Source organism: Acidisphaera sp. L21 (genome assembly GCF_009765685.1).
GTDB lineage: Bacteria > Pseudomonadota > Alphaproteobacteria > Acetobacterales > Acetobacteraceae > LMUY01.
In genome coordinates this window covers 122,190-163,795 of record NZ_LMUY01000145.1, presented here as the reverse complement: position 1 = coordinate 163,795, position 41,606 = coordinate 122,190, and the positions used below count along the sequence as shown (strand labels likewise).

Sequence of the window (41,606 nt, the reverse complement as noted above, 5' to 3'; positions counted from 1 at the left end):
TGGAGGGGCGCAATCCGTTCCAGCTGCCGCCGCGCGATCCGGTGTTGTACTACCTGCAACGCGTCCGCGACGAGGCGCATCGCTTTGCCATCACCACCCACCGCGCCGGCCGATCGAAGACGTTGATCACCAGTGAACTGGATGAGATCGAAGGTGTTGGCACTGCCCGTAAGCGCGCCCTGCTGAACCATTTCGGCTCTGCCCGCGGCGTGAAACAGGCGGGACTGAACGATCTGGAGGCCGCACCCGGCATCAACCGGGAGACTGCGCGCCGGGTCTACGCGCATTTCCATCCGGGCGCGGCGCTGGCGAATTAGATGCGGCTCGTCCACTTCGTCACCCATCCGGAGGTCGTCGTCGACCCTGCCGTCCCCGTGCCGGAGTGGCCGCTTTCCGCGGCGGGTATCAGGCGGATGGGCCTAGCCCTGGAGCAGCCCTGGGTGCGCGGCATTGCCTCGGTGTTCTGCAGCGGCGAACGTAAGGCGACGGACGCTGCTCACCTCGTGGGCGATCACCTTGGCCTCTCGCCGGTGATCGTGGCCGGCCTGGGCGAGAATGATCGGTCGGCAACCGGCTACCTTCCCAAGGCGGAGTTCGAGGCAACCGCCGATCGCTTCTTCGACCGGCCAGACGAAAGCGTTCGCGGGTGGGAGCGTGCGGTAGCCGCGCAGCGCCGGATCGTCGCCGCGATGCAATACGTGATCGCAGCGGCGCCGCCGGGCGGTGACATCGCCGTCATCTCCCACGGCGGCGTCGGGGCGCTGCTGCTGTGCCATCTGAAGCACGTGCCGATCAGCCGGGTCGAGGACCAGCCGGGCGCGGGCGGTGGGCACGTCTATTCGTTCGGTTCCGCCACTTGGACGTTGGTCTCCGGCTGGCGGCTGATCGAGGCTTAGATCGCGACGTACTCCGCGGCGTATTTGCGCTGGCGGCGCTGCAGGATGCTCCAGAACAGCTTGGCCGCCATGCTGGACAATCGCCCACGTGGCGGCAGCCCCACCGACTTCATGATCATGCCCATGCTGCGGTCGATATGGGGAAAGCGGTAGAAGCCCATCGCCCGGCCCATATACCCGGCAATACAGCGTTCGTGAACATACGCGATATCCGGCGGCTCGTTGCCGCAGTGGAAGGCGTAGGCGAGTTCGTCGTCTTCCGACTCGGTGATGCGCCCGGCAGCAATCTTCAAACGGCGCAACACACCGATCTTCTCGCGGGCCAGATAGCGACGCATGTGGTCGTAGAAGAGCTTGAAATGGCGGTATTCGTCGGCCGCAATCAGCCGGCAGACGTGTTCCAGCACGGGCTCGTCCGTCGCATCGGCCAGGGCGGTGTAGTACGAGGAGGTGCCGGTTTCCACCATGCAGCGGGCGATCAGTTCGCCTGTCTTGGAGCCTCGAACCGAGGCCATGGCGTCCAACGGTAGCTTATACCCGTCGCGATAGCGCTGGAATGCATCGGCGAAACTCCAGCCTGGATCGGCTAGTTCGGCCCATTTCCCTAGTGCATCGCCATGCTGCACTTCCTCGACCGCCCAGTTGTCGGATGCTTCGCAGAACGCCGGGTCGGCCCGGAACACGCGGTTTAGGTAAACGGCGTAATCGGTGCCGTTACGCTCGACCATCGCGGCGGCCTTGACGAGCTTTACGATGTCCTGGTCGACCTTGGAGGGATCGAACTGATCCCAAGCCACGTCCTCCAACCGCCAATGCTTCATCGCTGACTTCCGACTCCTTCACGCACGCAGGCCCAGAGAGTGGGCCTACGCCTTCTGGCACTCTCGTGCGCTATGAAAAAGCCAATGTGGCGTGAGTGTGACAGTCCCCGTTTGCGCGTGGCCGCCGGGCCACGATCAGGCGGCAGCGGCCTCGATCATGGCGCGGGCGGATTGCATGCGGTCCATCGCGGCATCCAGCGACGGGACATCGTTCTTGTCGGTCGCATTGTATTCGGCCTCGGCCGCGGACAGCCGACGCTCGCCCTCGGCGCGCGACAATTCCGACGTAGGCACCGCCTCATCCGCCAGCACAGTGCAGCGTTCGGGCGTGATCTCGGCAAACCCGCCGCTGACGTAGAGTCGGTCCGTCACCTTACCACCCTCGTGGATGGCGATCGTGCCGCCACGCAGCAGCACGATCATCGGCGCGTGGTTCGGCAGCACGCCCATCTCGCCCTCGGACGCGGGGATGACGACCATCTCCACATTCCGCGACAGCAGCAACTTCTCCGGGCTGACGATCTCGAGGGCGACAGGCATTAGGCCTTCTCCTTCATCCCCTCGGCCTTCTTCACGGCGTCCTCGATGGTGCCAACCATGTAGAACGCGGCTTCCGGCAGGTGATCATACTCGCCGGCGACGATGGCTTTGAAGCTGCGAACCGTGTCGGCGAGCGAGATGAACACGCCCGGCGTGCCGGTGAAGACCTCGGCCACGTGGAACGGCTGGCTGAGGAAGCGCTGGATCTTGCGGGCGCGGGAGACGACGAGCTTGTCCTCCTCCGACAGCTCGTCCATGCCGAGAATGGCGATGATGTCCTGCAGCGACTTGTATGTCTGCAGGATACGCTGCACTTCGCGGGCGGTGTCGTAATGCTCGTCACCGATGATGCGAGCGTCCAGCGCGCGGCTGGTGGAGTCGAGCGGGTCGACCGCCGGGTAGATGCCGAGTTCGGCGATCGAGCGGTTCAGCGTGGTGGTTGCGTCCAAATGGGCGAACGAGGTGGCGGGCGCCGGGTCGGTCAAGTCGTCGGCAGGCACGTAGATCGCCTGCACCGAGGTGATGGAGCCCTTCTTGGTGGAGGTAATCCGCTCCTGCAGGGCGCCCATGTCGGTGGCCAGGGTCGGCTGATAGCCCACCGCGGACGGGATGCGGCCCAGCAGTGCGGACACTTCGGCGCCGGCTTGAGTGAAGCGGAAGATGTTGTCCACGAAGAACAGCACGTCCTGGCCTTCCTCGTCGCGGAAATATTCCGCCAGCGACAGGCCGGACAGGGCGACGCGGGCACGCGCACCCGGCGGCTCGTTCATCTGCCCGTAGACGAGCGCCACCTTGGAGCCGTCGGTGTTGCCGTCACCCAGCTTGATCACGCCGGCATCCACCATTTCGTGGTAGAGGTCGTTGCCCTCGCGGGTGCGCTCGCCAACGCCGGCGAACACGGACACGCCGCCATGGCCCTTGGCGATGTTGTTGATCAGTTCCTGAATCAGCACCGTTTTGCCCACGCCGGCGCCGCCGAACAGGCCGATCTTGCCGCCCTTCAGGTAAGGGGCCAGCAGATCCACCACCTTGATGCCGGTGACGAGCACTTCGGCCGAAGTCGCCTGGTCCTCAAAGGACGGGGCCGGGCGGTGGATGGGGTAGGTCATCTTGGCGTTGACTGGGCCGCGCTCGTCGATCGGCTCGCCCAGCACGTTCAGGATCCGGCCTAGCGTCTCGGGGCCAACGGGCACGCTGATCGGCGCGCCGGTGTCAAGCACTTCACTGCCGCGGACCAAGCCGTCAGTGCTGTCCATGGCGATGCAGCGCACGGTGCGCTCGCCCAGTTCCTGCGCCACTTCCATCACCAGCACGCCGGTCGCGGTCTTCGTGGTCAGCGCGCTCTGGATGAACGGCAGTTCACCCTCGAACTGCACGTCCAGCACCGCGCCTAGAACTTGGGTGATCCGGCCTACGTTGTTGCTAGCCATAACCTATTCTCCGTTCAAGATCAGGGGTTTCACCCCTGGACCCCACCAGATGACAGTCGTCCTCTGGACACCTGGCACTCAGGTTTCCAAAGGACGACTGTCCTTTGGCGGGTCCAGGGCAGCGCCCTGGCCGTAGGCTTAAAGGGCTTCCGCCCCCGAAATAATCTCGATCAGTTCACGCGTGATGTTCGCCTGGCGCGTGCGGTTATAGTTCAGCGTCAACTTGTTGATCGCCTCACCCGCATTCCGCGTCGCGTTGTCCATCGCCGTCATCCGGGCGCCATGCTCACCGGCGCCGCTTTCCAGCTGCGCACGATACAGCTGGATCGCCAAGTTCTTCGGCAGCAGCTTGGCAAGGATGGTCTCCTCGTCCGGCTCGAACTCATAAATCGCCTGTGCCGTGGTCTGTTCAACCGGTCCCGTCTCCGTCATCAGCGGCGGGATGATCTGCAGCTCGGTCGGGATTTGCGATATGACCGAGGCGAAGCGATTGTAGACCACTGTGGCGATATCGAACTCGTCGCGGCCCAGCATCTCCACCGCCTGCATGCCGATAGCCTGCACATCGGCGAAGTCGATCTTCTTCTTCCCCGCGAAGGAAATGTCGCCGACAATGTTGGCGGCCAATTCGCGACGCAGATAGTCACGGCCCTTGCGGCCAACCGTGATGATCTTGACCGTCTTGCCTTCCGCCATCAGGCGCCGGGCGAGGTTACGGGCAGCACGACCGACGTTGGTGTTGAACGCGCCGGCCAAACCACGATCGGCAGTGATGACGATCAGCAGATGGACCTTGTCGTTGCCCGTGCCGGCCAGCATGCGCGGCGCGGTCGGGCTGCCCTGCACGCTTGCGGCAAGGGCGGACAGCATCCGCTCCATGCGCTCGGCATAGGGCCGCGCCGCCTCCGCCTGCTGCTGGGCGCGACGCAGCTTGCTCGCCGCCACCATCTTCATGGCGGAGGTGATCTTGCGCGTGGACTTCACGCTGTTGATGCGCGCCCGAAGCGCCTTGAGGCTTGCCATGTGGCGTGGTCCTCAGGCGGCGAAGGACTTGGAGAAGCCCTCCAGGAACGCCTTCAGCTTGGCCTCGGTGTCCGGCTTGATGTCCAGATCGGTGCGGATGCTGTCGATGATGCCGGGCTCGCGGGCGCGCATCTCGCTGATCATCTGCTTCTCGTAGGCGCCGATCTTGCCGACATCGACGTTGTCCAGATAGCCGCGCACGCCGGCATACAGCACTACCGCCTGGATCTCGACCGGGAGCGGGCTGAACTGCGGCTGCTTCAGCAGTTCCGTCAGCCGCGCACCGCGGGCCAGCAGCTTCTGGGTGGAGGCATCGAGGTCGGAAGCGAACTGCGCGAACGCTGCCATCTCACGATACTGCGCCAGCTCCAGCTTGATCGACCCGGCGACCTTCTTCATCGCCTTGGTCTGCGCCGCGGAACCCACACGGGATACCGACAGGCCGACGTTCACCGCCGGGCGAATGCCGCGGAAGAACAATTCGGACTCCAGGAAGATCTGGCCGTCGGTGATGGAGATGACGTTGGTCGGGATGTAGGCGGACACGTCGCCAGCCTGCGTCTCGATCACCGGAAGGGCGGTCAGCGACCCGGCGCCCATGCTGTCGTTCATCTTGGCCGCACGCTCGAGCAGGCGGGAGTGCAGGTAGAACACGTCGCCGGGGTAGGCCTCGCGGCCTGGCGGGCGGCGCAGCAGCAGGGACATCTGGCGGTAGGCGACGGCCTGCTTGGACAGATCGTCATAGGCGATCAGCGCGTGCATGGCGTTGTCGCGGAAGAACTCGCCCATGGTGGCGCCGGTGTAGGGGGCCAGGAACTGTAGGGGCGCCGGGTCGGAGGCGGTGGCGGCGACAACGATGGTATATTCGAGCGCGCCGTTTTCCTCCAGCGTGCGCACGATCTGCGCCACGGTGGAGCGCTTCTGGCCGATCGCCACGTACACGCAGTAGAGCTTCTTGCTCTCATCCGTGCCCTGGTTGGCCTGCTTCTGGTTGATGATGGTGTCGAGGATCACGGCGGTCTTGCCGATCTGGCGGTCACCGATGATCAGCTCGCGCTGGCCACGGCCGACCGGGATCAGCGCGTCGATCGCCTTCAGGCCGGTCTGCATCGGCTCGTGCACCGACTTGCGGGGGATGATGCCGGGCGCCTTTTGCTCGACCAGCATTTCCTTGACGTCGACCAGCGGGCCCTTGCCGTCGATCGGCTGGCCGAGGCCATCCACGACGCGGCCGAGCAGGCCCTTGCCGACGGGGACGGAGACGATGCGCTGGGTGCGGCTGACGGTGTCACCCTCGCGGATGGCGCGGTCGTCGCCGAAGATCACGACGCCGACATTGTCGGTCTCGAGGTTCAGCGCCATGCCGCGCAGACCGGCGGAGGGGAACTCCACCAGCTCACCGGCCATGACGTTCTGCAGCCCGAAGACGCGGGCGATGCCGTCGCCGACGCTCAGCACTTGGCCGGTCTCGGCCACGTCCTGCTCGCGATCGAACGAGGCGATCTGTTGCTTGAGGATTTCGCTAATTTCGGCGGGACGAATGTCCATGGTGCTTACGCAGCTCCCTTCATGGCGTACTGCAGGCGCTGCAGACGGGATTTCAGGCTGGTGTCATAAAGGCGGGCGCCGACGCGCACGACGAGGCCGCCGAGCAGGGTCGGGTCCACCGATTCCTGGATGTTCACGTTGCCGTAGCCGGCCTCTATCAGCCGGGCGCGCAATTGCTCGCGCTGCACGTCCGACAGGGCGTGGGCGGAGGCGACGGTGGCGGTCACCACCCCGCGCTTGGTCGCAACCAGCGTGGAAAACGCGGTGACGACGGTGCGCAGGATCGACAGGCGGCGGTTATTGGCAACCACGCCCACGAAGTCGATCACGGTCTTGCCGAAACCCTGCGCGGTCATCACGGCATTTGCCGCGTTCCGCGCCTGGTTGACGTCGACCAACGGGGAGGACAGCAACCGGCGCAGCGGCGGGCTCTGATCGATCAAGCGGCCGAGGCCGTCCATCTGATCGACGACCACATCCAACTCACGCCGTTCTGCCGCCAGATCGTAAAGTGCGGCTGCGTAACGGCCTGGAAGGCCGCCACTTTGGGAGATCGTGCCTTCAGCGGCCACTCAGGGATCCATCCATGGTCAAAGGGGACGTTACATCCGGTTCATCGACCGGTCGCGGGTCGCTTACCATGCAGGTTTTGACCACGCAACGCCGTGAATCGGGTTTAACGCTGTCCCAGGCGGGTTTCGCCGAACAGGTTGGCCTGCCCACGCGGTTGGGACCGCCAATATTGCTTCGGTGCCGCAACGCTGGCGCCCAGTTCCGCCGCAGCGTGCCAGGGCCAATGCGGGTCGTACAGGATGCCACGGGCCAGGGCGACCATGTCCGCCTTGCCCTCCACCACGATCGATTCGGCGTGTGATGCTTCCGTGATCAAACCGACCGCCATCGTCGGCATGCCGGTTTCCGCCTTCACCCGCTCGGCAAACCCGACCTGGTAACCCGGCGCCAGTGGAATTTGCTGCGCCGGAGAAATACCGCCGCTGGACACGTCCATGAAGTCGCAGCCGCGCTCCTTCAATGCGTGGGCGAAGGCGACGGTCTGCTCCAGATCCCAGCCATGGTCGACCCAATCGGTGGCGGACACGCGCACGCCGACGGGAATACCGGCCGGCACGACGGCGCGCACGGCGTCGAACACCTCCAGCGGGAAGCGCAACCGGTTGGCCAACGGACCGCCATACTCGTCGTTGCGCTGGTTCGACAGCGGGGACAGGAATTGATGCAGCAGGTAGCCGTGCGCGGCGTGGATCTCGAACGCCTGGATGCCCAGGCGGAGGGCACGCTGCGCCGTCGCCACGAACGCATCCAGCACCCGCGCCAGCCCGGCGGAGTCCAGCGCCACCGGCCGCTCATCCTCGGGCTTCACGCCGATTGCGGAGGGGGCGCTCGTCACCCAGCCGCCATCGGCGGAGGTCACCTGCTGGCCGCCATCCCACGGCGCGGCGCTGGACGCCTTGCGCCCGGCATGGCCCAACTGGATGCCGATCGGCATGGTGGAGTATTTGCGGATGCCGTCGATCACGCGCTTCAGCGCTGCCTCGTTGGCGTCGGAATAGAGGCCCAGATCCGCCGCGGTGATCCGGCCCTCGGGCTCGACCGCCGTCGCCTCCAGGATCAGCAGCCCGGCGCCGGACATCGCCAGGGAGCCAAGATGCAGCATGTGCCAATCGGTGGCGCTCCCCTCCTCGGCCGAATACTGGCACATGGGCGCGATCACGGTGCGGTTCGGCATCGTGAGCCCGGCGAGTTCGATCGGCTGGAAGAGCTGGCTGGTCATGGCATTCTCCTTAACCCCGGCGATAGCGCCATGCGGCAGCGCGCACAATGCATGGCCCGTTACAGAAACGAGACCGGGTCCACGTCGACATCCACCCGCACCCCGCGCCCAACGCGCACCTTGGCCAGCCATTCCCGCAGCAGCGGCTGCACGGCCACGTCGCGCCGGGCCTTCAGCAGCAGCCGGCGGCGGTGACGGCCGCGCAGGATAGCGAAGGGCGCGGGCGCTGGGCCCAGCACGGTCACGCCATCCACCCGCGGGGCGGCGCGGCCGAGGTCTCGGGCGGCTTCGTCGGCAGATTGCGGGTCGTCGGCCGACACGATCAGCGCGGCCAAGCGGCCATAGGGCGGCCAGCCGCCAGGGCGGCGGGCGGCGCTTTCCTGGGCCATGAAGGCGCGCAGATCGCCGCCCACCAGCGCCTGCATCACCGGGTGTTCCGGGCTGAAGGTCTGCAGCAGCACCCGGCCCGGCGCCTCCGCCCGGCCGGCGCGGCCCGCCACCTGGTGCAGCAATTGCACCGTCCGCTCGGCCGCGCGAAGGTCGCCGCCGGCCAGGCCCAGATCGGCGTCCACCACGCCCACCAGCGTCAAATGCGGAAAGTGCCAGCCTTTGGCGACGATCTGCGTGCCGATGATCAGGTCCACCTGCCGCTGCTCGATCGCATGGGCGGCGGTGGCCGCGGCATTCGGGCCGGGCATGGTGTCGCTGGCCATCACCAAGACGCGGGCCTCGGGGAAGACGGCCGCCGCCTCTTCGGTAATCCGCTCCACCCCGGGGCCGATCGGCACCAGGCTGTCCTCGGCCGCGCAGACCGGGCAGGCCGGGGGAATACCCTCGGTATGGCCGCAATGATGGCAGGCGAGTTGCTTTCGGGCGCGGTGTTCCACCAGCCAGGCGGTGCAGTTGGGGCACTGCATCCGGTGTCCGCAATGTCGGCACAGTGTGAGCGGCGCATAACCGCGGCGGTTGAGGAACAGCATCGCCTGCTCCCCCCGCGCGATGGTTTCCAGCACCGCCTGCACGAGCGGCTCCGCCAGGAAGCGCCCCCGTGGCGGCTGGTTGTCGCGCAGATCCAGCGTGGTCACGGTGGGCAGGCTGGCGCCGCCGTGGCGCGACTCCAGCGTCAGGTGGCGGTAGCGCCCGGTTTCCACGTTGGCCAGCGTCTCCAGGCTGGGCGTGGCCGATACCAGCACGGCCGCGGCGGCGGACAGGCGAGCCCGGACCACGGCCATGTCGCGGGCGTGGTAGACGACACCCTCCTCCTGCTTGAACGCAGTCTCGTGCTCCTCATCCACCACGATCAGGCCCAATTCCGGAAACGGCAGGAACAGGGCGGAGCGGGCGCCCACCACCACCGCGGCGCCCCCATCCGCCACCGCGCGCCAGGTGGTGCGGCGCACGCGCGATGGCAGGTCCGAGTGCCACACCGCGGGCGCGGTGCCGAACCGGGCGGTGAAGCGTTCCAGCCACTGCGACGACAGCGCGATCTCCGGCAGCAGCACCAGCGCCTGGCGCCCGGCGGCGATGCATTCGGCCACCGCCTCCAGATACACCTCCGTCTTGCCCGACCCGGTGACGCCATCCAGCACCGTTACCGAAAACGCGGCATCCCGCACCGCCTGGCGCAATGCGGCCGAGGCCTCCGCCTGGGCGGGGGACAAGGACGGGCCCGGATGGGCCGGGTCCGGCGTGGTGAAGGGTGGTGCAGCCGGCAGCACGGTCGGCAGCAACAGCCCGGCATCCGCCATGCCGCGCACGATGGCCGGGGACACACCGGCATCCCGCGCCACGGCCGCCCCGGTGCGGGACACACCGTCCGACAACAAGGCGGCGATGCGGCGGCGACCCTCGGTCAGCTTGGCGTTCTCAGGGATGTCGGCCAGGCTCCAGCCGGGTTGCGGCGTCGGTGGGGCCAGGGCGTTCACCCGCAGCGCCATGGCCAGCACGTCGCCGGGCGCCGCCAGCGTGTAGCCGGCAATCCAGTCAATGAAATGGCGCAGCGCGGGCTGCATCGGCGGCGCGTCCAGCACGGTGTCGATCGGCTTCAGCTTGGCCGCGGGCACCTGGTCGTTCTGCCCGGAATCCCACACCACCCCCACTTCCACCCGGCGGTTCAGCGGCACCAACACCAGGTCACCGGGCGCCACCACCATCCCCTCCGGCACCGCGTAATCGAACGGGCCGGCAAACGGATACGGCAGCAGCACCGGCACACGCTTCCGGTTTGCAGGTTCCGCCGGTAGACTCAGATCGAGCAAGGGGGACGACATGGCGCTCTTGGTGGACACCGCGACCCTCGGGATCAAGCCCTACCGCGCGAAAGCATGGCGGGGGTGATGATGGGCGAGGCTGCGCGGGTCGCTTTCCTGGACTGGCTGACCCAGGAACGGCGCGCCTCCCCCCTCACGGTGCGGGAGTATGGGCGGGATCTGGCGCAGTTCCTCGGCTTCATGACGCAGCATCTGGGACAGGAGCCGGATCTTGTCGCGCTCGGCGCATTATCGCAGGCCGACATCCGAGCCTGGCTGGCGCAACAAGCCGGGCGCAACCAGATCAACGCGACGCGGGCGCGGCATTTGTCGGCGGTTCGCTCGTTCTTTCGCTACCTCGCCCGGCGCCACGGCACCGCCAACCCGGCCCCCGGCCTGCTGGCCACGCCCAAGGCGCGGCCGCCCATTCCCAAGGCGCTTGCCCCCGCCGACGCCCGCAGCGTGGCGGAGGATGTGGGCGACGTGTCCGACAACCCCGGCGTTCAGGCCCGCGACACCGCGCTGTTCACCCTGCTCTACGGCTGCGGTCTGCGCATTGCCGAGGCTTTGTCGCTGGACGTGCGCGACCGCCCGCGGGCCAACGGCGCGCTACGGGTGGTCGGCAAAGGATCGAAGGAGCGGATCGTCCCCGTGCTGCCCGCGGTGCAGATCGCGCTGGACGCCTGGATGGCGCTGCACCCCGCGGGCGGTGACCCGGCGGCGCCGCTATTCCCCGGCCTGCGCGGCAAGCGGCTGAATGCGGCGGTGGCGCAGCGGACCATGCGTGAGTATAGGCGCCTGGCCGGACTGCCGGAACACGCCACGCCACACGCGCTCCGCCACTCCTTCGCCACGCATCTGCTGGCCGGCGGGGCGGATCTGCGGTCGATCCAGGAATTGCTCGGGCACGCCAGCCTGTCCACCACGCAGCGCTACACCGCGGTGGACGAGGCCGGGCTGCTGGCCGTGTTTCGCGCCACCCACCCGAGGGCCTGAGTGAGCACGCTCGTCCTACCCAGCCGCGACCGCTTGCCCGTCTACGTCGACGCGTTGCAACGTGCCTGGTCCCCCAGCACCACGCGCGATGTCTGCGCGGAACGGCTGGCCGCCATCGCCGAGGATGCCGACGTGTTCATCCAGCAACAGATCACTCCCTCCGGCACCATGGCGCTGGACACGGGTGAGGTCGCGGCGCTGCTGCCGGGCACTTCGCGCTGGATCTGGGATGAGTCGGACGGGTTCTGTGGGTCGATCAACCTGCGCTACCAGCGCGGCACGACAGACCTGCCGCCCTATGTCTCCGGGCATATCGGCTACAGCGTGGTGCCCTGGCGACAACGCCACGGCCACGGCACGGCGGCGTTGCGGCTGATGCTGCCGATCGCGGCGGAACACGGCCTGCCGCACGTCATCATCACCTGCGACACCGACAACGAAGGCTCCCGCAAGGTGATCGAAGCCAATGGTGGGGTGTACCTCCAGGAGGACGACGACGCCTCCCACCCCGGCACGCGGAAGAGAGTTTACGAGGTACGAATCGCCTGATTCCGCAATCGCATCGTGTTAACACAGTCCTACTGCGTTTCGTGTATAACCATCCTGCGCAAAAAACGGCGCGATGTCCCTCTCGATAGAAGAGGCCGTGTTAAATGATTGCGAACAGCACCTCTCCCGTGTCTCAATTCACCACCAAGGCCCTGCAAAACTCGTTAACGGCAGACACTCAGGCGGCGGAAACTCCGCAAGTGGCGGCTGCTATTCTTCCGCAGAAGGCGATCGACGAGTTCGCACTGCGGTTCAACGCGGCCATGATTGAAATGCTGACTGCGGAAGATGTGTCGCCCGTATCACCCCTCAGCAAAAAGCTGAGGGCCTACACGACAGCCGGCGTCGCGCCAGTGCAAGGCACGTCCCGCTTCGTTTAGCGCGGAGGGGATTGCACGGTGGCGGGCACGATGCCCGGCCGCCGTGTCACTCTCCGCAAGCGGTCCATCGCTATGATCCCCAGAATCGGCCCGATCGCCAGAAAGGCGAATGCGTAGCGCCAGCCGACTGCACCGACCACGATCGGGGTGAGTTGGATGCTGACCACCGTCAGCAAGAACCCAGCGCAGGTTTGCACCGTCAGCATCGTGCCAACCAGCGAGGGCGCACTCAATCCAACGACGGCGGCGGAGAATTGCGCGGAATCGGCGACAACCGAGATCCCCCAGACCAGACTGACCATCAGCACCGCCCAGGCGGGGCCGCCGAACAGCAAACCGATACTGGCAGCGCACAGGCCACTGACGCCCATCGCCACCATGGTCACGATCGCGCGGCCAAACCGGTCCGCCATCCAACCGCCACCCAATGCACCGATTGCGCCTGCCCCGACCACGAGGAAGGCAGCGAGTTCGGCTGGGATCGGCGGCTGGTCGGCGTAGCGGGCCTGCAAACTGGCGGCCAAGAAGGCACCAATCCACGCCCACATCGCGTATAGCTCCCACATATGGCCGAAATACCCCAGATTGGCCAAACGAACGCCACGGTTGCGCCAGGCTTCCGACGCGTTGGCCAGCCGCAACGAAGCTGGGGCTGGCAGGTTAGGCCCCAGCCGCGCAAACCGGATCAGTATCGCCGCCAATGCCGCACCGCTGGCCGCCACGCCCACCGGCCAGCGCCAGTCCAACCCGGTCGCCGCTACCGCGATCAGGTGCGGAAAGGCCGAACCCAGCGTCAACGCCGCCACCAACAGCCCGATCAGCAGGCCCAGATCGCCTGCCGCCCAGGTCGCGGCCAGCTTCATGCCCACGGGATACACCGCGGCCATGCAGGCGCCGGTCACCAAGCGCAGCAACGGCACGGTGGGGGAGGCCGGTTCGCAGAACAGGATGCCGAGATTGGCCACCGCCGCGATCGCCGCCCCGGCCGAGAATAGCCGCCGCAGATCGAACCGGTCCGGCAGCGTCAACAACGCACTGGCGAGGGTGCCGAGCACGAAGCCGGCCTGCACGCTGTTGGTCAGCAACGCCTCGTGAAACGCCGTCAACGGCACATGCGCGCGGATCGCGGCCAGCGATGCATTGGTGGCGAACCAGGTGGACATCGCCGCAACCTCGCTCACCAGCAGCAGGATCAGCGAGGTGCGGCGCATCTGCGTCTAGCCGCCGGGCCGGATCATCTCGAACAATGCGGTCACCTCCGCGTAATCGCCGCGATAGCCACAGCGGGCGATCGGCTGGGCGGCGACGGTGTCGAAGATGCCATCCTTCAGATAGGCCGGGTCGATATGCACGCCGACAACCTGGCCCAGCACCAACTCCGCCCCCGTGGCGACACCGTCCAGATCCTTCAGCACGATGACCTGCAGCACCTTGCACTCGAACGCCGCTGGCGACAGGGCGACGCGCGGTGGGCGGACCAGGCGACTGGGCGCCGCCGCCAGCCCGGCGAACGCCATCTCGTCCTGCCCGTGGGCGAGCGGAGCGGCGGTCTGGTTCATCGCCTCGGCCAGTGACCGGGTGACCAGGTTGCAGACGAATTCGCCGGTGGTCTGGGCGTTTCCCGAACTGTCCTTCCGCCCCTCGCTGGAGAACCCGACGATGGGCGGATTGCCACCGAACCCGTTGAAGAAACTGTAGGGCGCCAAATTCACCCGGCCCTGCGCGTCGACAGTCGAAATCCAGCCAACCGGACGTGGCGCAAGGATCGCCTTGAACGGGTCGTGCGGCAGGCCGTGACCCAATCGCGGCTCGTAGAAATAGGTCTCCATCAGCGCACCTCCATGGTGTTCGCGGCAACATGCATTTTGCCATGCCGGGCGGGAAGCCCGGCCTTGGCGGCAACGGCAACGGCGGCTAAGCACGTCAGCCTCGCTCCAGGAGGCAAAAATGTCCGTCCGCGCCCTACTGCTCGCGCCCGCTTTGCTCGTATCGACCCTGCTCACCCCAACCCTGGCGCGCGCCGCCGACGTGACGGTGATGATCTCCGGCGGATTCCTGTCCACCTACCAGGCGCTGGTGCCAGGGTTCGAGGCCGCAACCGGCAACCACGTCGCCACCGTGCCCGGGCCCTCCATGGGCACGACCAACAACGCCATCCCCGTGCGGCTGGCCCGGGGTGAGGCCGACGACGTGCTGATCATGGTTGGCTATGCACTGGACGGGCTGATCAAGGATGGCCGCGCGGTACCGGGCAGCAAGGTGGATGTGGCGCTGTCCCCGATCGGGATGTCGGTGCGCGCCGGGTCCCCGGTGCCGGACATCAGCACGGTGGACAAGCTGCGCCAGGTGCTGCTGGCGGCGAAATCCGTTGCCTATTCCGACAGCGCAAGCGGCGTCTACATAGAGACGGAGCTGTTCAAGAAGCTGGGCATCGAGGACCAGATGAAGGGCAAGGCCCATATGATCCCCGCCACCCCGGTGGGGGAGATCGTGGCCAAGGGCGACGCCGAACTCGGCTTCCAGCAGGTGGCGGAATTGCTGCCGGTACCGGGCCTGACCTTCGTGGGCAAGATCCCGGATGCGGTGCAGTCGGTGACGGTGTATTCCGCCGGCATCGCCACCGGGTCGAAGCAGCCGGAAGCCGGCAAGGCGCTGATCCAATACCTCGCCTCCGCCCAGGCAGCCCCGGTGCTGGAGAAGATGGGGCTGACGCCGACGGCGCATTAGCCGCTACGACGGCATCTGCCGCGACTGACTCCGGTCCAGGTACAGCGTCATCACCTGGCCCGGCATCAGCAGCAGGACGCTCCGCCGGGCGCGCCTCGGCCCGCGGCTCCAACACCATCACGGCAAGCTGGGCATAGCGCGTAGTTCTGGAACGTCATCGCCAGCCTACGGTGAAGAAATCGCTTCGATCGCAATCCCTGCCGAGGCCACATTCGCCGGCGGCAAATCGATCCAGGACAGATGCCCACCCTTGCCCGCACCGGTGTCTAGGAAGATCGCCCGGCCGCCATTATGGCTGTGCCTTACGTAGGGACGGCCATCCGTGCTGCGCCGGTCGTGGCCGCAATAGACGGTCGTGCCCGGCGGAATACGATCGACCCAGCGCAACACCCGCTCCGGATAGCCATCCGCCTGCACCCGGCCGGTGGTCTGGCCGAACAGCGCCCGCGACAGGGCGGCGTCCACCCGGCCGAGGCCCGGCGGCGGCGCAGACTCCAACATCGCGGTGTGGAAGCCGCCATGCACGAACACCCGGCCGCGCTGCACCACCCAGGCTGGCGCTTGCTCGATCGCCTCCAGCGCACGTTCGCGCAGTCTGGGGGGCAGTTGGCGCAGCGTTTCGGCCAACGCTGCATCCACCCGCACGGGCTGGCCGCCCAGCGCGCGGCCCAGTTTGCGATCGTGGTTGCCCAGGATGAACATGCCGCGCCGCTCCTCCAGCAGGCGCAACGCGGTTTCCAACGCGGCTGCGCTGTCGGGCCCACTATCCGTCAGGTCGCCAAGCTGCACGACGAAATGGTCCGTCTCCGCCGCGAAGGCGAAGGCGCGCGCGTCTCCGTGCACGTCCCCCACCACCCGCAATGGCAGCCCATCCGGAATCATCATGCCCCGCGCATCGCCCGGAATGCCTCAAGCGCCCGGTCCCGCCCTTCCTCCAGCGCGACGATGGGCTCGGGATAGGTCTTGCCCAGGCGCACGCCCGCCTTCGCCAGCACCTCCGCCGGGGCGGTCCAGGGCGCGTGAATCCAGCGGGCGGGCAGCTTGGCGACTTCCGGCACCCACCGGCGGATATAGGCGCCCTCCGCGTCGAACTTGGCGCTTTGCGTCACCGGGTTGAACACGCGGAAGAAGGGCTGGCTGTCGACGCCCGTGCCCGCGACCCACTGCCAGGATTGCGCATTCACCGCGTGGTCGCCGTCGACCAGCGTGTCCCAGAACCACCGCTCGCCCTCGACCCAGCTTACCAGCAGGTGTTTGACCAGGAACGACCCGGTGATCATCCGCACCCGGTTATGCATCCAGCCGATATGCCAAAGCTGCCGCATCCCCGCATCGACGATCGGCACGCCGGTGCGCCCCTGCTGCCAGGCCCGCAAGTCTTTCGGGTCGCTGCGCCAGCGCAGCTTGCGGAAATCGGCACGCTGGGATTCCTCGCCGATCGCGGGATTGTTCCACAGCACGTTGGCGCTGAACTCGTGCCACAGCAATTCGGACAGGAAGACGCGCAGTGCCTCGCCATGCCCCGCCGCCTCCGCCGCGTGCCACACCTGCGCGGGCGATAGCTCGCCCCAATGCAGATGCGGGGACAGCATGGAGGTCAGGTCCTCCCCGGGGATGTTGCGGCCCTCGGGATAGCGGTCCAGCGCCTCGGCCATGAAGTGCTTCAGCCGGGCATGCGCCGCCGCCTCCCCGACGTGCCAGGTCTCGCGGAACCCGGCGGCCCAGTCCGGCTTCGCAGGGCGCAAATTCCAACTGGCCAGACTGTCGGATTTCGCAGCTACGCCGTGCAGGCGCTTGGGTGCCGGCACGGGCGCCTCGGGCGGTTGCATCGCCCGCGCGGCACGGGCGAAGGGCGTGTAGATCCCGTAAGTGCCGCCCGTCTTCGTCCGGATGACGCCGGGTTCGTAGAGCGTGGCAGTGCGATGCAGCTGCAACGCCACGCCCTGTGGCAGCGCCTTCGCCACCGCGGCCTCCTGCGCACGGCCCCACGGCTCCAGCATCTGCCCGGCATGTACCGCGGTGACGTGATGGCTCTTCACCAGGTCGGCGATGATCTTTGCCGCCGAGCCCTGGCGCAGTACCAACTCCGCCCCTGCGCGCTTCAGGTCGGCTGCCAGAGACTCCAGACTGCCGCGCAGCCACCAGCGATGCGCGCCGCCCATCGTGCGGGGGCCAGCTGCCGCGTCGTCCAGTACGTAGACTGCCAGCACCCGCCCGGCGGCAGCCGCGCGTATGGCCAGGTTATCCGCCAGCCGTAGATCCTGGCGGAACCACATCAGCGCGACCGATCCGTCCGCCGCAGCCCCTGCTTGGGAAGTATCATGCATTTGCCACAATGTGTGGTCTCGGGGCCGATCGGGCAATGTTCCTGGCCGGTCAGCCGGACTGCATCGCAGCCGATTGACCAAGCGTGAACGCAAACAACCGTTCCTTTCCCAACAGAAACGCCCGTCCACCGCGTGGAAACAATTTGGCGATAGCGGGATGGCGCACATCCAACCCGCCAGTATACGCGCCGAAGGCCGGCAGCATCAGCCGCTGCGGGCCGGACACGAAGCACGGCCGGGTGATCGTCTGCGCCCGAGTCGTGATGCTGGCCTTCGGATGGTGATGGCCGCAGATCTCTGGCCCGGCGCCCCCAGCCTGATGGCGAAACACGACGCCGCTCGCCTCCCACCATTCCGCGGTGGTGCCGGGCAATCCGTCCGGCGGCAGCGGATCGTGGTTGCCTAGCAGCCAGATGAACTCGTGCGACGCGGCAATCGCCCGCAGTCGCGTGGCATCGGCCGGCATCAAGCGGTTGGCACCATCCGCATCGTGGAAGCTGTCGCCCAGGGCTAGAATGGTGCGCGGGGTGTAGCGGCGGATCAGCAGTGCCAGCCGGTCCAGCGTGGCTCGCGTGTCCCAGGGCGGCACCAGGTTGCCCTTCAGCGCGCTGGCCGAGCCCTTTTCCAGGTGCAAATCGGCCACCGCCAGCAGCTTACGCTCCGGCCACCACAGCGCGCCGGCCGGGTCCAGCATCAGCCGGTTGCCAGCAAGATGAATCGGGGCGGCGGTCATGGGCGGCGGGACGACTGGTTCAGGGCCGACCAGGCGACGGGCGGCGCCTCCCGCCGGCGGTCACGCCGGGTCATGATGGCGAGGTTGGCGCGATGCACCGGGTGAACCCGCATCGGCTCCTGCGACGGCTCGGCCTCGCCCTTCGCTTCGGCGACCAATGCCTCGGTTTCGGCTAGCAAGGCATCCTCGTCCTCCTCGTTGCGGACGAATTCGCGGCCGATATCCAGCAGCACCGGCACCGCCAGCGGCGACACGCGGGATAGGCGGACCGTGCGCACCTTGCCCTGCACCCGGGCCAGCATTGCCGCCAGCCGGCCGACATCCGTCAGCCCCGTGGCGGCGTCGGCGCGGGTGGCGCGCAGCAGGATATGGTCTGGCTGATGCCGGCGCAGTACGTCGTAGATTAGGTCGGTGTTGACCGTCACCTGGCGCCGGGTTCGATCGGCGCCCGGTTGCTGCCGGTCCACCAGCCCGGCGATGACGGCCACGTTGCGGAACGTCCGCCGCAACATCGAGCTTTCGGCCATCCACGCCTCCAAATCATCGCCCAGCATATCCTCCTGAAACAGCGTCGCCGTATCCCCCGGCTCGTTGGCGGACCACACGGCGATCACGTAATCGGTGGCAACGAACCCCAGCGGCGCCAGCCCGGCCCGCTCCATCCGCCGGGTCAGCAACATGCCGAGCGTCTGGTGCGCGTTCCGGCCCTCGAAACAATAGGCGACGGTGTACCAGCGGCCATTGCGCGGGAACACTTCCACCAGCAGATCGTCCGGCCCCGGCAGGGTGGAGCGTTCTTGTTGCAACGCCAGCCAGTCGCGCACCTGCCCGGGAAACACCGACCAACTCGCCGGATCGTGCAGCATCGCCCGCACCCGGGCAGCCAGGTTGGACGTGAGCGGATATTTGCCGCCGGCATAGGCGGGCACCATCGGCTCACCCTTGCCGCCCTCCAGGCATTCCACCGTAGTTTCCCGGATCCGCTGGAAGCGCAGCAGGCGGCCGGCGAACATGAAGGTGTCGCCGGGGGTCAGCATGGTGGCGAACGACTCCTCCAGCTCCCCCAACGAGCCGCCGCGCTGCCCGGCCAGCCGCACCTTCAGCAGCGGCATTTCCACGATGGTGCCGATGTTCATCCGGGCGAGCCGGGCAATCCGGTCGGAACGGATTTCCACCCGCCCCTCCGCATCGCGAAACAGCTTGCGGTAGCGGTCATAGGCGGCCAGCGCGTAGCCGCCATCCTCCACGAAGCTCAGCACGTCCTCGAACGTCGCCCGCGTGAGATCGGAATAGGGACCGGCACGGGTGATCTCGGCGAACAAATCGTCGGGCAGGAAGGGGTCGGCGGCGGCCATCAGCAGGATGTGCTGGGCCAGCACGTCCAGCCCGCCAGGGCGCGGTGGGTCGCCATCCAGTTCGCGCGCGGCCACGCCTTGCACCGCAGCCTCGCACTCCAGCACCTCGAAGCGGTTGGCGGGCACCAGGATGGCGCGGCTGGCGACGTCCATGCGGTGGTTGGACCGGCCAACCCGCTGCAACAGTCGGGACACGCCTTTCGGTGCGCCGACCTGGATCACCTGGTCCACCCCGCCCCAGTCGATCCCGAGGTCCAGCGACGACGTCGCCACCACCGCACGCAGGTCGCCGCGGGACATCGCGGCCTCCACCCGGCGGCGCTGCGCGATGTCCAGGCTGCCATGATGCAGCGCGATCGGCAGCGTTTCCTCGTTCAGCTTCCACAGCGCCTGGAACAGCAATTCGCCCTGCGCGCGAGTGTTGACGAAGACGATGGTCATGCCAGCGGCACGGATCCTGTCCAGAATCACCGCGGCGGAGGCGAGGCCCATGCGGCCGGACCACGGCACACGATCCTCGCTGAGGCGGATTTCCAATTGCGGCGGTTCACCCTCCGGCACCTCCACCAGGCGCACCGGGCCACCGCAGCCGATATAGGCCATGATCGCATCTTTATAGGCGACCGTGGCCGACAGCCCGACCCGGCGCGCCGCGGGTGCCAGCGTCGCCAGCCGGGCAAGGCACAGCGCCAATTGATCGCCGCGCTTGGTGCCCGCCAGCGCATGCACCTCGTCCACCACGATGCAGCGGAGGTCGCGGAACGTATCGGGCGCGGCCGTCTGGCTCAGCAGCAGGGCCAGGCTTTCGGGCGTGGTCAATAGAATGTTGGGCGGATGCTCCTTCTGCCGCGCCCGCCGTGTTTGCGACGTGTCGCCGGAGCGGGTTTCGACCGTGACCGCCAGCGCCATCTCGCTGACCGGGGCCGTCAGGTTACGAGCGACGTCGGTGCCCAGCGCCTTCAACGGCGACACGTATAGGGTGTGGATGCCAGTCTGCGGCCGATCGAACAATTCCACCAGCGACGGCAGAAACCCGGCCAGGGTCTTGCCACCGCCAGTCGGCGCGATCAGCAGCGCCGTCTCACCCGCTTGCGCCGCGTCCAGCATGGCAAGCTGGTGCGGCCGGGGCGACCATCCCCGGCCAGCGAACCAATCAGCAAAGCGTTCTGGGAGTGTTCCTGTCACACCAGACAAATAGGGGCGATTATGGTTCCGCGCTAGACTTGTCCGTTCGTCCAGCCATTGCGCGCAAATGCGCCTCCACCATTGCCAGGCGGAGCGGTGGGACCATCATGCGCCAGCTCGACAGATCCGGTATGCGGATCGGGTTGCGCAGCAGCAATTCCGTCTTCAGGAACGGAAAGCCGCAGGACTCGATCAACTCGAACCACAGCGAATGCGCCGGGTTCAGCGGATAATGGTGCAGCGCCTTGCGCATCGTGGCCGCATCGGTCACGCCGTCTGGGAACAGACGGGGAAACATGCGCGCCAGCCGCTGCAGCGCCCGTGCGGTTTGCAGCGCCTCCTGCTCCACCGCCTCGTAGCCGAAGCAGGCGGCGACCATGTGGCCGCGGCGGCGCATCCAGCCGGTCAAGGCGATTTCCCCATGTCGCACGACGGCACGCTTATGCGCGGTCTGGCGGTAGCGGCGCAGGAACAGACCGATATCGGCAATGGCGGCTGCCCCGCGGGCCAGCAGCAGGTAGGATTGCAGATGCGGGCGAGGCGCCAAATTCTCCGTCAACCCGAACAACCCGTCGCCGGCATGCCGCATTAGGCCGAACACTGGCTCCAACGGCAGGAACGGGCCGCACACGCTGTCATTCACCAGCAGCAATTCGGTCAGCGCGCCCAGGTTCAGCAGCGGCAACATGTCCTGCCAGGCGCCGAAATCCAGCCCAGTATTCCGCCGCATCACGACACGGGCAACCAGTGGCAGCAACTCCGCCAATGCCGACTGCGGCAGACGCGGCGCCATCGACACGAAGACGATGCGGAATCCTAGTGCGCGATACGCCCGCAACTGCCCCAGCACCATGGCGCTGACATCCGGGACCGGCGCGTAATGCACATACATCGCCACCAGCGGCGCACCCTCCAACACATCTTCGCCGGTCAGGATCTGAGTGATCCGCGGTTCGCCACGCCAGCGTTCCGCCAGATCGGCCGCTTTCGCCGTCACCCACTCACGCGTCAATGTGGCGGCCGCCGTCAGCAACGAGCCGCGATAGCGGACCCGGGTCAGGTAATTGCGCAGTCGAATGTTGAAATGCATGCGCCGATCCGGCCGGTCGACCACCGGTGAAAGCGGCCCGAACTCCATGGCGTGCGATGCCAACGGCGCGCGAACGGTGGCGATGTGCATGTCAAACTCCCAGTGATCTTCCCGGGCGTGTTATGTGTGGGAAGTTTTCCCACGTCCATCGCTCGCGTTGTGACGGAAGGTAACCCCGCCCGATCAAGGGCGGGGTTCTGCCATATCAGCTAAGCGCCTTGGCCGCCTCCATGACCTCTGCCGCGTGGCCGGGGACCTTCACCTTGCGCCAAATGCGGGCGATCTTGCCGGTCTTGTCGACCAGGAAGGTGGAGCGGTCGATGCCCATATACGTCTTGCCATACATCGACTTCTCGCCCCACGAGCCGTATGCCTCAGCGACCTCGGAGGTGTCGGACGCCAGCGGAAAGCTCAGATTGTATTTCTCGGCGAACTTCTCGATCGGCTTCATCGGGTCCTTCGACACGCCGATGACCTCGATGCCGATCTTGCCGAGTTGCGGCAGCGCCTCCTGAAAGGCGCAGGCCTCGGTGGTGCAGCCAGGGGTGTCGGCCTTCGGGTAGAAATACAGCACGAAGGGTTTTCCCTTCATCAGGGCCAGGCTCACCGTCCGGCCGCCGCTGGCCTCCATAGTGAAGTCGGGGGCCGTGTCGCCTTCCGCTACGCTCATCCGATCGCTCCTACGCGTGCATTGAACACCGCCCGAACCCGGGCACCGGTGGCTTCCAACCTGGCACGGAACGCGTCGGCGTCAACGTCGCCAGTCGCAGCTTGCAGCACCTCAGCCGCAGATTCCGGCAGTGCCTCCGGTGGGCGAGGGCCGACGGTGATACGCAACAGGCCTTGCACCGTCCGCCACAAATGGTCCGCCTCCCGCAGGGTCGCTGTCTCCATCCGGTCAAACGCACCCGCGGCACCCAGGCGATCGATCGCCACGCGGATCGTGGGCGCGGGGCGCGCTTCGGCGGTCAACAGCAGGGCGGTTTGGACGATGAACTCCACCTCGATCTGGCCACCCGGCATCAGCTTCACATCCCACGGGCCATGCGCCGGCAAGTCGCGCAGCATGCGGATGCGCATGGCGGCAGCGTCCGACCGCACGGTGGCCGGGTCGGCACTGGCCACCGCCTCGGCAATCGCCGTTGCCAAAGCCCGACACAGATCGGGCGCGCCCGCGACCACGCGCGCCCGGGTCAACGCCATGCGTTCCCACGTCCAGGCATCGGTGACGTGATAATGCCGGAACGCCGCCAGGCTGACGGCGACGGGTCCCTTGTTACCCGACGGCCGCAGCCGCATGTCGACGGCATACAGCGCCCCATCCACGCCGGGCGCCGTCAACGCCGCGACCACCGCATGGGCTGCCCTTATATAGTACTGGCTGGGTGGCAGCCGGCGCGGCCCGTCGCTCTCGGCAGCGTCGGGCGCATGGTCGTACATCAGCATCAGGTCCAGGTCGGACCCGGCCATCATCTCCTGCCCGCCTGCCTTGCCCAACACCACGACCGCTAGCGCGCCACCGGGCACCCGGCCAAATCGTTCCTCATGCGCCGCCAGCACGCGGGGCAGCAGCACCGTCAGCGCCGCGTCGGCCAAGGCGGTGCGGCGTAGCCCGGCGGCATCCGCATCCAGCCGCCCCTCCATTTGGGCCACCGCCAGGCGGAACTCCTCGCCCCGCACCGTGCGCCGCACGATGGCCACCGCGTCATCGAGCGCACGGGCATCAGCCAACTGAGCGTGCAGCATCGCCACCGGATCGGCCGGCCCCTCCTCTGGCGCCAGCAATCCCTCCAGCGCTGCGGGCACCTGTGCAAGGTGATCGGCCAAGGACGGCGCGGCGCCCAGCACAGCGGCAATCCGCTCCATCAGCACGGGCCGCCGCTGCAACAGCGACAGCAAATGGACCCCGCCGGGCAATTGCCCCAGCAAAGTATCCAGCCTGGCCAGCGCCGCATCCGGCTGGCGCTGCGCCGCCAGGGCACGCAACAGGCCCGGCAGCACGGCCTCCAGCAGAGTCCGCGCCCGCTCCGAGCGGAACGCGCGCTTGCTGCCGGACTGCCAGGATCGCACGGCGGTCAAAACCCGCTCCGGCTCGGTGAACCCCATGGCGGTCAATGCGTCTGTTGTCAGCGTGGCCGGCGCTCCCCGGTCTGGGCTATCGAACAGGGCCGCATCTTGCAGACGCACCTGCTCCATCTGGCCCAGCAAGGCCTCGGCAAAGGCCAGCCCGGTCTCGTACCCCATGAAATGGGCGAATCGTTCCATGCCCGGCACGTCAGCGGGCAGGCTATGCGTCTGGCGATCCGCCACCATTTGCAACCGATGTTCCACGGTGCGCAGAAACCGATAGGCCGACAGCAATACAGTGGCGGCCGAGCGCTCCAGGTGCCCGGCCTGCACCATCGCCTCCAACGCGCCGGTTGTGGTGGGCACGCGCAACGCCGGGTTTCGCCCGCCCCAAACCAGTTGCATGGTCTGTACCGCGAACTCCACGCCGCGAATGCCACCCTGGCCCAATTTCACGTCGTGGCCAGCCAGTCGCTCCACGGGGTCGGCGGCGTCGCCCAGGCCGGTCAGATGGTGGTCGTCCATCCGGCGCTTCATCGCGCGGATATCGTTCACCGCCGCAAAATCGAGGTGGCGGCGCCAGACGAAGGGGCGGATTTCGCGCAGGAAATGCTCGCCCAGCGCTCGGTCACCGGCCACGGGGCGCGCCTTGATCATCGCCGCCCGCTCCCAGTTCTCACCCATACTCTCGTAATAGGCGAGCGCGTTGGGCAAGGCGATCGCGGGCGGGGTGGCGCCGGGGTCGGGCCGCAACCGCAGATCGGTGCGGAAGACGTAGCCGTCGGCGTCCCGCGCCTCCATAAGGGTGCACATATCTCGCGCCAGTCGGGTAAATACCGCGCCCAAGCCGTCCGTGTGGTGTGGATGGCGCTCCGGGTCGTAGATCAAGACGAGGTCGATATCGCTGGAATAGTTCAACTCGCGGGCGCCCAGCTTGCCCATCCCCAGCACTGTGAAGCCGCATTCGGCCAGCGTGCGGCGGCCCGGCGGCAAGGTGAGCCCGCCACGTGCCTGGGCCGCCCGAAGGCAAAATGCGACGGAAGCATCCAGCGCCACCTCCGCCAAGGTGGACAGCGCGCCGGTCACTCGCTCCAGCGGCCACACGCCGCCGATATCCGCAATGGCGCTGGCCAATCCCAGGCGACGTTTGGCCTGGCGCAACGTCGCGGCCAGCGTTGCCTTGTCAAGGTTGGCGGGGCTGTGGGTGATGGAGCGCAGGGCGCTGGCGACCACGGCATCCGGCCCCTCCCGAAACAACCGCCGCACGGTGGCAGACTCACGCACGGCCAGATCCGACAGGAACGGGCTGTTGCCGCCCAGGGCCCGCAGCATCGCCGCCACGTCTGGCCGCTGCACCAATTTGGCCTCCGCCGCGCCGATCTCGGCAAACCGCTCCAGCAGCCGCTCGGCCGCAGCCGGATCGGCCGGGCTCGGCCAGCGCGACGGCCACGGGGCAGAATGTGAAGCCAGTGGAACAACTGGCGAGGGAGCAGGCAGGTCCATATCCCAGCCTCGACCACCCGGTCGCACAAGGTCAACCATGGTTGCACCGACTGGGGCGCGCCGCATCGCACTTGCTCACCCTCGTGCTGGCTATCGCGATCGGCTGCGTGGCGCTGGTCGTCCTCGCCGCCGGCACCCTGGCATGGCGGCTGACCCAGGGACCGCTGGAAATAACGGCGCTCGCCATCCGCATCGTGCCGCTGGTGGCGCCGGGGCTCACCGCCGACCATGTCACCCTCGCGCTGGAACATCCGGACGGTGAGCGGGTACTGCGCCTGACCGTCATCGATGGCCAACGCCCAGCGGAGGCGGACCAGCCGGCCCAGACGATCCGCCGGGCCAGTGTCGCGATCGCCGTGTCGCCCCTGTTCACCGGCCATATCGCGCCAGAGGATATCTCCGCCGACGGCGTCCGCCTGCATCTCGCCCGCTCACTGACGGGCAAGTCCCGCCCGGCCGGCGCGCCCGGCGCTGATGTGCAGCAGATGCTGTCCCATCTGCACCACGTTGCGATTACGGACACGCAGATCTGGGTCGCGGATGGCGCGCTGGGGCAAAGCTGGCAGGTGCGCGACGTCGCCGCCGACCTGCGCCGCCGCGATGATGGTAGCATCGCCGGGCATGCCCAAGTGACTGCCGGGATCGGCGCCGTTTCCACGACGGTCACGGCAGATGGCAGCTACAGCGCCGGCGGCACGCAGCTTGAGGTGACGGCCACGCCGGTATCGCCGGCAGCGTTGGCGCGGGCAGTGCCACAATTGGCGGCGTTGCAGGCGCTGGATGCGGATGTAGCGCTGCGCGGTTCCGCCACCCTCGGGCCCGATTTGCAGGTGGTACGCGCCACGGTGCATGCCGAGGCCGGACCCGGCGTGGCGCAACTCCCGTCCAAGGGTGGCAACACCAGCCCGGCGCCATTCCAGGCTATGAGCCTCGATGCGGCCGGCACCCCCAGCCAGATCACGCTGCGGGCGCTGCAGCTAGTGCTGCGATCACCCTCCGGCGCGGCGCCGACCACGCTGGGCCTGTCCGGCAACGCGGACCGGGCAAATGGCCACTTCACCGCCCATCTCGCCGTGGATATGGACCACGCCGAATTCGCTGACCTCCCCAGCCTGTGGCCAGAAGGCGTCGGCGGCAACGCCCGGGCCTGGCTGACGGAGAACATCACCGCTGGCACCGCGCATGATGCCCACTTCACCTTCACACTCACCGGCGACGAAACCGGCGACAATGTTGCGCTGACGGAGGCCGGCGGCACGCTGACCGGCGACGACGTCACCACCTGGTGGCTGCGCCCGGTGCCCCCGCTGGAGCATGGCCACACCGTGGTCACCTGGCAAAATCCGGACACGCTGCTGATCGCGGGCATCACTGCCCGGCAAGGGACGCTGAACGCGACCAACGGCTCGGTCAAAATCGTCGGGCTGACGGTGAAGGATCAGGTAGCGACCATCAACACCGATATCGGTGGCCCGCTAGCCGATTTGCTAACTTTGCTGCGCAACCCGCGGCTCAAGTTGCTGAGTACGCATCCGGTTCCGTTCACCGCGCCCCTAGGTACGATCGCGGCGCATCTGGCGATCAATCTGCCGCTGGATTCGAAGGTGTCGGTGGACCAGGTACAGATCCATGCCAACGGCCAACTCGCCAACGTCCATTTGGGCAGCATCGTCGCCGGGCGGGACCTGGACCGCGGGCAGTTGGCGCTGGATGTCACGAATGACGGGCTTTCCATCTCTGGCCCGGCGCAATTGGACCACATGCCCGGCAAGATGGCCGTGGACATGGATTTTCGCACTGGCCCCCCCAGCCAGGTGCTACAGCACGCCGCCGTCACCCTGCGTATTGCCCCGCGCGACGCCAAGGCCGCGGGAATAGGTGTGATCGGGCTGGATGCCGGCACGATGAGCACGACGGTGGATTACAGCGAGCGCCGGGATGGCGGAGCCACCATCCGGCTGAGCGGCGATCTACGCGACGCCGGCTTCACCAGCCCGATCGGCTGGTCGAAGACAGCCGGCACGCCCGGTAACTTCAACGGACAGGCTTTGCTGCAGAACGGCAAGCTGGTCGGGCTTGAGGGTCTCCACGCGGAGGCGCCCAACCTCTCGATCCAGGCCCGCAGCGACATGGTGAACGGCAAGCCAGCCGTCGTGCATCTGGAGCGGGCCGATATCGGCCGTAGCAGCGCCACCGGCACTATCACTCTGCCCCAGCACAATGACGATCCGTATCGGGTTGTGCTCTCCGGCCCGCGGCTGGATTTGGAGGGTAGGTTGACGTCGCAGAACGCCCCCGCCGTGTCCGACCAGCCGCCGCCGGCTTCCAGCCAGCCGGGCACGCCCTATGCGGTGGATCTGCGATTCCAGCAGGTCATCCTCGGCCCGGGCCATGCGCTGAGCGCCGTCGCGCTGAACGCGAGTGGCGCCGGCAGCCGTATCGCCAACGCAAGGTTGACCACCGGCGGGGCGGAAAAGGTCCAGGCGGACCTGGTGACGCAGGGGTCGTCGCGCAAAGTCTGGGCGACCGCGGCCGATCTGGGCTTGCTCCTGCGCAACACCGACCTCGCCGGGGAGGTTACCGGCGGCGCTCTGGTGCTGGATGGCGCGTTCGACGACCGCCTGCCGAACAGTCCGTTCAGCGGCACGGTGGAACTAGGCGGCTTCAGCGTCCGTGGTGCCCCCGTTGTCGGCAAAGTGTTGCAGGGCATGACGCTCTACGGCCTCGTGGATGCGCTACGCGGACCCGGCCTCGTGTTCGACCGGCTGCACGCGCCGTTTCACCTCGATGGCTCGGTCTTGGATTTGGACGATGCACGGGCCTACAGTTCCTCGCTCGGGGTCACGGCGACGGGACGGATGGATTTTGGCCACAAGCAAATCGACCTGAAGGGCACGATCGTGCCAGCGTATTTCTTCAACTCGCTGCCCGGCCGTGTGCCGTTACTGGGCCGGTTGTTCAGCCCGGAGAAAGGCGGCGGCGTGTTCGCCGCCACGTTCGGGTTGAAGGGCAAGATCGATGATCCCTCGGTATCGCTCAACCCGCTTTCGGCGCTGACGCCGGGCTTCACCCGTCGGCTGTTCAACCTGTTCGATTAGGCGGCGGACCGGCCGAGACACCGGCCTGCCAGTCCGTCAGATATGCTCGGCAGCGTGGGCGGCCAGCATCGAGTCCGCGGTCGCCTCCGCACGGGTGGTGCGATCCGCCCATGATACCGCCTCAGCTCTGCTCGATCGCGACTGCGGCGATATCGAGCGCTGCGGCGATCGCGCGGATCTGCCCCTCGCTCAACGGCCCACGGCCCAGGCGCAGGCGCAATGCCAGCTTCAAATTCTCCGTCGCGCGGATGATGTCGGGCGCCGGGCCGCCGCTATGCGCCATGCTCACCGCCTGCATCCGCCCCAGCGCAGCGTCGACGGCGGGCTTGTTGGCGGCCAGATAAGCCGTCCCGTCCGGCGCGATGGTGTAGAGCTTCTTGCCACCGCTCTCCGCCAAGGTGGCGTGGCCGATCTCCTCCAGCATGGTCAGCGTCGGGTAGATGACGCCGGGGCTGGGCGTGTAGGTGCCGGCAGCACGGTCCTCGATCTCCTTGATCAACTCGTAGCCGTGCCGCGGTTGCTCGGCGATCAGCGCCAGCACCACCAGGCGCAATTCGCCATGATCGAACAACCGGCTCGGCCGCCGGCCGCCCCGCTCGTCCCGGTGGCGAGATCGACCGCCCTCGTGGTGATGATCCGGCCCATCGCCGCGGGAGGGTCCGCGGGCGAAGCGGCGGTCGTGAGTAGGCTGAGAATGTCTATGTCGCATGATGTTCCGATGCAGTTTCGATGTATCTAAGTCATAGATATATCTAAATCCTATCGAATGCAAGCGGATCCCCCGAAGCTGCCTTATTCCTCGTCTTCGTCCAGGTAGAATTGGTCGGCATCCTCGTCGTAGCTGTACAGCTCGGCGTAGCGGCCCCAGGCGATCACGGCACTCATCGTGTTGTCGGCATATTCCGGGCTCATCACGTCTTCCAACTCGTCGCGGAAGCGCACGGCGCTGGCACGGTGGTTCCAGCGCTCGTCCAGCACCTGGCGGATTTGCGCCACCAGCGGCACGTGCGCGCGCAAAGCCGCGGCGAACAGCGCCTTGCGCGGGTCGGTATCGGCGGCGACGAACTGGCGGCCGGTTTCCGTCACCAGCAGGTCGCCATCAGCTAGAGTACCGAAGCGAAGCAATTGCAGCGCTTCGCCCAGCGGCAGCAACTCGTCCAACTCCAACTGCAGCGCCGCGGCCAACGCGGGCAAGTCGGCCCGGCCACTATAGGGGGCAGCCGCCAGTGTCTCCAGCAGGCCGGCCATGATGTTGGTCGACACGGGATACAGCGCCGTCGCCGTGGTGACGGGCGTGGGCGTGGACTTGGCCGGCGCACGCCGGGTCATCAATGCGTAGATGTCGTCCACCATCTGGCGGAACGCCGGGTCCAAGCGGTTGCGCGGATGCGCGAACGGCACGATCAACTCGCTGGCCACCCGGCCGGGATTGGAGCTGAACACCAGCACGCGGTCGCACATCAGCACCGCTTCCTCGATGTTGTGGGTGACCATCAGCACCGACTTGATCGGCAGCTTGCCATCCATCCACAGGTCGATCAGGTCGGTACGCAGCGTCTCCGCCGTCAACACATCCAGGGCGGAGAACGGCTCGTCCATCAGCAGCAGGTCGGGATGCACCACGATCGCCCGCGCCAGGCCGACGCGCTGGCGCATGCCGCCGGACAGTTCCTTCGGGTAGGCGCTCTCGTAGCCGCCCAGGCCGATCAGATCGATCGCCTGCTCGGCCCGCTTCTCCCGCTCGGCCCGGGCAACGCCCTGCGCCTCCAGCCCCAGTTCCACATTTTCCTGCACCGTCAGCCACGGGAACAGGGCGAAGGATTGGAACACCATCGCCACACCCTCCGCCGGGCCCAGCAGCGACGCGCCGCGCCAGCTCACATCGCCGGAGGTGGGGCGCAGCAGCCCGGATACGATGCGCAACAACGTGGACTTGCCCGAGCCGGAACGGCCCAGCAGACCGACGATTTCCCCGGAGCGCAGCGTCAAATCGACGTTGTCCAGCACGAGCAGGTCGGCCGAACTATCCTTGTGATAGGATTGCCGGACGCCCCGCACTTCGACGAGGTTATCGGTCTTCACCCGTGTATCGATCGTGTCCATGGTCCGATTTCCTAGGCGAAGGTCAGGCGGCGGGCGGCGTAGCTATACATCGGGCGCCACACCAACCGGTTGAATAGAAGAACGAAGCCACTCATCACCACCACGCCCAATACCACCTTGGGGGTGTTGCCAGAGGCACCCTCGGTACTCGCCTGCGCGATATAGGCGCCCAGCCCGTGGGCCTGCAGCCGGTCGCTGCCCCAGGTCACCACCTCGGCCACGATGGCAGCGTTCCACGACCCGCCGGACGCGGTGATCGCCCCAGTGACGTAGTATGAAAAAATCCCCGGCAGCATCACCCGGCGCCACCAAAGCCAGCCGCCGATGCGAAAATTCTTCGACACCTCCAGCAGATCCCCGGGAAAGGCAGCAGCCCCTGCCACGACGTTGAACAGGATGTACCACTGGGTCCCAAGCACCATCAGCGGGGTCAGCCAGATGTCGCGGTTTAGGTCGAAATGCACGATCGCGACGACGAAGATCGGGAAGAACAGATTGGCCGGGAATGCCGCCAGGAACTGCGCCACAGGCTGCGCCCGCCGCGCCCAGGTGGGGCGCAACCCTAGCCACACCCCCACCGGCACCCAGAACGCCGTCGCCAGGATCATCAACACGATGACGCGGATCATGGTGTAGACGCCGTCCAGCAACGCCTCCCCCAGATCACCCCAGGTGAGCGCGGCGGAGACGTAGGTCGTGATCTTCCACAGCGCCACCAGCACCGCCACGACCAGCAGCCCAACCCAAACGATGTCCCACACGCGGGAAACCGCAGGGCTGGCCTTCGGGATCAGCCGGGTACGGCGAGCCAGGCGCATGCCGGTGGCCGCGTTGAACACGAAGACCAGCCGATCCACGATCGCCGACAGCAGTCGCGTCCGGCGCAGCAGCTTCAGCACCCAGGGGTCCTCCGCCTCGGCACTGGCCGTCATCTCGAACCGGAATTTGGCCGACCACGCGACCAGCGGGCGGAACAGCAACTGGTCGTACAGCAGGATGACCACCAGCATCGCGCCGATCGCGTAGAACACCGCAGCGATATCCCGTTCCTCCAGCGCCTGCGCCACGTAGGATCCGATGCCGGGTAGCTTCCAAGTCGAGTCGCCAACCGTCACCGCCTCACTGGCGACGACGAAGAACCAGCCGCCGGACATCGACATCATGGTGTTCCACACCAGGCCCGGCATGGCGAACGGCACTTCCATCCGCCAGAATTTCTGCCAGGGCGACAGTTGGAACGCGGTGGCGCATTCCACCAGATCCGCCGGCACCGTCTTCAGCGACTGGTACAGGCTGAACGCCATGTTCCAGGCCTGGCTGGTGAAGATGGCGAAGATGGCGGCCAATTCCACGCCCAGCACGCGGCCGGGGAATAGCCCCATGAAGAACACCACGGTGAACGTCAGGAAGCCGATGATCGGCACTGATTGCAGGATGTCCAACACCGGCACCAGCACCTTGCCCGCCCGTCGGCTTTTCGCCGCCCAGGTGGCGTAGGTGAAGGTGAACACCAGCGAGCACGCCAGGGCCGCGAACATCCGCAGCGTGGTGCGCAGCGCGTAGCCGGGCAGATAGGACGGATCGAGGTGGATCGCGTCCATCGCCGTCAGCGGCGCCACCGTATGCCGGGCGCCGCTGGCGAAGGCGAAGATCAAGCCGCCTATGCAGATGATCGCCGCTACGTCGAATAAATTGGGAAGACGGCGGACCGAGGCGAAAGCCGGGAATGTAGTTCCGGACATGGGGAGATCCTCGGCGGTGTGCTGGCCAGCCCCATACAAGCCGAAACCGTGCCTGTCACGCAGGCAAATGATTGCCGTTCTGTGACGTGCGGCCGGACGTTACCCGGTCGATCCGAACCCGCCTGCCCCGCGGGTGCTCAATCCCGTGAACGCATTCACCACATTCAGCACCGGGCGCATGATCGGCACGAACACCAATTGGGCAAATCGTTCACCCGGCATCAGCACGATCGGCTCCGTGCCCGGCGGATTACGGTTCCAGCTGCTGACCATGATCGGCCCGGTGTAATCCGGATCGATCAGCCCAACGAGGTTACCCAGCACCAGTCCTTTTTTATGCCCGAGCCCGGAGCGCGGTAGGATCAGCGCGGCAACATTGGCGTCCGCCATGTGGATCGCGAACCCGGCCGCCACCAGCACCGGGGCGGTGCCGGGCGCGATGGAGAGCGGGGCGTCCAGGCAGGCATGCAGGTCGATCGCCGCGGCCATGGCGCTTTGATAGGTCGGCAGACCCCATTCGTGCAGCCGCTGGTCCAGCACCACCAGTTCGATGTTCATGCCAGCGCCTCCGCGATGCGGGCGGCGAGGCGCGCGGCCACTTCGGTCTTGGGCAACATCGGCCAATCCTCCTCACCCTCGGCGGTCACCAGATGCACCTGGTTCGCCTCGCCCGCCATGATCCCGGTGGCCGGGCTCACGTCGTTGGCAACGATCCAATCGCAGCCTTTGCGCAGACGCTTGGCGCTGGCATTGGCCGCCACGTTCTCCGTTTCCGCCGCAAATCCCACCACCAGGCGCGGCCGGCGCGGCCCAGGCTCGGAGATCGTGGCGAGGATATCGGGGTTCTGGTGCAGCACCAGGCTGGGCGGCGCCGCGCCGGGCTGCTTCTTCAGTTTTTGGGCGGCTGCGTCGACATGCCAATCCGCCACAGCCGCCGCGAATACCGCGGCATCGGCAGGCAGCGCCGCCTGGCACGCCGCCAGCATCTCCGCTGCAGTCTCCACCCGGCGAATGGAGGCGCCAGCCGGGAGTTCCTGCGACGTCGGCCCGCTCACCAGCGTCACCCGCGCGCCCAGCCGCAGCAGCGCCGCCGCGATGGCCGTGCCCTGCCTTCCGGAGGAGCGGTTGGCGATGTAGCGCACCGGATCGATCGGCTCGTGCGTCGGCCCGCTGGTGACCAGCACGTGCTTGCCCGCCATCCGACCCGGCGCAAAGAACGCCTCGATCGCGGCGAAGATCGCGGGGGGCTCGGCCAGCCGGCCAGGGCCGAATTCGTGACACGCCATGACCCCCTCATCCGGCCCCACCAAGCTGACGCCGCGGCTGCGCAGTGTGGCGACGTTGGCGACGGTGGCTGGGTGCAGCCACATCCGCACATTCATCGCCGGGGCTGCCAAAACGGGCTTGTCGGTGGCCAGCAACAGGGTCGTCGCCAGGTCATGCGCCCGCCCCGTCGCCATCGACGACAGGATGTCCGCACTGGCCGGCGCCACCACCACCAGATCCGCAGCGCGGGACAATTGGATGTGCCCCATCTCGCTCTCGTCCGTCAGCGAGAACAGGTCGCTGTAGACCCGCGTCTCCGTCAGCGCCTGCAGGCTGAGCGGCGTGACGAAATGCGCCCCGCCCGCCGTCAGCACGCCGGTCACGCCATGCCCGGCCTTACGCAGCAGCCGCACCAACTCCAGCGCCTTGAACGCCGCGATGCCGCCGGACACGATGAGCAGTATGTTCAAAGGCGACGGCCGGTATGGATGGCGGCGATCCCGCCCGTCAGGTTCCGGTGCTTCACCTGCGACAGCCCGGCCTCGCACATCATGTCCTCGAGCGCGTCCTGGTCCGGGAACGTGCGGATGCTCTCGGCCAGATAGCGGTAGCTGTCCGCATCCCCCGCCACCGCGCTGCCCAGCCGCGGCAGGACGGAGAACGACCACGCGTCATACACAGGCGCCAGCGCCGCGACCTGGACACGGGAGAATTCGAGGCAGGCGAACCGCCCGCCGGGCCGCAGCACGCGCCGCGCCTCCCGCAAGGCGGCCGGCTTGTCGGTGACGTTGCGCAGACCGAACGCGATGGACACGACGTCCACGCTGCGATCCGACAGCGGCAGCGCCTCCGCATCGGCCACCAGGAAGGTGACGGCCGACGCATGACCGTTCGACGCCGCGCGATCCCGGCCGACGCTGAGCATCGCGGCATTGATGTCGGACAGCACCGCCGGCCCGCCACCCGCCCGGCGCCAGCCGAACGTGATGTCCCCCGTGCCGCCGGCCAAATCCAACAAGGTGCGGCGGGGCGTCGGCTGCAGCGCTGCAATGAAGGCGCGCTTCCATACGCGGTGCACGCCCAGCGACATCAGGTCGTTCATCAGGTCGTAGCGCGGGGCCACGCTGTCGAACACGGCGCGGACCATGGGCTTCTTCTGCCCGCGCGGCACGGTGCGGTAGCCGAAATCGGTAACGTCGTCGGCGGTGTTGTCGCTCATGGGCCAGGTGTATAGCCTGCCCGGCACCGATGCCGGAACTCCCAGAAGTCGAAACAGTGATGCGCGGCCTGCGCGCCCGGCTGGAAGGCCGCGTGATCGTGCATGCCGTCATGCACCGGCCCGACCTGCGCTGGGCCATGCCCCCCAACCTTGCCGACAGGTTGACGGGCGCCCGGGTCGAGGGATTTCGCCGCCGGGCCAAATACATCCTGATGCGGCTGGATGGCGGCGACAGCATGCTGCTGCACCTCGGCATGTCCGGCCGCATGCTGATCGGCCCGGCCAACCCCAATAGCATCACCCTGCACGAACACCTGGTGATGCAGACCGACGATGGCTGGCGCGTTGGCTTCGTCGACCCCCGCCGCTTTGGCTCGGTCGACCTGGTGCCGACGGGGGCGGAGGACGCGCACCGCCTGCTCGCCGCCCTAGGGCCGGAACCGCTGGGCGACGAGCTCAACACCACTATTCTGGCGCGAGCCCTCGCCGGCAAACGCACGCCGATCAAGGCCGCCCTGCTGGACCAGCGCCTGATCGCCGGCCTGGGGAATATATATGTATGCGAGGCGTTGTTCCGCGCCCGCATCGCCCCTGATCGGCAGGCCGCGACCCTGTCCCGCGCCGCCATCGCCCGGCTGGTGACCGAGATCAAGGCGACCTTGACGGAGGCGATTGCGGCCGGCGGATCCTCCCTGCGCGACTACGTGCAGCCAGACGGCGAGCTTGGCTATTTCCAGCACGCCTGGAAGGTCTATGGCCGCGAGGCCGAGCCCTGTGAGCGCTGCCCAGGCACACCTGACTGCGATGGTGTGTCACGCATGGTCCAGTCCGGGCGGTCGACATTTTTTTGTGCGCGTACCCAACGATAGCCGGCTTTCCCCGCGCCAGAGACCGCGCTAGGTAAAATGAAAAGGGAACCAACGATGCCCGAAATGATCCTGGTCGAAACCCATGGCGCGGTCGGGGTGATCCGGCTGAACCGCCCGGCGGCGCTAAACGCGCTGTGCGATCTGCTCGTCGGGGAAATCGGCTCCCAGTTGGTGGATTTTAACGCCAATCCGGATATCGGTTGCATCATCCTCACCGGATCGGAAAAGGCGTTCGCCGCCGGCGCCGACATCAAGGAGATGCAGTCCCGCACCTACCCCGCCGTCCTGCACGACGATTTCATCGCGAAGTGGGAGACGGTGTTGCGCGTGAAAAAGCCCGTCATCGCTGCCGTCGCCGGTTTCGCCCTGGGCGGCGGGTGCGAGTTGGCGATGATGTGCGACATGATCATCTGCGCCGACACGGCCAAATTCGGCCAGCCAGAGATCAACCTCGGCGTCATGCCCGGTGCCGGCGGCACCCAGCGCTTCACCCGCGCGGTCGGCAAGTCGAAGGCGATGGATATGTGCTTGACCGGCCGGATGATGGACGCGGCGGAGGCGGAGCGGTCCAACCTGGTCAGCCGTGTGTTCCCTGCTGGCACCATGATGGAGGAGGCGCTGAAGATAGCCGCCAAAATCGCCAGCCAGTCTCAAACGGCCAGTCTGCTGACCAAGAAATCCATCAACGCTGCCTTCGAAACCACACTGACCCAGGGTATCGCAACCGAGCGGGCACTGTTCCTATCCCTATTCGGCACCGCAGACCAAAAGGAAGGCATGGCTGCCTTCGTGGAAAAGCGGACGCCGAGCTTTGCCAAGCCTGCGTAAGGGGTGTCGGCTTCCTTGACTCTGGCCAGCCGCCACCATAGAACCACGCCCTTCCACGAACTGGCGCGCATCGTACCCGCTCACGGGCGAGCCGGCTCAAACTGCTGAAGAACGAGACACAGACCGATGGCCAACACTGCCTCCGCGCGCAAGCGCATCCGTCAGACCGAGCGCCGCACGGAGCGCAACCAGGCCCGCAAGTCGCGGATGCGCACGTTCGTCAAGAAGGTCGAGGTCGCATTGGCCGGCGGCAACAAAGACGACGCGACCGCGGCGTTCAAGGCCGCCCAGCCCGAGATGCAACGCGCCGCTGGCAAGGGGATCATCCATCGCAACACGGTGGCCCGCCGCTTGTCCCGGCTGAACAAACGCCTGAAGGCGATGGCCACGGCGACGGCCACCTAAACAAAGATAACGCCGGCGTCGCCTGTCGCCGGTCAGCAGAGTTTCGCATTGAAGGGCTGGGCCGATTCCGTTGGAATCGCCCAGCCTTTCGTGTTTTTGGGGTTACGACCATTACTGTGTCGCTTCTTCGTTGTGCTGATTTGCATTGCCTCCAGACCCGTCGTGACCTACACCATTACTATGCGTTCATATCCGGATCGGGGGTTTCCTGTTTCCGACAGGGCGCGTTGGGCAACGCTTGAGGCAGGCAGGGATGATCACATTTGGCGGCCCGATCGACCCGCCAGATAGCGACTCTGCCGCGACTATCTCCCTACCAATTTCGGCCCGTGGCTCGATGAACCCAGACCTGACTGCGCAATGGACGCGCATCCGCGATCGCATGAAGCTCGAAGTCGGGGAGGTCGAATACCGCACCTGGCTGCGCCAGATGTCCCTCGGCGGATTGGATGGGGATGAGATCACCATCCACATGCCGACCCGATTCCTGCGCGACTGGGTCCGCTCCCATTACGGTGACAAGCTCACCGCGCTATGGCGGGCCGAGAACCCGGCGGTGCATCGCGTGGACCTGCGGGTCGGCGCCGGCAGCGTCAGCGCCCCTGCCATCGCTGAGACCCTGCCGACCGAACCAGCCCCTGCCCCCGCCCCGGTTCCAGCCTCCGTCGCCCGTAGCGACGACCGCACCGACCCACGGGCCGAACCGCGCCAGGCCGATCTGGCCAGCGCGCTGGATCCCCGCTTCTCCTTCGATGCGTTCGTGGTCGGCAAGCCGAACGAGTTCGCCTATGCCTGCGCTCGCCGCGTGGCGGAGCAGCCAGCCAGTCAGGGCTTCAACCCGCTATTCCTCTATGGCGGCGTCGGGCTGGGCAAGACGCATCTGATGCACGCCGTGGGCCTCGAACTATCCCGCCGCGACAACGGCCGCCCGACCAGCGTGACCTACATGTCCGCGGAAAAGTTTATGTATCGCTTCATCGCGGCGATCCGCAGCCACTCCACCATGGATTTCAAGGACAGCATGCGCTCGGTCGACGTGCTGATGGTGGACGACGTGCAGTTCCTCATCGGCAAGGACAGCACGCAGGAGGAATTCTTCCACACCTTCAACGCGCTGGTGGATGCGGGCAAGCAGATCGTCATCTCCTCCGACAAATCCCCGTCCGATTTGGATGTGGAACAGCGGCTGCGCACCCGGCTTGGTTGCGGCATGGTCGCCGACCTGCACGCCACCACGTTCGAGCTGCGCGTCTCCATCCTGGAGGCGAAGGCGACCCGCGCCGGCGTGGACGTCTCGCGCCGGGTGTTGGAGTTCTTGGCCCACAAGATCACCAGCAACGTGCGTGAGCTGGAGGGCGCGCTGAACCGCCTGCTGGCCCATGCCAGCCTGTTCGGCCGCCCGGTGACCCTGGAATCCACGCAGGAAGTGCTGCGCGACGTGCTGAAGGCACAGGATCGCCGGGTCACGATCGAGGAAATCCAAAAGCGCGTTGCCGAACACTACCACCTGCGCCTAAGCGAGATGAGCAGCGCCCGCCGCGCCCGCAACGTCGCCCGCCCACGCCAGGTGGCAATGTACCTGGCCAAGCAACTTACCAGCCGCTCCCTGCCGGAGATCGGACGCAAGTTCGGCAATCGGGACCACACGACGGTCATGCATGCCTGCAGCCGCGTGGCGGAGATCATGGGCGTGGACGCCGGATTTGCCGAGGATGTGGAGCTTCTGCGCCGCATGCTGGAGAGCTAGCGTCTTATCCGCGCAAAACGGTCCGGTATCGGTTTGCGCGCCACCCGGTGTCTGCTAGGTTGTAAGACCGATTAGACAGCGCACCGAGTCCGGCCGCGCAGAAGGACCGAACCGATGAAGCTAAAGGCCGACCGGGCCAGCCTGATCAAGGCATTGGCACATATCCAAAGCGTGGCGGAAAAGCGCAACACGATCCCGATTTTGGCGAACGCCCTGATCGCCGTGCGCGACGGCAAGCTGAGCCTGACCGCAACCGACATGGAAATCGCCGTGGTGGAGGAGGTTCCGGCCGCCACCAGCCGCGACGGCGCCACCACCGCCCCCGCGATCACCCTGTACGAGATCGTCCGCAAGCTGCCGGACGGCGCCGAAGTCGAGCTGGAGTTCGCCGGTGGCGACGCGCAGTTGTTGCTACGCGCTGGCCGCTACGCCACCAGCCTGGTGACGTTGCCGACCGACGATTTCCCGTCCATGACCGCCGGGCAGTTCCCGCATCATTTCCACCTGTCGGCCTTGGCGCTGCGCGGGTTGATCGACCGCACCCGGTTCGCCATCAGCACCGAGGAAACACGCTACTACCTGAACGGCATCTTCCTTCACGCTGCCGAGGGCGATGACGGCCGCGTGCTGCGCGCCGTCGCCACCGACGGCCACCGCCTCGCCCGGGTGGAGGAGCCTCTGCCGGAGGGCGCTGGCTCGATGCCCGGCGTCATCGTGCCCCGCAAGACGGTCGCCGAACTGCGCAAGCTGCTGGACGAAGCCACTGGCGACGTGGAATGCGCGCTATCCGACACGCGGATCCAGTTCACCGTCGGCAACGTGCAACTGACCAGCAAGTTGATCGACGGCACCTTCCCGGAATACGAGCGGGTGATCCCGCGCGACAACGAGAAGATCCTGCGCGTCGGCAAGAAGGATTTCGCCGAGGCCGTGGCCCGCGTCGCCGCCATCAGCAGCGAACGCTCCCGCCCGGTGAAGATGTCGCTGGCCCGCGACCTACTCGTCCTATCCGCCGCCAGCCCCGAACAAGGCACCGCCAGCGAGGAGTTGGAGGGTGACCGGGTGAAATACGAAGCCGGTCCGCTGGAGATCGGGTTCCAGGCGCGCTACCTGAACGACATCACCGACCAGATTGGTGGCGAGGTGGAATTCCTGTTCAGCGACGGCGCCGCCCCGACCGTGGTGCGCGATGCCGCCGACAGCAGCGCGCTATACGTGCTGATGCCAATGCGGGTCTAAAACCCGGCAGCACCCGGCGGAGTTTCTGTGAGCGTGCAGCTCACCCGCCTGGCCCTGACGGATTTTCGCAACTACCCGGCCCTGGTATGGCGCCCGGCCTCGCGCCTGGTCGTCATCACCGGGCCGAACGGCAGCGGCAAGACCAATCTGCTGGAGGCCGTGTCCCTGTTGGTGCCGGGTCGCGGCCTGCGCAACGCCCGCCTACCGGACCTGCCGCGCCAGGCAGGCCCGGGGCGCTGGGGCGTCGCCGCGCGCTTTGCCGATGGGTTGGAGATCGGCACCGGCTCCCCACCCGATGGCCCGGCGGATCGTCGGGTGTTCCGGCTGGATGGCGAGGTTCCCCGCTCCCAGGCGGCCATCGCCCTGCGCCTGGCTGCCGTATGGCTCACCCCGCAGATGGACCGGCTGTTCGGCGAAGGTGCGTCCGGCCGACGCCGGTTCCTGGACCGGCTGGTTTGGGCGTTGGAGCCCGGGCACGCACGAGAGGTGGCAGCCCACGACACAGCCATGGCCAGCCGCAATCGCCTACTGGCCCAGGGCGGCGCCGACCCGGCATGGCTGGCGGGATTGGAGGACAGCATGGTGCGCCACGCCGTGGCCGCCGCCGCCGCCCGGCGCGCCCTGGTCGCGCGCCTGAACGCCACCCTTTTGGATGGAGCCGCCGGTAAATTCCCCGCTGCCCGCATGGCGCTGTTGGACCCGGTGGCCGAGCGGCTGGACACCGACCCGGCCCTCGCCGTGGAAGATTGGCTGCGCGATTCGTTGGCCGCTGCCCGCCCGCGCGATGCGGCTGCCGGGTCATCCAGCCTAGGCGCTCACAAGGCCGACATGGCGCTGTTCGACGCCGCCACGGGGCTATCCGCCGCCTCCGCCAGCACCGGGCAACAAAAGGCGCTGCTGCTCGGCGTCATCCTGGGGCATGCCGCGCTCATCGCAACCGCCCGCGGCGCACCGCCAATCCTCCTGCTGGACGAGCCAGCCGTGCACCTGGATTCCGACCGCCGGCACGATCTGCTGGAGGCACTGGCCACCCTACCCGGCACCGTATTGTTGACCGGGACCGACGCCGACGTTTTTGCCCCCCTGGTAGGCCGCGCAGACGGTTGGCGCACTGGTGACAACGGACTGCACCAGGACCCTGCCTTTCCCCGTCTCAGCCCTGTCTAAATGGACGCGGAGCGCCTATATAGAATGCTAATCCTGATGACACCCGGAGTCTTCCGACGGCATGTCCGATCCCGCCGAGCCGAACCCTGAATCCGCCGTAAATAATGGCGAATACGATGCTGCCTCCATCTCCGTCCTGCGGGGCCTGGATGCTGTGCGTAAACGCCCCGGCATGTATATCGGCGACACGGACGATGGGTCCGGCCTGCACCACATGGCCTTCGAGATCATCGACAACGCGGTGGATGAGGCCCAGGCCGGGTTCGCCACCGAGTGCGAACTGACGCTGAACGCCGATGGGTCCGTCACCGTGCGCGACGACGGGCGCGGCATCCCGACCGACATCCATCACGAGGAAGGCGTTTCGGCGGCTGAAGTCGTGCTGACCCGCCTGCATGCCGGCGGCAAGTTCAACCAAAACAGCTACAAGGTGTCGGGCGGCTTGCACGGCGTGGGTGCGGCGGTGGTGAATGCGCTCTCCACCTGGATGAATGTGCGCATTTGGCGCAATGGCGTGGAGCATCTGATCCGTTTCGCCAATGGCGATGCGGTCGAGCCACTGAGCATCGTTGGGCCCAGTGCCGAGAAGACCGGCACGGAAGTGACCTTCAAGCCCAGCCCGGCGACCTTCACCAAAACCGAATTCGAATACGCCATCCTGGAAAAGCGCCTGCGCGAGTTGGCGTTCCTGAACTCCGGCCTGCGCATACGC

The 41,606-nt window shown here is 67.1% G+C and carries 37 protein-coding genes (1 of these 37 only partly in view); 14 read left to right on the top strand and 23 right to left on the bottom strand.

Annotation, left to right across the window (positions count from 1 at the left end):
* Both GSQ76_RS32225 and GSQ76_RS27240 read left to right on the top strand, forming a co-directional pair.
* Window positions 1–317, top strand: a 317-nt coding sequence (locus GSQ76_RS32225; RefSeq protein ID WP_254070662.1) for a helix-hairpin-helix domain-containing protein, incomplete at its 5' end; no start/stop codon positions are given.
* A complete protein-coding gene (locus GSQ76_RS27240) occupies window positions 318–896 on the top strand; it encodes a histidine phosphatase family protein (RefSeq protein WP_158747209.1) in 579 nt (192 codons plus the stop codon).
* Here GSQ76_RS27240 and GSQ76_RS27235 read toward each other — a convergent pair.
* From GSQ76_RS27235 to GSQ76_RS27200, 8 genes are all read right to left on the bottom strand, one after another.
* On the bottom strand, window positions 893–1,717 hold the full coding sequence (locus GSQ76_RS27235) for a ferritin-like domain-containing protein (RefSeq protein ID WP_158747208.1): 825 nt from the start codon (window positions 1,715–1,717) through the stop codon (window positions 893–895). The two genes, GSQ76_RS27240 and GSQ76_RS27235, sit on opposite strands and share 4 nt — an antisense overlap.
* Before the next feature lie 135 nt (window positions 1,718–1,852).
* Window positions 1,853–2,257, bottom strand: a complete 405-nt coding sequence (atpC, locus tag GSQ76_RS27230; RefSeq protein WP_158747207.1) for an ATP synthase F1 subunit epsilon — start codon at window positions 2,255–2,257, stop codon at window positions 1,853–1,855.
* Window positions 2,257–3,687 carry a F0F1 ATP synthase subunit beta gene (gene atpD / locus GSQ76_RS27225; protein WP_158747206.1) on the bottom strand — a complete coding sequence of 477 codons (1,431 nt, stop codon included), beginning with the start codon at window positions 3,685–3,687 and terminating at the stop codon, window positions 2,257–2,259. The genes atpC and atpD overlap by 1 nt, the downstream gene beginning before the upstream one ends.
* Before the next feature lie 138 nt (window positions 3,688–3,825).
* Complete coding sequence (locus tag GSQ76_RS27220) at window positions 3,826–4,710, bottom strand: F0F1 ATP synthase subunit gamma (protein WP_158747205.1); 885 nt, start codon at window positions 4,708–4,710, stop codon at window positions 3,826–3,828.
* 12 nt (window positions 4,711–4,722) lie between these two features.
* Complete coding sequence (atpA, locus tag GSQ76_RS27215; protein WP_158747204.1) at window positions 4,723–6,258, bottom strand: F0F1 ATP synthase subunit alpha; 1,536 nt, start codon at window positions 6,256–6,258, stop codon at window positions 4,723–4,725.
* Between the two features lie 5 nt (window positions 6,259–6,263).
* The gene (locus GSQ76_RS27210; RefSeq protein WP_158747203.1) at window positions 6,264–6,830 is read right to left on the bottom strand and encodes a F0F1 ATP synthase subunit delta; all 567 of its coding nucleotides are present in this window, start codon (window positions 6,828–6,830) and stop codon (window positions 6,264–6,266) included.
* A gap of 104 nt (window positions 6,831–6,934) precedes the next feature.
* Complete coding sequence (locus tag GSQ76_RS27205; protein ID WP_158747202.1) at window positions 6,935–8,050, bottom strand: NADH:flavin oxidoreductase/NADH oxidase; 1,116 nt, start codon at window positions 8,048–8,050, stop codon at window positions 6,935–6,937.
* A gap of 59 nt (window positions 8,051–8,109) precedes the next feature.
* Entirely contained in the window at window positions 8,110–10,320 is a 2,211-nt protein-coding gene (locus tag GSQ76_RS27200; RefSeq protein WP_158747410.1) for a primosomal protein N', read from the bottom strand.
* Window positions 10,321–10,374: 54 nt separating this feature from the next.
* On the opposite strand from GSQ76_RS27200, the gene GSQ76_RS27195 reads away from it, so the two are divergent.
* From GSQ76_RS27195 to GSQ76_RS27185, 3 genes are all read left to right on the top strand, one after another.
* The gene (locus GSQ76_RS27195) at window positions 10,375–11,295 is read left to right on the top strand and encodes a tyrosine recombinase XerC (RefSeq protein ID WP_254070661.1); all 921 of its coding nucleotides are present in this window, start codon (window positions 10,375–10,377) and stop codon (window positions 11,293–11,295) included.
* The gene (locus GSQ76_RS27190; RefSeq protein WP_216851321.1) at window positions 11,296–11,844 is read left to right on the top strand and encodes a GNAT family N-acetyltransferase; all 549 of its coding nucleotides are present in this window, start codon (window positions 11,296–11,298) and stop codon (window positions 11,842–11,844) included.
* A 104-nt stretch (window positions 11,845–11,948) separates the two neighbouring features.
* The gene (locus GSQ76_RS27185) at window positions 11,949–12,224 is read left to right on the top strand and encodes a hypothetical protein (RefSeq protein ID WP_158747201.1); all 276 of its coding nucleotides are present in this window, start codon (window positions 11,949–11,951) and stop codon (window positions 12,222–12,224) included.
* Here the strand turns inward: GSQ76_RS27185 and GSQ76_RS27180 are convergent.
* Together GSQ76_RS27180 and GSQ76_RS27175 are read right to left on the bottom strand one after the other, a co-directional pair.
* Window positions 12,221–13,435 (bottom strand): MFS transporter, encoded by a 1,215-nt coding sequence (locus GSQ76_RS27180; protein ID WP_158747200.1) that lies wholly within the window; start codon window positions 13,433–13,435, stop codon window positions 12,221–12,223. The genes GSQ76_RS27185 and GSQ76_RS27180 overlap by 4 nt on opposite strands.
* Before the next feature lie 6 nt (window positions 13,436–13,441).
* On the bottom strand, window positions 13,442–14,053 hold the full coding sequence (locus tag GSQ76_RS27175) for a flavin reductase family protein (protein ID WP_158747199.1): 612 nt from the start codon (window positions 14,051–14,053) through the stop codon (window positions 13,442–13,444).
* 118 nt (window positions 14,054–14,171) lie between these two features.
* Here GSQ76_RS27175 and GSQ76_RS27170 point away from each other — a divergent pair, with 118 nt between their 5' ends.
* On the top strand, window positions 14,172–14,951 hold the full coding sequence (locus GSQ76_RS27170; RefSeq protein ID WP_158747198.1) for a substrate-binding domain-containing protein: 780 nt from the start codon (window positions 14,172–14,174) through the stop codon (window positions 14,949–14,951).
* Between the two features lie 165 nt (window positions 14,952–15,116).
* On the opposite strand, the gene GSQ76_RS27165 is transcribed toward GSQ76_RS27170, so the two are convergent.
* From GSQ76_RS27165 to GSQ76_RS27135, 7 genes are all read right to left on the bottom strand, one after another.
* A complete protein-coding gene (locus GSQ76_RS27165) occupies window positions 15,117–15,833 on the bottom strand; it encodes a metallophosphoesterase (RefSeq protein ID WP_158747407.1) in 717 nt (238 codons plus the stop codon).
* The gene (locus GSQ76_RS27160; protein WP_158747197.1) at window positions 15,833–17,278 is read right to left on the bottom strand and encodes a deoxyribodipyrimidine photo-lyase; all 1,446 of its coding nucleotides are present in this window, start codon (window positions 17,276–17,278) and stop codon (window positions 15,833–15,835) included. The genes GSQ76_RS27165 and GSQ76_RS27160 overlap by 1 nt, the downstream gene beginning before the upstream one ends.
* A 49-nt stretch (window positions 17,279–17,327) precedes the next feature.
* Window positions 17,328–18,011: a ligase-associated DNA damage response endonuclease PdeM gene (gene pdeM, locus GSQ76_RS27155; RefSeq protein WP_158747196.1), complete on the bottom strand. Its 684-nt coding sequence runs from the start codon at window positions 18,009–18,011 to the stop codon at window positions 17,328–17,330.
* The gene (locus tag GSQ76_RS27150) at window positions 18,008–20,551 is read right to left on the bottom strand and encodes a ligase-associated DNA damage response DEXH box helicase (RefSeq protein ID WP_158747195.1); all 2,544 of its coding nucleotides are present in this window, start codon (window positions 20,549–20,551) and stop codon (window positions 18,008–18,010) included. The genes pdeM and GSQ76_RS27150 overlap by 4 nt, the downstream gene beginning before the upstream one ends.
* Window positions 20,552–20,570: 19 nt before the next feature.
* Entirely contained in the window at window positions 20,571–21,731 is a 1,161-nt protein-coding gene (locus GSQ76_RS27145) for a rhamnan synthesis F family protein (RefSeq protein ID WP_158747194.1), read from the bottom strand.
* 115 nt (window positions 21,732–21,846) lie between these two features.
* Complete coding sequence (bcp, locus tag GSQ76_RS27140) at window positions 21,847–22,311, bottom strand: thioredoxin-dependent thiol peroxidase (RefSeq protein ID WP_158747193.1); 465 nt, start codon at window positions 22,309–22,311, stop codon at window positions 21,847–21,849.
* Window positions 22,308–25,211, bottom strand: coding sequence for a bifunctional [glutamine synthetase] adenylyltransferase/[glutamine synthetase]-adenylyl-L-tyrosine phosphorylase (locus GSQ76_RS27135; RefSeq protein ID WP_158747192.1), 2,904 nt, complete (start codon window positions 25,209–25,211; stop codon window positions 22,308–22,310). Before GSQ76_RS27135 ends, bcp begins: the two co-directional genes overlap by 4 nt.
* Before the next feature lie 71 nt (window positions 25,212–25,282).
* On the opposite strand from GSQ76_RS27135, the gene GSQ76_RS27130 reads away from it, so the two are divergent.
* Window positions 25,283–28,309, top strand: coding sequence for an AsmA-like C-terminal region-containing protein (locus GSQ76_RS27130; protein ID WP_158747191.1), 3,027 nt, complete (start codon window positions 25,283–25,285; stop codon window positions 28,307–28,309).
* 121 nt (window positions 28,310–28,430) lie between these two features.
* Here the strand turns inward: GSQ76_RS27130 and GSQ76_RS27125 are convergent, their stop codons facing one another.
* From GSQ76_RS27125 to ubiE, 6 genes are all read right to left on the bottom strand, one after another.
* Complete coding sequence (locus tag GSQ76_RS27125) at window positions 28,431–29,018, bottom strand: PadR family transcriptional regulator (protein WP_158747190.1); 588 nt, start codon at window positions 29,016–29,018, stop codon at window positions 28,431–28,433.
* A gap of 83 nt (window positions 29,019–29,101) precedes the next feature.
* A complete protein-coding gene (locus GSQ76_RS27120) occupies window positions 29,102–30,412 on the bottom strand; it encodes a nitrate/sulfonate/bicarbonate ABC transporter ATP-binding protein (protein ID WP_158747189.1) in 1,311 nt (436 codons plus the stop codon).
* 11 nt (window positions 30,413–30,423) lie between these two features.
* Window positions 30,424–32,154 (bottom strand): ABC transporter permease subunit, encoded by a 1,731-nt coding sequence (locus GSQ76_RS27115; RefSeq protein ID WP_158747188.1) that lies wholly within the window; start codon window positions 32,152–32,154, stop codon window positions 30,424–30,426.
* Between the two features lie 99 nt (window positions 32,155–32,253).
* Window positions 32,254–32,712, bottom strand: a complete 459-nt coding sequence (gene dut / locus GSQ76_RS27110) for a dUTP diphosphatase (protein ID WP_158747187.1) — start codon at window positions 32,710–32,712, stop codon at window positions 32,254–32,256.
* On the bottom strand, window positions 32,709–33,890 hold the full coding sequence (gene coaBC, locus GSQ76_RS27105) for a bifunctional phosphopantothenoylcysteine decarboxylase/phosphopantothenate--cysteine ligase CoaBC (RefSeq protein ID WP_158747186.1): 1,182 nt from the start codon (window positions 33,888–33,890) through the stop codon (window positions 32,709–32,711). Before coaBC ends, dut begins: the two co-directional genes overlap by 4 nt.
* On the bottom strand, window positions 33,887–34,639 hold the full coding sequence (ubiE, locus tag GSQ76_RS27100) for a bifunctional demethylmenaquinone methyltransferase/2-methoxy-6-polyprenyl-1,4-benzoquinol methylase UbiE (RefSeq protein WP_158747185.1): 753 nt from the start codon (window positions 34,637–34,639) through the stop codon (window positions 33,887–33,889). The genes coaBC and ubiE overlap by 4 nt, the downstream gene beginning before the upstream one ends.
* 29 nt (window positions 34,640–34,668) lie before the next feature.
* Here ubiE and mutM point away from each other — a divergent pair, with 29 nt between their 5' ends.
* The 7 genes from mutM to gyrB form a co-directional block, all read left to right on the top strand.
* Window positions 34,669–35,508 carry a bifunctional DNA-formamidopyrimidine glycosylase/DNA-(apurinic or apyrimidinic site) lyase gene (gene mutM, locus GSQ76_RS27095; protein ID WP_158747184.1) on the top strand — a complete coding sequence of 280 codons (840 nt, stop codon included), beginning with the start codon at window positions 34,669–34,671 and terminating at the stop codon, window positions 35,506–35,508.
* A 54-nt stretch (window positions 35,509–35,562) separates the two neighbouring features.
* Window positions 35,563–36,336: an enoyl-CoA hydratase gene (locus tag GSQ76_RS27090; RefSeq protein ID WP_158747183.1), complete on the top strand. Its 774-nt coding sequence runs from the start codon at window positions 35,563–35,565 to the stop codon at window positions 36,334–36,336.
* A gap of 126 nt (window positions 36,337–36,462) precedes the next feature.
* The gene (gene rpsT, locus GSQ76_RS27085; RefSeq protein ID WP_158747182.1) at window positions 36,463–36,741 is read left to right on the top strand and encodes a 30S ribosomal protein S20; all 279 of its coding nucleotides are present in this window, start codon (window positions 36,463–36,465) and stop codon (window positions 36,739–36,741) included.
* Between the two features lie 337 nt (window positions 36,742–37,078).
* The gene (gene dnaA, locus GSQ76_RS27080) at window positions 37,079–38,488 is read left to right on the top strand and encodes a chromosomal replication initiator protein DnaA (protein ID WP_158747406.1); all 1,410 of its coding nucleotides are present in this window, start codon (window positions 37,079–37,081) and stop codon (window positions 38,486–38,488) included.
* 114 nt (window positions 38,489–38,602) lie between these two features.
* Window positions 38,603–39,727 carry a DNA polymerase III subunit beta gene (gene dnaN, locus GSQ76_RS27075; protein WP_158747181.1) on the top strand — a complete coding sequence of 375 codons (1,125 nt, stop codon included), beginning with the start codon at window positions 38,603–38,605 and terminating at the stop codon, window positions 39,725–39,727.
* 33 nt (window positions 39,728–39,760) lie between these two features.
* Entirely contained in the window at window positions 39,761–40,894 is a 1,134-nt protein-coding gene (recF, locus tag GSQ76_RS27070; RefSeq protein WP_158747405.1) for a DNA replication/repair protein RecF, read from the top strand.
* A gap of 61 nt (window positions 40,895–40,955) precedes the next feature.
* A protein-coding gene (gyrB, locus tag GSQ76_RS27065; RefSeq protein ID WP_158747180.1) for a DNA topoisomerase (ATP-hydrolyzing) subunit B crosses the window boundary here: on the top strand, window positions 40,956–41,606 show its beginning. The gene runs 1,788 nt beyond the window's last position; the window shows 651 of its 2,439 coding nt (coding positions 1–651); the start codon lies at window positions 40,956–40,958; its stop codon lies beyond the right edge, outside the window.

Excerpts from the sequence above, each read along its gene's own strand:
- GSQ76_RS27240 (WP_158747209.1), top strand. The coding sequence starts at position 318 with ATGCGGCTCGTCCACTTCGTCACCCATCCGGAGGTCGTCGTCGACCCT.
- GSQ76_RS27235 (WP_158747208.1), bottom strand. The coding sequence starts at position 1,717 with ATGAAGCATTGGCGGTTGGAGGACGTGGCTTGGGATCAGTTCGATCCC.
- atpC (WP_158747207.1), bottom strand. The coding sequence starts at position 2,257 with ATGCCTGTCGCCCTCGAGATCGTCAGCCCGGAGAAGTTGCTGCTGTCG.
- atpD (WP_158747206.1), bottom strand. The coding sequence starts at position 3,687 with ATGGCTAGCAACAACGTAGGCCGGATCACCCAAGTTCTAGGCGCGGTG.
- GSQ76_RS27220 (WP_158747205.1), bottom strand. The coding sequence starts at position 4,710 with ATGGCAAGCCTCAAGGCGCTTCGGGCGCGCATCAACAGCGTGAAGTCC.
- atpA (WP_158747204.1), bottom strand. The coding sequence starts at position 6,258 with ATGGACATTCGTCCCGCCGAAATTAGCGAAATCCTCAAGCAACAGATC.
- GSQ76_RS27205 (WP_158747202.1), bottom strand. The coding sequence starts at position 8,050 with ATGACCAGCCAGCTCTTCCAGCCGATCGAACTCGCCGGGCTCACGATG.
- GSQ76_RS27200 (WP_158747410.1), bottom strand. The coding sequence starts at position 10,320 with ATGTCGTCCCCCTTGCTCGATCTGAGTCTACCGGCGGAACCTGCAAAC.
- GSQ76_RS27195 (WP_254070661.1), top strand. The coding sequence starts at position 10,375 with ATGGCGGGGGTGATGATGGGCGAGGCTGCGCGGGTCGCTTTCCTGGAC.
- GSQ76_RS27185 (WP_158747201.1), top strand. The coding sequence starts at position 11,949 with ATGATTGCGAACAGCACCTCTCCCGTGTCTCAATTCACCACCAAGGCC.
- GSQ76_RS27180 (WP_158747200.1), bottom strand. The coding sequence starts at position 13,435 with ATGCGCCGCACCTCGCTGATCCTGCTGCTGGTGAGCGAGGTTGCGGCG.
- GSQ76_RS27175 (WP_158747199.1), bottom strand. The coding sequence starts at position 14,053 with ATGGAGACCTATTTCTACGAGCCGCGATTGGGTCACGGCCTGCCGCAC.
- GSQ76_RS27170 (WP_158747198.1), top strand. The coding sequence starts at position 14,172 with ATGTCCGTCCGCGCCCTACTGCTCGCGCCCGCTTTGCTCGTATCGACC.
- GSQ76_RS27165 (WP_158747407.1), bottom strand. The coding sequence starts at position 15,833 with ATGATTCCGGATGGGCTGCCATTGCGGGTGGTGGGGGACGTGCACGGA.
- GSQ76_RS27160 (WP_158747197.1), bottom strand. The coding sequence starts at position 17,278 with ATGCATGATACTTCCCAAGCAGGGGCTGCGGCGGACGGATCGGTCGCG.
- pdeM (WP_158747196.1), bottom strand. The coding sequence starts at position 18,011 with ATGACCGCCGCCCCGATTCATCTTGCTGGCAACCGGCTGATGCTGGAC.
- GSQ76_RS27145 (WP_158747194.1), bottom strand. The coding sequence starts at position 21,731 with ATGCACATCGCCACCGTTCGCGCGCCGTTGGCATCGCACGCCATGGAG.
- bcp (WP_158747193.1), bottom strand. The coding sequence starts at position 22,311 with ATGAGCGTAGCGGAAGGCGACACGGCCCCCGACTTCACTATGGAGGCC.
- GSQ76_RS27135 (WP_158747192.1), bottom strand. The coding sequence starts at position 25,211 with ATGGACCTGCCTGCTCCCTCGCCAGTTGTTCCACTGGCTTCACATTCT.
- GSQ76_RS27125 (WP_158747190.1), bottom strand. The coding sequence starts at position 29,018 with ATGCGACATAGACATTCTCAGCCTACTCACGACCGCCGCTTCGCCCGC.
- GSQ76_RS27120 (WP_158747189.1), bottom strand. The coding sequence starts at position 30,412 with ATGGACACGATCGATACACGGGTGAAGACCGATAACCTCGTCGAAGTG.
- GSQ76_RS27115 (WP_158747188.1), bottom strand. The coding sequence starts at position 32,154 with ATGTCCGGAACTACATTCCCGGCTTTCGCCTCGGTCCGCCGTCTTCCC.
- dut (WP_158747187.1), bottom strand. The coding sequence starts at position 32,712 with ATGAACATCGAACTGGTGGTGCTGGACCAGCGGCTGCACGAATGGGGT.
- ubiE (WP_158747185.1), bottom strand. The coding sequence starts at position 34,639 with ATGAGCGACAACACCGCCGACGACGTTACCGATTTCGGCTACCGCACC.
- mutM (WP_158747184.1), top strand. The coding sequence starts at position 34,669 with ATGCCGGAACTCCCAGAAGTCGAAACAGTGATGCGCGGCCTGCGCGCC.
- GSQ76_RS27090 (WP_158747183.1), top strand. The coding sequence starts at position 35,563 with ATGCCCGAAATGATCCTGGTCGAAACCCATGGCGCGGTCGGGGTGATC.
- rpsT (WP_158747182.1), top strand. The coding sequence starts at position 36,463 with ATGGCCAACACTGCCTCCGCGCGCAAGCGCATCCGTCAGACCGAGCGC.
- dnaA (WP_158747406.1), top strand. The coding sequence starts at position 37,079 with ATGAACCCAGACCTGACTGCGCAATGGACGCGCATCCGCGATCGCATG.
- dnaN (WP_158747181.1), top strand. The coding sequence starts at position 38,603 with ATGAAGCTAAAGGCCGACCGGGCCAGCCTGATCAAGGCATTGGCACAT.